Raw genomic sequence first — 57,671 nt, forward strand, 5'->3', positions numbered from 1 at the left:
AAAAAAAAGTATCCACCGGCATAGCCGGTGGTTTTTCATATGCGCCTATAAGGCTCTTCTACTGGCAGCGCCCTAACAGGCGCATATCGATCTGACATTTGCATATGATGATTACTTGCGGCCCGTAAACGGGCTTCCTGGATAGGAGATCGACAATTGTTCTCCCATTTTATCCTGCTCCAACTGGTGCTTTATGTAATCTTGGATCTTCTTCGTATTCTTACCGACCGTATCTACGTAATAACCTCGACACCAAAATTCTCGATTCCGATATTTGAACTTCAAATCACCAAAGCGCTCATAAAGCATCAAACTACTTTTACCTTTCAAATAACCCATAAACGCGGAAACACTCATTTTGGGCGGAATTTCCAAAAGCATGTGGATATGGTCGGCACAACACTCCGCTTCAAGAATGTTCACATTCTTCCATTCACATAGCTTCCTTAATATCTCTCCGATGGCTCTACGTTTTTCTCCATAAAACACCTGTCGCCGATACTTCGGTGCAAAGACTATGTGGTATTTACAGTTCCAACGCGTATGCGCTAAGCTCTTTTCGTCCCCCATTGGGACCCCCTTTCAATTCTCGTTTAACTCTTGCAGTTGCCAGACCGCAAAAGTGTTTTAACAAATTGAAAGGGGTTTTATAACTGACTTATAGCTGAAAGCTTTACGGAACCCCCAGCCTAGCTGGGGGTTTTCTCTATACAAAAAAGCCCCGCAATATTATGCGGGGCAGTAAGAAAACCATGCAAAATCTCGTTTATTCGAGTTCAACCAGTTGCTTCTTAAAACGAAGGTGCTGTGATTTAACCGTTTCTTCGGGCTCAGAAGATAAACCGCTCACCAACACAATAGCCACTGTCGAGAAAACAATACCGGGTATAATTTCATACACATCAAACCATCCCCCCGTTAATTGTTTCCAAAGCACGATTGTTACCCCACCAACAATAATGCCAGCCAAAGCACCATTACGGTTCATCCGAGACCAGTAAAGGCTTAACACCAGTGCAGGGCCAAAAGCGGCACCAAACCCAGCCCACGCATAAGAAACCAAACCCAGTACAGAGCTATCTGGTGTCATGGCTAAAATTAAGGCCACAATCGAAATCAAAACCACAGCCAAACGTCCAACGCGCACCACTTCTTCAGAGCTGGCTTCTTGTTTAAAGACCTGTTTGTAGAAATCTTCCGCGAGAGCCGATGAAGAAACCAATAATTGTGAGTCAGCCGTACTCATGATCGCGGCTAAAATCGCCGCTAACAAAATGCCAGCAATCACCGGATGGAAAATCGCATTGACCAGTAGCATAAAAATTTTCTCACCATCATCTAGCTGCATAGCACCACTATTGGTGACATACACTAAGCCCACCATTCCCACTAACATCGCACCAAACATAGACAATGCCGTCCAGCTCACCGCAATCCAACGGGCGGTGGTAAGATCTTTGTTTGAGCGAGCCGCTTTAAAACGCGCCAAAATATGTGGCTGACCAAAGTAACCAAAACCCCAACCGACTAAAGACAAAATCGCAATACTGGACAACGGTTGACCTTTCATATCATCCCATAAAGTCAACAGTTGTGGATTAATGGCATTTAAATCACTTTCTAGCTGCTCAAACCCTCCGTTCATGGCCGCAATAGGGACAATCAACAAAGCGGCAGCCATTAGTAATCCTTGAACGAGATCGGTCCAGGACACGGCAAGGAACCCCCCAAATAAGGTATAAGACACAACGCAAATTGTTCCAATTATCACCGCGGTGGTGTAGTCGAGCCCAAAAACGGTTTCAAACAATTTTCCGCCCGCAACTAAACCAGAACTGGTATAGAAAAGGAAAAATAAAAGAATGAAGAAAGCAGAAATCGTTTGAATGAGTTTCGATTTATCATTAAATCGACGAGATAGAAACTCAGGCAAGGTGAGAGAGTCTGTAGTAATGCTATAGGTCCGTAAACGTTTGGCAGTGATCAACCAGTTTGCCCAAGTTCCCACCAATAACCCACCAGCAAGCCAGAAGGCTTCTATTCCAGCGGCATAAGCATAACCGGGTAATCCCAACAACAGCCAACCACTCATATCAGAAGCCCCAGCAGACAACGCTGCCGGCCACGGACCGAGAGAACGCCCCCCTAAAAAGTAATCCGTTGAGTTTTTGGTTCGCTGATAAGCAAACACACCGATAGCCAACATCATCATTAAATAAATGATGAAGGTTGTCGTAATAGCAAAGCTATTTTCCATTGATATTTCCTCTATTTATAAGATCGCTTTCTGTCACTCCCTCAACCATCAAGGGAGAAGCAGCAAGGGATTAATGGCTTTCACTGCCTAACTCAAGTAATGTCGCATTTCCCCCGACAGCAGTAATATTTATCGTTCGCGTGCGCTCGGTAATGAAACGCAGCGATAAATGTGGATCATGAGCGGTAGGTAGCTGGATAAAATCGGTTTCAGAAATGAGATTAATAACGGCACCGGAACGTTTCGCTAATTGTCGATTAAGCCGACGCTCTCGTTCTCGATGTCCAACATAACCAACACAACCAACCTCTGATTCAATTAAGGTTTGGTAGGCATCTAATGAAGTTAACTGCAACAGATGAACCGGTAGCGAAGCCTGTTGCACAGCAGAATGGAGTGCGGTTGTCATTCCATGATCGTCACTGCATACAATCACACTATTGCCAGCCACGAGGGCACACACGATCTGAGCAACCGCTGCCGACTGCCCAGCTTGGCTTTGCTCCTCTTGAATAATCAACGCTACACCGCGCCCCGCAGTATAAAGTTCGTTGCTCTCACCCGTTGGCCCAACCAAGCCATAAGGCTGAGCAAGCAAAGCAGAAGCATGTTCAAGGTGATAGGTTATGAACCAAGATGAATTTTCCTTCTCTTGTTCTAATTCATATTTAAGAGAAAGTAAGTGCTCACATCTTGTATCAAAAGAAGTAAAGTTCCAGTTTTCCCAAGCCAATAAAGCATCAGTAAAACAGGTGACTTGATGTACCATAAGTAAAATCCTCGCTCAGCCAGTTAGTGATACTTCACTTGAGTAAAACGGTATAAATAATGAGGCCCTCCGGCTTTTGGTCCGGTACCCGACAAACCTTGCCCACCAAAAGGTTGCACCCCAACGACCGCCCCCACTTGATCTCGGTTAATGTAACAGTTCCCAACCCGAGCATGTTTTTCTATCCAGCGATAAGTTGTTTCATTACGGCTATGAATCCCCATCGTCAAACCAAAACCGGTAGCATTAATACGTTGCACGACTTGAGGCAGCTCTTTGGCTTGATAGCGAACAATATGTAAAATCGGGCCAAACTGCTCTTCACTTAAGCAATCAATACCCGAAATTTCAAATGCCGTTGGGGCAACAAAATCGCCTTTCTGGCACGCTTCACTTAAAGTGAGTTGCGCGACTTTTTTCTGTGTTTTCGTCATATGGTCAATATGCTTTAGCAAACCCAGTTTGGCTTTTTCATCAATCACTGGACCTATATCGGTAGTATGCAGGTAAGGAAGGCCAACGGATAACTCCTGCATCGCCCCTTGAATTAACGAGATAATGCGATCCGCGATATCTTGCTGAACAAAAAGCACTCGCAGCGCTGAACAGCGCTGACCCGCCGATGCAAACGCCGAGCGTAGCACATCTCTAACCACTTGTTCTGGTAAGGCGGTACTGTCTACAATCATGGCGTTTTGTCCCCCTGTTTCCGCAATAAAGGGAACCGGGTCGGCTTCCCGCTCGGCCAAGGTTTGGTTGATCCGCTGTGCGGTCGCGGTCGAACCAGTAAAAGCCACGCCAGCAATCGAGGGATGAGAGGTTAACGCTTGACCGATTAATGAACCTCGACCAGGGACAAATTGAATGACATCATGAGGAAAACCCGCTTGTAACATCAAAGCTATCGCACGGGCAGCAATGAGGCTGGTTTGCTCTGCGGGTTTTGCCACTACCGTATTCCCCGCCACTAAAGCCGCGGTAATCTGACCAAGGAAAATGGCCAGTGGAAAATTCCAAGGGCTGATACAGACAAAAACCCCCCGCCCTTGGCGAGAAGCCTGCCGATTTTTCCCATCAAATCCAGTGATGGCAACGGGTGATAACCGCTCGATTTGTTTGGCATAATAGCGACAAAAATCAACCGCTTCTCGCACTTCATCAATCGCATCATGGATGGTTTTCCCCGCTTCTTGGTGACACAAGGCGCAAAGTTCTGGCAAATTGTCTTCTAATAAATCCGCCAATTTTTCCAGCTTTTCCCGCCGTTGATGCACCGGTGTTTGGTTCCAATGAGCAAATGCAGCTTGAGCGTTCTCTATTGCTACGGAAACATGATCATGGGTAGCATGAAAAACATGGCCAACTTGAATTTGGCGATCATACGGTGCGGTCACCACGTTAGGTAGGATGTTAGCCTTGATCATGCTTTCGAGTTGCGATTCTCCATTCAAAATAGGAGCCGCTTGCCATTGCTGATTTAAATAGCGCTCAACTTGTTGTGTAAAGGGATTGGCTTCACTTTCAATATCGATGTTAATGCCATAAGCATTCTTTCGTTCAGGAAAAATATCAGGAGGCAGAGGGATCCGACGATTATGTAACGTCTCAAATGTCAGTAACTGCTGAGCTGGATGAGCCGTTAGTGTTTCAACTGGACAACGAGCATCGACTAAACGATGGACAAATGAGCTGTTGGCACCATTTTCGAGCAATCGGCGAACCAAATAAGGCAGAAGATCTTTATGGCTACCCACCGGAGCATAAATGCGTACGGGTTGTTGATAGGTCGCCATGACCTGTTTGTAGAGCGCTTCTCCCATGCCATGTAAGCGTTGAAATTCAAAATCTTGATGGGTAGCCATAACAGCAATAGCGGAAACGGTTTGAGCATTATGACTGGCAAACTGTGGAAAAAGATGCCCACGAACCGGATCACTCAGTAAAAAACGGGCACAAGCCAAATAGGAAACATCCGTTGCTTCTTTACGGGTAAAAACAGGATAGTTCTCATAGCCACCTTGTTGTGACCATTTTATCTCGCTATCCCAATAAGCGCCTTTCACTAAACGTACAGGGATCAAATCTCCTTGCTGCTTAGCAAGCCCAGCCAACCAAACTAAAGTCGGTAAGGCTCGTTTAGAATACGCTTGCACCACTAATCCAAACTTTCCCCAACCTCGAACAGATTCAGAGCGATACACTTTTTCGAAGAGTTGTAAAGAAAGCTCAAGCCGATCGGCTTCTTCAGCATCAATGGTGATCGCTACATCCAAGGCTTTTGCTCGCCCCAGCAACTGTAGTAACGTTTGGTAAAGCTCGGTCATCACTCGAGAGTAATTTGCCACTTCATAGCGAGGGTGCAATGCTGAGAGCTTGATTGAAATAGAGGGAGCGGGACCATGGGTACAGTCTTTATCTTGCCCAACGGCCTCAATCGCTTGTAGATAATCTTGAGCGTATTTCTGAGCATCGCATTGGGTCAGCGCTGCCTCGCCAAGCATATCAAAAGAATAGGAATAGCCTTGCTCACGCATGGTTCGACCATTATTTTGCGCCTCCGCAATAGTACGACCCAGCACAAATTGGTAACCCATGATCTTCATTGCTTGATGCATAGCCTGACGAATAACTGGCTCAGAGAGTTTACTGATTAACCGATTTAACGCTTGAAGTGGGCTACGAGCATCACTGTGATCTAACCCGATCACTTTACCCGTTAGCATTAACCCCCAAGTGGATGCATTAACAAACACGGAATCTGAATTTTTTAAATGCGATGTCCAATCTGCGACACTCAGCCTATCTTTAATAAAGGCATCAGCAGTCTCTTTATCCGGAATTCGCATCAAAGCTTCCGCCAAACACATAAGTAAAATGCCTTCCTGTGTATCTAAACTGTACTCAAGCAGAAGTGCATCAATCATTTGTATGGCTTTCTTATCTCGGCGTATCGCTTCGATCAAATGAGTCGTTTGATGAGTGATGGCGGAATGCTCCGCTTCACTTGGCATCGCAAGGGGAAGTAACTGCTTTAGCCATTGAGATTCGTCCACCATATAAAGTGGCGAGATCTGCATCCAGAGTTTGCTAAGGGGTTGCTCAACAAATTCTGGAATCAACACATCCGTTGCTGTAAACATGCGTTTTCCTCAATCTCACATCCGAGCAGATAGGCTCGAATTTCCTACAATGGCTAGCAGTGTATTTTGAGTGCATGAGGAATACTTGTCAAAAACTCCGATATTTTTATTGAAAACTCGGCAATTTAACAAAATAGAAACACAATCACATCATCTTTATTCATATAAAACAGCAATTGATTATCAATGACGCCGTATCCACCCACAAAAAGAGAACGGTCATCAGAAAATCCGGAAAAAGTAAGAACGACATTACCGATAACCGCTTTTTTTATACTGAGAAGGAGAGATCCCTTGAAGGCGTGAAAAAGTATGAGTAAAGGAACTTTGATTAGAAAACCCTGTTAATTCAGCGATTTGCCCAAGATTGAACTGCCCTTTTTCAATCAAAATTTTCGCCATCTCTATTCGTTTGTTTAAAACATATTGGTGCGGCGTTATTCCGACTTGCTCTTTAAATCGTTGATGGAATTGGCTCTCACCTAAATAGACACTTCCAGCAAGTTGAGCAATAGAAATTCGTCGGCTTAAATGCTGTTCGACATAACGATCAATGGCCTCTAAATCAAAGCGAGAGTCTTTACGATGAACGTTAAAGGCCGAAATATGGCGTAACAACAATGCTAAGACGGTATCACTGCAAGCTCGGCTTAGGAGTAAATCATCAGGGCTGGCTCGCATTTCCAACACTAACATCTGAATCAGTTTTTGAATCGAACTATCTAGCTGGAAATAAATGTCAACCTGAGACAATTCATTGATTTTTTGTAGTGTTAATGGGTCATCCTCTTTAGGCTGAGGCAGATTCAACACCAAAATATCCGATTGATTTCCCATACTCCCAAAAGCGTGATCGGTACTTGATGTCACCACACACCCCTGACCAGAACCGACGATATTCGCAACGCCCGATACCTCAAATTCAGCCAACCCTTTCAACCCAATGACAATTTGTGGGTAACTGTGCTCATGACAATCCATATAAGAAGGTAAAGTGATGAGCTCAGCAGGGCGAGGCGACAAAAGTTTGGCTCTTGTCGGTGATTCTAATGAGAAATTCAGTGAAGAAAGGTTCATGATCGTTATCTCATGCGAGGACCTCTTGGCATAATATAACAGTTTAAGCGGAAGCCAAAACGACACACATTCTCTCTTGATCTTTTATCTCATGGCTTAAATCTCGTCCGACCGAGAAGAAATCTTCACCAATCACGATGCGGAACAATGATCAAGTGCACATAAATTACGGTCAATGAGTGTTCAATTAAAAAACGTTAAAGCAGATCGAAAATCGGAGCTTGCATATTTTAAGAATCTGCTCAAAATGAGGTGTGTACCATTATAAAATATACAAAATCAGTGACCTAATTGTATGATTTTGTATACTGTTGTGCTTTGAAGTTGGAAATTTTTACGATGAGTCAGCGTACTACTATGCTGTCAAAAGTTTGTCTTTCGCCACGAAATCGTGGCTATATGAATTGTTGCAGGGACCTAATGATCAAATATCACCTCCCAGCGCTACTGCTTGCGCTAAGCCCTTTTTGGGTATCTGCATCGGTGTCCGCTGAAGAAATGACACAGGTAGATCCTGTGGCGGCCATTGATGAAAAAATAAGCATCAAACAAAATGAAATTGAAAATATTGCCTCAGAATTTGAAACCGAAGGAATTAAGCTTCAACAATTAAAAAATGAGCAGGCACGTCTACAACGCGAGAGCGAAGAGCTTCAAGCGAAACAAAATCGTGCAAAATCGGCGCTGGATAAACAATATAATCGCCTTCTTGAAGACCCAGATACCGATTTAGTCTCTTTTCAGCAGCGCTATCAACAAGCTTGGACGGATGTAAAACAAAATCAATCCGAACAATTGTTGAATCAACAGACCATAACAGAAAGCGATATGCGTCTGTCACAAATGAAACAAAGACATGCACGGCTGAAAACAGAATTTACGAACCTGCAAGAAAGCAAAATCGAAGCACGAGTGAAACGCTTAGACGCCGAATTACGTGAAAGTAAGGTGCTAGAAACCAGTTTTCGGACGACCTGTTCAACCAGCATGACACTAGGAGAATGTGCTAACCAAGGGCAACTTCTTACTCGTCAAAGAGCAGTCAATACCTTCCGAGATCAATTACTGGATCAACTCACTGAATCCGTTATTGCGAAACAAAATCTGCGGGGTGTGGAACTGAACATTCATGTTCAAGAGAGCCAAACCATTCGCAGTGGTTTTGAAGGTAATAATGAATACTTCACTCAAATGCAAGCTCAGCTACAAGCCAAACCCGAAGCCATTGCGGCCTGTAAATTGCTGAATGTCTCGACTCGGTACTGTTTAAAAAACTCAACAGAGACTAAGACAAGCAAAAGTGATAACAAACAGTGGGCCAATGTCACCGTACGTTCTGATCAATACCATGACCTAGTGACCATTAATGGTATCCAGTACGGTAGCACTCCCGTTGAAATCGTTTTACCTGCGGGAAGACACCAAATTACCGTAGCCAAAGACGGGTTCGAAACTTATAACCGTGTCGTCACCATTAACGGAAACGACACTATTTGGGTAAAACTTCGCCCCAATAAAGGTGAATAATTTCTCACAGCAAGGCGATTTTATCGCCTGATTTCACAAAGCTGTTGCTAAAACGCCGTTTGGATCTTAAGTTATTGAAAGATGACTTCTGATAGAACGGCGTTTTCGTTTAGAATAGTGCCAACCATTTTCAAAAATTTAACTGAAGTAGGCAACAATGCGATTAGGTTTACCCGCTCTGTTATTCGCTCTCTCACCTTGCTTAGTGGCAACGTCCACACTTACTATGGCTGAAAGCTCACCTTCCTCAGTCATGGCTATTGATGACGCACTATTTAGTCACCAGACACAATGGCAAGAGGCCCAAAAAGAGACCCAAGCTCAGCATACCATCGTTGATAATCAGCAAGCAGAGCTGGAACGCCTAGCACAGTTAGCCAAAACACTCGAGGCTCAGCTTAATAGTGCCAAAACGCATCTTGAACATGATTATCTAAAAATGATCGATGAGCCAGAATTGAATATTGGTGCTTCCCAAAATGCTTATCAAGCCGCTTGGGCCGAAGTTAAGAAAAATCAACAAGATAAGCTCGCTGCAGAGCAAGCCTTACAAGAGCAACAAACTCGCCTGTCACAGTTGCAAACCAATCAAGACGTGATTGCACAAAAGATAACGCAATTAAAACAAGATAAACTACGAGCTCGTAGTGAACGTCTGCGTACTGAACTAAAACAGGTAGGAACCCAAAAGGTCAGTTTTACCAATGTTTGTCATGCTTCAATGACGCTACAACAGTGTGATCAACAAACCCTCGAATTAGCGCAACAAAAAGCCGTAAAACAGTTCCAAGCCTGGCTAATTGATGAAACGACAGAATCCTCTTTAGTAAAACAGCACCTTGCTAATATCTCACTTAATATCCATTTGTTGAATTATAAAATACTCGAGTCTGGCTTTTATAATGGTAATAAATTTCAGACAGTTATCGAAACCCAATTAGAAGCAAGGCCTGCGGCGATAGCCCCTTGCTCTTTACTAAATATTGAAACTCAATATTGTTTTGCTCCCGGTGAAAACCAGCAAACCAAACAACAAGAAGTGGCTTGGCTCAATTTAGTAGTGCGTTCCAATCAATATAATGACCATGTCACCATTAATGGTATCCGCTATGGCAGCTCACCAACAGAAGTCATGCTACCGGCAGGTAAACACTTAGTCGTGGTGGAAAAAGAAGGGTATCAATCTTTTCGTCAGGAAGTAGCGCTAACCTCCGACCAAACACTACGTGCCGTTTTACATGAAAAAATAAACGAGTTAAAAGCCGGTGATAAATTTGCTGATACGTTAAAAAATAATCAGCACGCACCAGAAATGATCACCTTGTTAAAGGGGCAATATTTACTCGGTGAAAATATTGCTCGTCAAGTGCGCCTTGATCATGCTTTCGCATTAAGTGCAACGCCAATTACGGTTGGAGAATTCAGCACCTTTATTCAGCAAACCGGTTATAAAACCGATGCTGAATTAAAAAATATTTGTTTATCAGTAAAAGAAACCGCGATTGTCCCCATTTCTGGTCACTATTGGAAAAAACCAGGGTTTACCCAAACCGCTCAATCCCCTGCCGTTTGTGTTAGCCAAAATGATGCTAACGCTTATGCGCGTTGGTTATCTCAACAAACGGGCTTTAAGTACCGCCTCCCAAGTGAAGATGAATGGGAAATCGCGGCTCGAGCTGGAAGTAAAATGGATTACTGGTGGGGGAATCATTTCAGTGCGGGACAAGCCAATACGGGCTGGGCTGGGACACCATGGTCAAACAAAAGCACTTCACCCGTTCGTGCCTTTTCCACTAACCCACTCGGCTTCTACGATATGGTAGGTAATGTGTGGCAATGGACGAATGATACACGCGGCGTGGTAAAAGGTGGAGCATGGAGTTTTTCACCAGAGATGGCAAAAGCTTATAGCCAGCTCTTTGTTGCTCCGTCTACATCCGCAAACTATGTCGGCTTTCGTGTACTCCGCGAATTATAACGCTCGCAAACCCAGCTAGGGACAAAGTAATGAATAAAGTACCCTAGCTGGCCTCTGACTATGGCGCTAGCCGCTCAATCTGCCATTCACCTTCCGCTTGGCTGTAAAGAAAGCGATCATGCAGCCTATGCTCTCCACCTTGCCAAAATTCCAGACTGTGAGGACGAATGCGAAATCCGCCCCAAAAACTTGGGACAGGGATTTCCCCTTTAGCAAATTTTTGTTTTAACTCAAGATATTTACCTTCCAGTACACCACGAGCAGAAATCCGGCTACTTTGTCGACTAGCAAGCGCCGCGAGCTGGCTCTCTTTAGGGCGAGAAGTGAAATATTTCATATTTTCAAACACAGTCAACTTTTCCGCCACGCCAGTGATATGCACTTGTCGCTCAATCGGATGCCAAGGAAAGTGTAGACTAACTCGATGATTATGCTCAATATGCTGAGCTTTTCGGCTTGCCAAGTTGGTATAAAATACAAACCCTTGCTTATCTACATTTTTTAGCAACACAATCCGTTGAAATGGCTGACCTTGTTCATCAACCGTTGCCACTGTCATTGCCGTTGGGTCTGTTAATTGCGCCTGAATCGCTTGCTCAAGCCAAAGGTTAAATTGGTCAATCGGGTCAACCAATAAGTCTTTTCTCCGCAGCCCTCCTCGGGTGTATTCACGGCGAATGTCTGAAAGATCCATTTCTACTCCTTATTTTTCTGCCGATTGTGCGCTGATAAAGAGCAGATCTCAAGTAGAGAACAAACGTCACGCTAACGAAATGTTATAAAAACGCTATATACCAATATCTTCTTCACCCAATTTGGATGAAAGCTGGATTTCATATTGGTTAAAAGAGACGATCGAGGGCCCATGAACCCGTTTAGTCATGACCTTTTCATCTCCGAACTGCAGCGTCACGTGGGTAAAAATTTTACCTTTTGCTTCAATAGTATTGATTTCCAGCATTTGCTCAAATTCGTCAGTCAATAGCTCAACGGCTTCTTTCACTCTTTCCATGTGTTCACTGGCTTGTAGCTTTTGTTGGTCAATCTCACCCCATTCTTCTTCAGTACGTTCCGCTTTCGGCCGTTTCTTAAACTCGAGTTCACGGCGGATCACATCCATCGTTCTTTCTTGGGCTTGCTTATAGTGCTCTTTATGCTTAGTGATTCTATCTTTGTACCATCCATACCGAGCAAAAGCTTCAACGGTCGTTGCCGCATCACCTTCGACGCCTAAATTTAAACAGATGATCTTCCCCCCCACCTTTGCTGAACCACCGCTCAATGTGCCCTGTTTTTCATTTTTATCGAGCACAATAAGATCGTTACCACAACGAATAGAATTACTCATGCTGTGTACCGAAAGTTGAATATTTTCCGATGCTTGCAGTTCAGAAAATTGAGCATAATTGGCTCGAATGCTTCCCCCCGATTTGACAATACAGGTTTTAGGCTCATCATCAAACACCGTATGCCCGATAATGCCTTTCCCGATTTCTATATCGCCTTGAGCTTGTACATCTGCTGATTCAACAAATCCACCGATGGTAATCGACCCTGTTGCTCGTACAATCATTCCGGGTTCAACATCACCAGCAATCACCACACTCCCTTTAAACTTAACATGACCAGTGGCTACACTGACATTATTCAAGCAAAGAGCGTTTTCCACATCGACGGTTTTATTCTTAATAATGGGCATACCCGAAAGGCTCGCCAGCAGTAAATTGGGATCGGTTGGCGAAATATGCGTGCCTTTTCCTGCCACTAATGCAGCATCGTTACCTGGCTTAGCTGGGATCACTTTACCTAATACCGTATAACCGGGTTCACCTTTGGTAGAAGGCTTACGACGCATCACTGGCTCATTTTCACCAATGGTTACCGTTTCCCCCAAGTTACGCATATCCACTTTTTGTGTCCCTTGGCTCTTTTGAGGAGCGAGAATACGGGTTGTCACATCTTCCACTAATGGAATAAATTGCACATCTTGCCCCTGAACCGCCTCTTTCCCCTGAGCAACTGGCTGAGTAAACACTTCTCCGGGTTTAAGGGTGTTGCTCATCACGAGCACTTTTTTTAACGCCAGCTTATTAATCCCTTTAATCACGTACGTTTTAGCAAGAGCGTGTACCAACTCACTACCATATAAGCCTCTGCCACCATAGGCCCCCGTAACCACCATCGTGGCGAGCATATCTTGCTCACTCACCACCACCTCAACCGTCGCATTTCTTTGCTCAGCGATAACAATGCCTTCACGAGCCGCTTTCTTCCCTTCTTTTACACTATTGATGAACCGATTAACGGCGTCATCCAGCACATAAAATTTACCCGCTCCAATTCTAATTAATGACTCCGTCAGGCCCGTTTTACTCAGTTCTTGATTTACGGCTATATAACTCGGTAAACATGCCATGACACATTTTTTATCTTCCGAGAGGGCAATGAAATCCTTCCACATCTTGCTCCACCTTACGGCACTCTTTCCATTTATTACGCAGTGTATAAAAAATCGTTACTCAGCTAAATCATTCAATATTCAGAGTAAGGGTTACATCACTTGATGGGCGTATTTTTCGCTTGAACCAGACAGAGACTCGCCTATTTTTTACGATGAAATATCGCCAAAGTGATAAAAAATAGCCATTCATCAACGTACAAAATGAGCAATATCAGGAAAAATAGCAGGGGTATCAAATCGATAAATAGCGTGGATCGTTTTATCTTCCTGACGATAATTCAGGGATTCACATAATTGAGAAGCAAATAGGAAATCGTTATTTGCCATTGGTGCCTCTTCAAAGAAGTCCTGCTCTTGACGATGGCAAGAAAGAATAAATTGAATAGATTGATCTTGAGGGTGATAAATCACCTCACAGGTAGCGCAACATTCATCACTGAGTGATTGAAGAGCCGATTCCCGCAATTGATGATAACGAGCAAAGCCTTCAGGTTCCTCCTTCAATGATATAGGTAAATGTAATAACCCTTGCTCAATCAGATAGGAGAAGAGTTCAGATAAAATGGCACAAAGAAAGTCTAAATGGTGGCTAGTATGAATGATGCCTTTGAGAAAAGAGCGAACTTCATTTGTGATCGTCGCTTGCTTTAATAGACCAGCAGGAAAACTCAGTTCACTTTTACATGGAATGGGACTTAAGAAGGATTCACGATATGAGGGAACCGATTGGGCATTAATCACCGGAAATGACATCATTAACAGAGAGAGATTAACCTCTGGTTCTGTGGAAGAAAAATGATGAATCGCCTCATACAAGCTATCTAGTGTTGGGGTTCCTGTTTTTTTAGTCAATAACCACTCTAAACGATATTCACCAAATGGCTCTCCTTGCGCATCCGTCACCTCAATGAAACTTCTCGTACAGCAAAAAATTTTCTGCCCCGGCTCTAATTTAAAATGCTTGATATCACAATTAAAAGCATTCTCTACACGTTCACCCAAAGGAGGATGAACCGACACTAGTCGCTTAACTAATTGACCGGAAGGTGACACGATATAAGCACTCGGCCCTCCCCCTCCCCACCAAGACACATCAAACCCATTGGAGTGTATTTCAAATAAATGTGCAGAAAGATTCATTTCATCCGGTAAAAAAGTAATCAATCTTTGGTTTAATTCTGTCACCATGTCGCTCAGCGCACACCCTTGTTCAGCTAATGAAAAAAAAGCACGGGTCACCGGGATATTCGCCATTGCCGCAGGAAGACCATGGGCACTCGAATCAGCGATCATGGCATACGCACCACCATGCTTTCGCCGAGCCACTAAGATTAAATCACCATTAAAAAGTGTTGTTGGGCTTGAAATGGAGTTGATTCCGTAAATCGGTTCTATTTGTACACTCATTTCATCCATAAGGTGCTGAAAGATAGACTCAGCAATCGCATATTCTTGTTGCACACGGTCTTGATACCTTTGCAATTGATCATGTTGTTGCCTCAATTGCCGATGCATTTGCACAATTCTAAAATGAGCTTGTACTTTAGCTAACAACACACACTGTTCAACGGGTTTAAGAATGAAATCATCCCCTAATGAAAGGCAGCGAGCGAATGACTCTTGATCGTCTAATACGGTGAGAAATAAAATGGGGATATGATGGTTTGGAAAAGCATGGCGAATTTCCTGAGCGGTAGTAAAACCATCTTTCACCGGCATCATAACGTCCAATAGTATAATGTCGGGTAAAATCGGCATTTGTTCCATTGCCTGAACCACATGTTGACCGTTTTCAAAGAGCTCGATGTGTTGTGCAATCGAGGCGAGCATCATACGACATAACTCTCGATTTGTTGCCTGATCATCAATGATCATCACTCGCATAATACAGCCTCACTTACTCAGCTTTCGCTATTATTCAACGATGTGCCTAATTCCTTATCAAAATATAGTTCAGTTTACTCAAGGGGGCGAACCTGTTCGCCCCTCCATTTCGAATCACGCATTTAGCCTGCTATTAGCATTTAGTGAAGGCTTTAATCAATACCGACGTATCCATACGCCCCAATCCTTGCGAAGAGAGCTCCTGATACCTTTGAGCCGTTTTTTCTGTCATGGGTAATTGGATTCCTTGCCGCTTTGCTTCGTCTAAACAAAAACCGAGATCTTTAATCATCCAATCAATCGCAAACCCAAAGTCAAAACGCTCTTCAGCCATGGTGATGGCTCGGTTTTCCATTTGCCATGATCCGGCAGCCCCATTTTTTAGGCAAGAAACTAAAGTGGGGATATCTAACCCCGCTTGTTTTGCCAATACTAAACCTTCTGAAAGGCCGTTTAATACGCCAGCAATACAAATTTGGTTCACCATTTTTGCTCTTTGCCCTTGCCCGACATCCCCCATTAAGACCGATGAGCGTCCATAGGCATTAAAGAGTGGTTGAAGATGAGCAAATAACGCACTATTACCGCCACACATAATGGTAAGTTGTCCATTTTCCGCACCCGCTTGTCCACCAGAGACGGGCGCATCCATAAATGCCATCCCAGCCAAAGCGGCGGCCTCTGCCACTTCTTGGGCCAGTAAAGCAGAGGTGGTGGTATGATCAACCAAGATGGCTCCCGGCTTCATGTAAGCCAAAGCACCTTGCTCATGAGTGGTCATACTACGGACATCGTCGTCATTGCCGACACAGGTAAGCACCACATCCGCTTGTGCGACACATTCAGCCACCGAATTGGCCGCTTTGCCACCGTACTGTTTTGCCCATGCTAACGCTTTCTCTTTAGTACGATTAAACACGGTGACCTCAAATCCCGCATTAACGAGATGCCCAGCCATCGGATACCCCATAACGCCTAAACCAATGAAACTGACTTTCATACAAACTCCTTTTTATTTTTCTATCCGCCTTCAACCAGATTATCGAAGACGAAGGCCATCGAATCCATCCCTCCTGCGAAAGGGAAGGTCTATTTTTATTAAATGGGTTGAAATAAGTGATGGTAAGTACGACTTGCTTCAATCAACAGGGACAAAAAAGCCGAGATAAACTCGGCGTTACATTTCTTATGCGATATCAGCGTTGTGATAGACCTGTTGGACGTCATCACAGTCATCCAGCATGTCTAGAAACTTCTGGAATTTTTCTGCATCTTCGCCACTAATGACGGTCTGGTTTTGTGGAACAAAGGTGATTTCTTCCACATCAATAGTTAATTCAGGAAAGGCATTCACCAACGCGGTTTTTGCTTTAAAGAATTCTGTGTTTGGGGCAAAAACGGTGATCACCCCCTCTTCTAACTCAATATCAGTCACATCAACATCTTCCATCATCAATGCTTCTAATACAGATTCTTCATCATCGCCTTTAAATTGGAACACCGCTTGGTGATCAAACATATGCGCGACAACACCTGGTGTACCAATTTTTGCCCCCGTTTTAACAAAACATTGGCGAACATCTTGATAAGTACGATTACCATTGTCGGTTAAGCAATCAACAATCACACTTGCACCACCAGGGCCAAAGCCTTCATAGCGTGCAGGTTGATAATCTTCACCGCCGCTACCACTCGCTTTATCAAGCGCTTTTTCGATAACATGTGCTGGAACTTGATCTCTCTTCGCTTTTGCAATCAGATGACGAAGGGACAAGTTCATGTCTGGATCGGTTCCACCATTTTTTGCACATACGTAAATTTCTTTACCATACTTGGAATAAACTTTAATCTTTGCGCCTTGAGTCTTGGCCATAGAGGCCTTGCGCACTTCAAAACTTCTTCCCATTGGGATGTTCTCTCTAGTTCAATTTAATGCGACGGGTAAACAAAAATGGATCACTTTTGTTTAATAATGAACGCTACGCGACACCCATTATTCGTTTATATTTATCCACTGACTGTTGAAACCATTCCTTTTCTTGCTCAGAAACCAGTTTGGAAAGCTGTGTGGTAACCACATCAGGTCCACATTTTGCCTGCTTCATCTTCCAAACTAAAAAAGAAGCCTGTTTATCTAGCTCTATTTTATTTTTCTGCTCTGCGTCTAGTAATGCAAGGTTAAAAGGCATGAGAAAATCTACAATCAGTCAAACGTGGGGCTGAATATAGCATAAAAAGGATCAAAATTCAGAAGCAAAATATTGCCTTAGCCCCCTAAAATCAACAAAACCGCAAAAAATAAAGGGTGGCTAATGCCACCCTTATCAATTCGCCATTTAGGCACTTCTAGTGAAGTAGACCCAATTCCTTTGCTTCCTCAATGGTTAAGCCGCTTTCTCGTATTTCTCGTAGTGTTTCAATACGACGACGAGCTTCGGCAGACTTAAGATTTTTCACTGGGCGTTGTGTCTCTACTTCATCCGTGAAGTCCCACTTATTTGCGATATTTGTAATTTCATCATGGTCAATTGAATTTATAGACATTGCAACCTCCGAACAAACCATGCCAGGGACAAGTAATCTGTAGCAAAAGGCGAAAACCTTGTTAAGCAGATTAAAGCCAGAGTGTGACTAAAGCGAGAGTTCGAGAATCTAATCGACAAATCACTCAATTATCTTTTGCTCAACCTTAATTATAGAAGTACATTTGAGGAATTATCTTCAAAAAATAAAACAGATCAATCTCTCATTTCTTATTGCTTCTCCCTCCGGCCGATCTGGCTTGAGTCCCTATTTTTATTTATCAATACTGAGCTTTCTGATTGCAGCCCCAAGATGATCCCATCGCACTTGTGATCAAGATGGTACTCGTGAGGAAGAGTGGAAGCATGATCAAGGGAACATAAACGGAAAGGAAATCACAGATAGGTAGGTAAAGGTTCAGATAAAAAAAAGCGAGCCCTTGGGGGGAACTCGCCAACATACATATTAGAATGTCATAATATGAGCCAATCTATCCATGTTTAGATAGGACAAAAGGTTGTCTATTCGCTAAGAATAATACGGCCCTCTCGCCTTCACCATTGTCAAAAACAAGTCAAGGTTTCGTTGGTTTTCATTGATGGCTAAATACCGATAGCGACATCATCCAATGCTCGAAATACGGTGTCGTCTAAATGCCCTTCATAAACGAGCTTGCACACTTTTCGACGAACCGCTAACCCAGAGATCAATCGCTCAATCGATAGATGCTTATCGCTATTCTGTTTATTGTACAGATCGATGAGTTGGCTTAACTTTTCATAGGCAATGACCTCATCATCCGATCTTAGCCAATCCAGCTTATCAATCAACTCTTGGCACTCTTCACGAATCGATGATGGTGCATGGCCAGTCATGGCAGCAAGAGCGGTAATACTGCGCTCTAGCGCCTCTGGAGAAGTATATTTCGATAAGGTGATGGTTATCTCATCTGCATTGATCTCAACCAAATGCTTACGTTGCTTGACCCGACGGCCTAACCTTCCTCTTGGAGAAGGTGATTTCCTTTGGATTGGTTCAAATTCACCATCAATAATTTCTGACAGTTCATCTAACCTTTGCTTTGAAACCATTTCATTGCGCAGAGGGTTGGGCAATGTTGGAGCCATATTACGTTTACCCGCATTGGTGGTTTTAGCACGGGAGTACCGTAAAACTTCTTCGACATCACATTTAATGTCGACCTGATAATCAACCACTTTATCTTTTTCAACCAAGGGAGTTACCGTTAGATGGTATCCCCATAGGTTAACCATGAAAGGAGCATCAGCTTTATCTTTTTCAGCCAAACGTCTTAGTTCACGGATCAGATCCATCGAAAAACGCCGCCACTCAATGTTTCGAGCGAGTTTTTGATTCAATTCGCTCAACAGCATAACATCGGTATGACGACGAGACATACGGCTACGGAAATAAGAGTAGAGCTGAAACACAAGGGTATGTTGTTTTAATATTTCAGGAGGAAATAAGAAAAAGTAATCTCGGGTCATCAACTCTTCAAAAAACGAAGGTTCCCACACTAAGATATATAAATTGGGTTTGATTCGGATCTCACCATCGCTACCTTCGGTTGGCGCTTCTTCAGAGGCGGTAATGGTTCGAGCAAGAAAGCGGAAACGATCACTTTTAAAACCTTCTGGCATATTTTCGCTGAGCCAGCGCCCTGTTAACTCATGCAATTGAAAATCCGTAAATTCAATCCTATCTATGCTATCACGGATGGAATCACGAGCCGGTCCACTGTCTTTTTTGCCTCTCAATGACAAAATATCCGTGATGTAGAGTGGTGTTTTATTCGGTACATATTTGGCGTTGAGTTGATACTCTTCTTGATGATGATCATGATACTGCACGGTGAGAGTAAACAGAGCAAACAGTGTCATAAGATCATCAACTGTCATGATGTTTTTAGAAGATCGCGTCTCAATCACGGCCCGCGTTCCAGAAATCGATACCATCGATTTTTGATAACTTTTTCGAGTTCGTGGCGGTGCTAATGCTTGGTCGATAATTCCAGCCCAGTTGGTGGGTGAAACCACAAATTGATCGGCTTCATCTTTCATCGCAGGGGGAGTATTTAAGCCATGCTCATGCAATAAACGTTGGTTGACTTGTGTTTGTGCCAACGCTTTTGAACGTTTACGCTTTTCTGTTTGTTTTACTGATTCCGTGACTAAGCTGGTCGAACCGAGTACAGAAATGAGTTGGTTTGGATTGACAAACCGATGAAGCATGGTTTTTCCTGCTAACCCTTCTTCAAAACGAACAGGGACTTGTTTAAATAAACCAATAGCGACGGCTGCCCTTAAACGTTGTTGAATGGCGGCTCGAGTGAGTTGACCATCTGTGGCTTCAATGAGTTCGGTGGTGGAGACCAAACCATCTTTGCTACGAAATCCACGTAACGAAATCAAATTTAGCAGTTCGACAATACTTTTTGTAACCCCTTTAAAATGCTGATATTGCTCAATCCAATCAACGGCGGCTTCTGAAACTTCAAAGAGATGGCCATCTTTGTGGCTTCTGGGGGCGTTTATCAGCAATTTTTCTTCAGAGATCATGTTCATTCCGTATTGCACTAGCCGTAATATCGCTATAGTTCCAAGAGCATAAAGAAAAAGTGATCATAAATAAAGAGAAATTTACTGTTTTTAACTAACTGATCTTTTTGATTATTCTGATCTGTATTGATTAGTATGATCCTATGATCTGAGGCAAAAACCCAATGCAACTATTTGATTTTAAATAATATTTATTTTTACCTTTCAGAAGCATGATCATGTCAATATCGCAACGATGATCAATGTCTCTTAGCAAGCATGATCAAACAAAGCTTGAACGATGATCATCAGGCCTTCGAACCGATGATCAATAGTCACTAGGATCAATGATCAAGCTAGACACACAACTTATCCACAACCGCTGAAGAGCTCCTGGGTTTATTTTGATTTTTTCTCGTTGTAACACTTAATTATGTCTTGGAACGATGATCAAGAGAACACTTCATGAGTGTATTTTTCTACTAACCGAACCTGAAATGTGGTTGGATGAACACCTTGTCGCATCCTCCCCTTTCTACGGATTCTATAGGATGTGAACGAAAGCATGATCATGGTCATTTTCATGTTTTTCTTACCCCTATTAATGTTTCCCTCTATGGGTAACTTGGCTTCATTATTTGAGTTTAACCCTGATTATAATTGACACTAACCGTAAATTAGCGGTTTTTTATCATGCTTCCGGTTGTTGTATGATACTTGATCATCTTTCCGTCATATAAGGATCCTTTTTTCATCAATGATTGGATCCAATGGTGTGGATTCTTTCCTTGATCATTGTTCCATCCTGAGTCATTTTAATGGAAGCATGATCATGATGATTTCCTTGATCATCGTTCCAGTTCGATATCTCTGACTCTTCAAATCAAATGCGGAGAGGAAATTTAGGGAAAGAGGCTTTTTTATCGGTCAATAGTGAGGTTTTCAACCCTTATGGATGCTTATCGATTTAAATTCTCTTCTTTCGTCGCTTTATTGTTTTCAATTTTTTATAGAAATAGAGTACAGGAAAATTGAAAATACATCTTCCGTAATTTATTGATATTAAGTAATCGTTCCGGTAAACGTCTGACCGCTATTTTATGGCGGGCATCTTTTCCGTGTTGCTCCTCTTTTCTATTCTTAAGGTTTTAAACTCAGGTATTGATCATGTTTTCAGTTATTTTTCTTCTTTTTCAGTTTACATTGTAAATATGTGACGTTGTGACATTTTAAATGTACTGTTTTCCTTGTAGGAGAACCCTCTGGTTTTAATGATTGAAATATTCAGGTTAATGTTAATAATACGTCAAATGATGGATGTTTTTCTATTTATTGTGATTCCTATCCATAAGTGAATGTTCACCTTTTTATTGCGCGTGTTCAATATTGCTGTACAATTGATGGCTGGAAATCAGTTATGGACAGGATCATGAAAAGAGAACAAACAATAGAGAATCTCTACCAGCTTGCTGAACAAACTCAGCAGGTGCAAGCTGATCGAATAGAGATCGTATTAGAAGAACGACGTGATGAGCATTTTCCCCCGATGTCGAAGGCATTGATGGAAACTCGCTCTGGTTTGACTCGTCGTAAACTGGATGAAGCGATCGCCAAATTAGAGGCGGCGGGTCATCAGTTCACGAAAAATAATGCTAACCACTACTCTATTTCTCTTGCTGAAGCTCATATGCTGATGGACGCGGCTGGGGTACTTAAATTTCATCAACGCAAAAAGAATACGGAAAATAAGCCTTGGATCATTAACGTACAAAACCAAAAAGGCGGGACAGGAAAGTCCATGACAGCGGTTCATTTGGCGGCTTGCCTAGCGCTTAATTTAGATAAACGCTACCGTATTTGTTTGATTGATTTAGATCCTCAAGGCTCTTTACGTCTGTTTTTAAATCCACAAATTAGCTTAGCGGAACACAGTAATATCTATTCTGCGGTTGATATTATGTTGGATAACTTTCCTGAAGGCACGGAAATTGATACCGCGTTTTTACAGAAAAACGTGTTATTACCGACTCAGTACCCTAACTTGAAAACCATTTCTGCTTTTCCCGAAGATGCGATGTTTAATGCGGAGGCTTGGCAATATCTTTCACAAAACCAATCATTGGATATTGTTCGCCTTCTGAAAGAAAAGCTGATCGATAAAATTGCAGATGAGTTCGATATCATCATGATTGATACGGGCCCGCATGTTGATCCTTTAGTATGGAACGCGATGTATGCTTCCAATGCTCTGCTGATTCCTTGTGCGGCTAAGCGTTTGGATTGGGCGTCTACGGTGAATTTTTTTCAACATTTACCAACCGTTTATGAAATGTTTCCTGAAGATTGGAAAGGGTTGGAATTTGTCCGTCTGATGCCAACGATGTTTGAAGATGATAATAAGAAGCAGGTTTCTGTTTTGACGGAAATGAATTATTTATTAGGTGATCAGGTTATGATGGCGACGATCCCCCGCAGTCGAGCTTTTGAAACCTGTGCTGACACTTATAGTACGGTGTTTGATTTAACGACCAGTGATTTTGAGGGCGGGAAGAAAACCTTGGCGACAGCACAAGATGCTGTACAAAAAAGTGCCTTAGAATTAGAGCGTGTGTTGCATACACATTGGACTTCATTGAATCAGGGGTAAATAGAATATGGCAATAAAAACGTCTGAGCTGAATGCTAAGTTATTTGGTAAAGCAGATAAGCGACGGGCTTCAACCCCTCAAGAAGCGCAGGCTGCGGCAAAGGAACAAGCACAGGTCATTGAGTTGGCGGTTGCAGGTGAAGATCTTGTGACTTTTGAATTAGTCCGAATTCCGGCTAGCGAGATAGAAGAAAAAACCCTGATATTTTCCCAAAACGCCCGTGAGCAATCCTTTCTTAATGAACATGCGCTGGCGGATATTTTAAATTCATTGCGAGAGCGTGGGCAGCAATTTCCTGCCGTAGGTCGTCGGAAAGAAGATGGTAAAATTGAGGTTTTAGATGGCAGTCGCCGTCGAAAATCATGCCTTTTAGCTCAGCAAGATTTTTTGGTCTATGTTGCTGATAACATCAATACCGAGCATGCCAAGTTTCTTTCAGATGTGGCCAATGCTCATAAACCGCTTTCGTTGTATGAGAAGGGAAAAGAGATGCAAGCCCAGCTTGATAGTGGTGCTGCAGAAGACCAAAAAGCATTAGCGAAAATGTTTCAATGTAGTGAAGCTTTAGTGAGTGGTGCATTGAAAGCGGCATCATTACCACTGACTTTGTTACAGGCTTACCCGAATGTTGTTGAACTGGGGCGCCCGACCATTGTTAAACTACACAAACAGTTTAATGAGTTAACTGAGGAGCAACAAGCGGATCTCTTAGCCAAATGTCAGCAGCATGAAGGATACGTTTGGCAACACTGTCAGTCCCAAGGGGTTGCCCGTATCACTAAAGAGGTGACGGAAACGATTGAAGAGTGGATTCAGTCTTTGGTTCCCCCCAAAAAAGTTGCCAGCCATAAAGTGGAATTGGTCAAAGGCCGAGCTCACTATATGCGTAAAGGGAACTTATTAACGGTGAACGTACAGAAAGTAGATGATAGGTTGATGCAAGAAATTCTTGATTTTGTACAGCAAAAGTTAAGTTAGTCTACATAAAATAGCCCGCGTTAGCGGGCTATTTTATGAGTATCCTCATGACATTATTGGTTACGTAACCGTTGCCAATATCGGTCATAAATAGCCAGAGCTTCTGGCCCGACATCATTAATAAATTCCCCTTTCGCCATTTCTTCATCACTTGGGAAAATAGTGTGGTTATTGCGTAATTCTTCAGGGAGTAAGGCTCTTCCTGTTTCTGTTGCAGAGGCATAGCCTAAGCTATTGACGATTTCTGCTTGGTTTTCTGCTTCAAACATAAAATTAATAAATTTATGTGCCAAGGCCTTATTCTTGCTACCGGATGGGATGGTATAGTTATCCATCCATAATACCGCTCCCTCTTCTGGCATCACAAAAGTGAGTTCTGGTAACTCTTCTTGCCCTTGGTAAGCATTACCATTCCACTGCATTCCCAGAGCGACTTCTCCTGAAACATAAGGAACATGAGGCGCATCTGAGTTATAGAGTAATACATTTCGTTTTAGTTCGACGAGAGATTGATACGCTTTTTCAATTTCAGCTTCATTTTGGGTATTAATGCTAAATCCATTCAGTTTTAAAGCCATCCCGAAGACATCACGCATGTCATCAATCAGCATGACTTGTCTTCTGTATTTTGTATCCCATAAATCAGCCCAGCGAGAAATGCCTTGTGGTAACAAAGCTTGGTTGTAGCTTAGGCCAGTAATTCCCCAAATATAAGGTAAGGAATAAGTATTTTTAGGATCATGTGCTTGGCCTAATAAGGAAGGCATGGTTTCTTTCATGTTTGGGATCTGAGCGTGATCTAATTCGCTGAGTAGCCCTTCTCGCCCCATTTTCTCAATAAAATATGCGGAGGCGAACACCACATCATATCCCGTTCCTTTGAGTAGTTTTAGCCGGGTATACATAGATTCATTATTTTCAAAAGTCGAATAGTGAATTGAGACCCCTTCTTGAGCTTCAAACTGTTTCAGTGATTTTTCTGGAAGGTATCCTCCCCAAGCATACACGTTGAGCACTTTTTCTTGTGCATTGATTTGTATTGAGGTAGCGAGAGCGGCAAAGAGCAGTCCTTTGATGAAAGATTTCATTGCATTTTTATTCCTTAAAATCCAGCCCCATGCTGGTGTTCAGCTGCATAATTAGTCAAATTATCGTTTCAATAAAGCAAATATAATTTGTCGTAATGAATAATTTTTTTAGTCAGTTGTCCCCCTGTTTTGGCGTTACTCAATTTTTCAATGGGAGATGAGGGAATATGGGTGAGTCAATGACGCTTGTGCTACCATTATGGCTTCTGTTTTACTATCTGATTTCCTATGGCTGATTTAACGATACACTTTGGTGAATACATCAAACAACTGAAATCTTCTGCATGTACGAGCCACCATCGTTTTGGTTTATATTTTCAAGCTGAAACGGAATGGAGCCGGGTAATGCTGAAACAAGGGATCAGCCTGCTTGATAATCCAATGATTGTTCAACTGGGGGGGCCAACTCTTTTTCCTGATTTAGGCCAAACCGTTGCTTATAATCAAGGGCAACGGTTACTTGGACAAGAATGTGATGTGCTTATTTGTGACTGTTCCGATGGATGGGATGCGAACAGCTTTAGTGCCGCTCTTGGAACTTTGATTGGCGGCGGCTTACTTTTTATTCTCGGTCATGATGAATTTGAACAAACGGCTGATAAACGTTGGCTGACTCGTGCTTTTCATCAGCTGCTGGTGATTAATGAGCAAGAGTGGCCCTCTATACCTGAAGTGGGATTGGTTAATAAACCAAATGAATTTGCCCAACAGAATTTGGCGGTTGAACAAGTGGTTCGAACGGTGGAAGGTCATCGTAAGCGGCCTTTGATCTTAACTGCAGACCGTGGTCGAGGAAAAAGCAGTGCTTTAGGTATGGCGGCGGCTCGTTTAATGCAATCTCGTTCGCTTTCAATTATCGTGACCGCACCAACGCTTGCGGCTATCGCTCCTGTATTTGATTTTGCTCAACGTGCACTCCCCTTTGTGCGAACTTCAAAAGGATTTCTTGGTTATCAACGTTCAGAACTTCGTTATTTACCGCCGGATGAAATACAGCGGTATCGACCTTCATGCGATCTGCTATTGGTTGATGAAGCCGCAGCGTTACCCCTTTCTTTTCTTCAATTTTTTGTTGAGCACTATCACCGATCGGTTTTCTCGACCACCATTCATGGTTATGAAGGATGTGGACGTGGTTTCACCCTTAAATTTCAGCACTGGTTGAAACAGGTTCGTCCACAGATGCGCTCTTTGCATTTAGATCAACCCATTCGCTGGGCGGAGGGCGACCCTATAGAAGCATGGCATAGGCAAACGTTCCTGCTTAATGATGAACTTGAATTAGAGATAGAGGATAAAAATGATGAGGAAGTGCTCTATCATTCGGTAACCAAGCAGGAACTCTTAGATCAACCGGAAGTGTTGAGCGCGGTATTTTCATTATTAGTTAATGCCCATTATCAAACGTCTCCCAATGATTTATTTCATCTTTTAGCGGATGATAACGTCCAGCTGTTTATTGCCCGCCAGCAACAACGTTATGTTGCTTGCCTTTTGGCGGTACGAGAAGGACAACTTGATGCGGAATTGATCAAACAAGTTCAATGGGGTAACCGTCGTCCCAAAGGACATCTGGCCCCAATAACCATTGCAAATCAGCTAGGAATTTCTCAGGCAGCTTATCAGTCATGTTGGCGGGTGATGCGCATTGCGGTTCATCCTGTCAAACAGAATCAGGGGCTAGGCAGTGCTTTGTTACACCATTTTATTGAACAATACCCCTGCGACTATCTTGCAACTAGTTTTGGGGCCACCGCTGAATTGATTCATTTTTGGCAGAAAAATGATTTCTATCCGATCAAAATGGGTTCGCATCGAGATCAAGCTAGTGGTTGTTATTCGGTGTTGATGGCTTACAGTCAACGGAGTGAGTGGTTAGATAAGGCGAGAAGACAGCTTGCTCTTTATCTGAGATATGCACTAAAAGATAGCTTGCAAGAGCTAGAGCCCAAGGTGGTTCGAGCTTTGCTGAAAGAGATAAAAAGTGCTGGACATGAAAGTAACACCTATCCGGAGGCGCTTATTGCTCATTATGCTCTAGGCGGTGCCAACTATGAAAGTGTGGCTGTTTGGATTGAGCAGTGGCTATTAGAGATGATGAATATCGATCAGGTTTCGGATGTATTGATAGCCAAAGTATTGCAACAACATTCCTGGCAGTCTTGTGCCCTACGCTACGGTTATACTGGGCGAAAGCAGATAGAGCAGTATTTACGAGGGGAGTTAACCGAACTTATTGCAAATTTACAGTGTAAACCCAAGCGATGATGTTTGAGGCTATTTACACTGTAAATCAGCACTGTTAATTTAGGCGATGTGAGAGAGATGAGCATCAAGCAAGCAATGTATGATAAACAAACAATAACTAGGTATATAATGATTAAAACCACGACTTCCTCGGCGATACCGAATAGACCCGCATTTACGCCTAAGATGGACAACTTTAAAGTTAGCTTATCTTATGAAGGATTGTCATTAAAGCCAGGCTGTGAGCAACGCTCGATCGAAGAGTTAAAACGAGACTATGCGCGATAAATATGGAACCAAGCATGATAAGTATTGTTACCCAAATACTGACATTCTGGTAAATTTACTGAACATACAAGATGCAGCGCTGCTTGCTGAGGCAGAAGCTGCATTTACTGCCTACCGTTATCGCCATTATCAGTCTTTGGTCCGTCATTTAGATGACTTTCATTTCGAACACTTCAAATATCTGCATTACTATTTGTTTCAAGACCTCTATGCTTGGGCGGGGCAGATCCGTGACGTGGATATTGCTAAGGGGACGACTCGCTTTTGTACCGTTAATCGTATTGAACCGGAAGCTGAAAAAATCTTTTTGAAAATACCACTTCTTGGTCAGTTATCAGACCGTGAAGCATTGATCGAAGCCATTGCTGATCTCTTTTGTGATATTAATTTACTGCATCCTTTTCGTGAGGGGAATGGCCGCGTTGAGCGTTTCTTTTTTGAAGAAATGGTGTGTATGCTTGGCTATGACTTGGCATGGCCGTCAATTACGCAGCAGCAGTGGATTGAGGCAAATATTGTGGGCGTTCATGCTGATCTTGCTCCGCTGCAAGCTATTTTCTCACAGGCTCTTTCCTCTCCGGTTTAGCCCTGCCATTACAGGCTTTTTCCTTTTGTTCTACCTCAACCGTTTTTCTGATCGGTCGATTGTTAACCATCGCAAATTTGCTGACGAGAAATTTTGCTTATTTACTTAATAAAGTTGATCAAGTCGACACGTTACTGCTTTATCGATGGCGCTTATTGATAAAAATGATTATGTTTATAAGAAAAAGCTTATATTCGTATTTGTTGATGAGTACCAGAATATAAAGATAAAGGTGTATGTTGCACAGGCTGGATAGCATCGCAGAAGCATTCAGAATGGCAAGATAGGTTGTTTATAAAATACAGGCGAAAAGCGGTGGTAAGCCTTTATGTACGGCATAACCATCGATGTAGGAGAGAATATGTCGATTTCACGCAGAACTTTTTTAAAGGCTGGGGTTGGTATCGGGGTGCTTAGCGGCGCAGGTGTCGGATATCGAGAACTTTCAAAAACAAAAACCAATGCCAAAATTTTGATCGTGGGCGGTGGGGCTGCCGGGATAGGAATGGCCAACAAACTGAACCAGTATTTATCGGGAGCGGAGATTACCGTTGTTGAACCCAGAAATTTTCACTGGTATCAACCGGGGCAAACCTTGCTACTGGCTGGCTCTTATACACAGACCAGTGATGTAATGGCTGCTAACGAGCGTTATATTAGTGGTGACGTTCGTTGGGTTGAAGACGCGGTTATTGAATACCGTCCAGATCATAATCAGGTGGTGACTCAGAAAGGAAACCGACTTGATTATGATTATCTTATTGTCGCAACGGGCGTTGAGCTTAGATACGATCTTATCGAGGGGTTTGATACACAAGAAATTGGTCATAATGGTATTACCAGTATTTACTATAGCCCCGAGACGGGGCTGAAAAGCCACCAGCAAGCGTTAGACTTTGCTCAGCGTGGAGAAGGTAAAGTGGTTTGTACTCGACCTCAAGGGGCAATGAAGTGCGCTGGCGCTCCGATGAAAGCGACTAACTTACTGGAGTATTTTGTTGCTCAGGCGGGGAATCGGGAACACTTCACCTTTGATTATTTTACGGCAGAAGACTTTTTATTCTCTGTGCCAGTATTTGACCAAAGGATCCGTGAGATATGGGTGGAGCGGCAGATTCATCCACATTTTGAACATACCTTAACAGCGTTAGATTCTGCGAAGAAACAAGCTACCTTTATTCAACCAGATGGTCGCCAGCGGGTTGTCGATTGGGATTTTATCCATGTGGCACCGCCGATGACCGCTATCCAGTCTGTTCGAGAATCACCGCTTGCGGATCAAAACCTCTTTAAAGGCTATCTTGAAGTGGATAAATTTACGATGCAGCATTCCCGTTATGCTAATGTTTTTGGCATTGGAGATACTGTCGGGACTCCGATTGGAAAAACGGCGGCTTCCGTTAAGTCCCAGCTCCCTGTGGTTGCACAAAACCTGACGGCTTTAATTGAAGGTAGAGAACCTCAAGCTAAGTGGGATGGTTATACCTCTTGTCCTATGATTTTAGATGTTGGACATGCCATGCTATGGGAGTTTAACTATTCATTGAAGCCAGTCACGGCATTACCTTTTCATGTTGTTGATCCTTTAAAGAAAAGTAAGTTGGCTTGGGTCATGGAAGAGTCCATGATTAAGCCGGTATATGACATGATGCTCCATGGTTACAGCCCTATTTAATTCATAGTGCTGGTTAGCTACTCGTGGTTAAGCTGGTGGGTATATTCTTGAGGGGAGCAGCCAAATTGCTGTTTAAAAGCGGCAATAAAGCTGCTGACGCTTTTATATCCTAGTGCATGTGCGACAGCGGTTGAGCTCTCTCCTTGGCTTATTTTATCGAGAGAGTTCAGCAACCGAAATCGGCTTCGCCACTGTCGAAATGTTGTCCCTGTTTCTGCTTTGAATAATCGTTCAATGGTCCGAACACTTGCTCCCACCCACTGTGCAAGCTGAGGTAAGCTGTAGCTTATTTCGGGATGAGTCACCATATGGTTGATCAATTTTTGAAGTCTGGGATCGGTTCCGGAAGGCAAGCGGACTTTTAATGGGCGAAGAAGCTCTAGCTCATCGATAGCAACTAACCCTAAACGTTGTTGCTTCGCTTCGTTAATGGAGGTGGTGCATTCTTCTGTTAGTCTTAACATGATTTCACGCATCAATGGACTCATGGCGAGCATGACGACGCTTTTTTCATGGGCTCGAACAGGATAAGAGGGATCAATATAGATATTGCGAATTTTTGCACTGGTTTCGCTGTTCACCTGATGATAAACCCCGCCAGGGATCCACATCGCATAAGTTGAAGGTACAACCCATATTGCTTGTTCACTCGTGACTCTTAATACACCAGAGGCGGCCCACAGAAGTTGCCCCCGAGGATGCGCATGAGGAGCGATACCCGATTCCGCTAACATACTGCGCCCGTGAGTTAATACTGGGCGGTTGGCGTCCAGCGTATAAGCGACATTACTGGGTGATAACATTGTCGCTTTGGGAATATATGTTGTCATAATTTACCCTTAAAACGTCACCTCTTGTCGGCTATCTTAGAAGACGACACACTTTTTGTACAACTGTTCTCTGTATTAGGGCTTAAAACATGTTCACACGCATCAGTACCAAACAAGTTTTGATCATCGGAGTGCTGCTCTCATCGGCACTGATGGTGATGTTTCCATTTTCGGGTCACCCGCTCAATTTCTCTTATAGTGCTGCTGTTGTGTTGTTAACACTGGCGCTGTGGAGTACGGGAGCGTTACCTCCATTTTTAACGGGTTTAATCTTTTTTTCTCTGGCTGTCATTTTTCAATTGGCTGAACCGAGTTTATTATTTTCCGGTTTTTCATCAACGGCGGTGTGGCTGATCATCTCAGGTTTTGTCATCGGAGCGGCCATTTCATCATCCGGCTTAGGCGATCGTGTTGCCGCCTTGATAGCGCCATTTTTAACGCAGAGCTATTCTCGGCTTATTTTGGGCTTAGTGGTGATGGCAATGGCGCTAGGGTTTGTGATGCCTTCCTCTGTGGGACGAGCCGTTGTGTTAGTTCCCATTGGTATGGCTTTAGCTGAACGCGTTGGATTTAGCAAAGGCAGTAATGGACGAATTGGCATTGCCGTTGCGCTTGCCATTGCATGCAATATGCCTAGCTTTGCGGTGTTGCCTTCTAATATTCCCAATATGATTTTGGCGGGATCCAGTGAAACTTTATTTGGTTTACATTTTGGCTATACCGAATATTTGTTACTGCACTTTCCCATTTTAGGCATTGTTAAGTCCTTGTTTCTTGTTTGGTTGGTATTGCGTCTTTTTCCCGCCGAGATCACGAGGACGGAGGCGGCGGAAGCAACTTCTCTCTCTTATGATCGAAAACAGCAGAAAAAAGTGATTGCTTTGCTTGGTATGACGTTATTTTTCTGGGTGACGGATTCTATTCATGGCGTTAATCCCGCTTGGGTGGGATTAGCTACGGCGGTCATTTTACTCATGCCAAAACTGGGTGTAGTTGAGCCCAAATCTTTTAATCGTTCCATTGATTTTGCTACGGTCGTTTTTGTTGCAGCAGCATTAGGGTTGGGAGCTTTAGTGAATGTATCGGGCCTTGGCGCTGCGATGGGGGAGTTATTTAGCCATTTATTACCGACTTCCAGTGATCATAGTTTTTTAAGTTTCATGGCACTATCGCTCATTTCAACCTTGACCGGCTTGGTGGCGACCATTCCGGGTGTACCTACGGTGCTGTCTCCGATGGCGGCAGATTTTGCTCAGGCAAGTGGTTTTTCTTTATCTGCCGTTTTAATGACTCAGGTCATCGGTTTTTCTACTGTAATTTTTCCCTACCAAGTGGGACCACTGATTGTAGCGATGCAACTGTCCAACGAATCATTAGCTAAGTTAGTCAAAGTTACGTTGCCTTTGGCTGGGATAACGGTGGCCCTGTTAATGCCACTCGACTATTTTTGGTGGTTACTATTAGGTTGGATCTAATCTCGGTTTAATCTATTCGATCATTCATGGTAGGCTGAATGAGTGTCTCTTTTCTTAGATCTCTTATTCAGTTTGCCGTATCATGAGATACGCGTTCCCATTGTCGATGTTCATGATAACTCAAATTCCCATTTCCTTTTCGAGTGACACCCTTTCCTCATCTTCAGTTAGCTGTTCTCAGTGTCGGGCTTGCTGCTGTCGGCTTGAAGTGATGATTATTAGTGATACAGGGGTGCCTAAACAGCACATTGCGGTTGATCAATGGGGTGGGGAAACGATGCGTCGTTTGGAAGATGGATGGTGCTCCGCTTTAGATCGTGAAACCTTTATGTGTACTATTTATGAACAGCGGCCTTGGGTTTGTCGCGCCTTCGAAATGGGGGATTATGAGTGTTTACAAGAGCGAAAATCACTTAACCCTTAGATCTTATATGGTATTAACGTCGATTCCTTATTGGTGAATTTCGGTGATTGATATCAGTTTTTCCTATTGCAAGCGGTTGAAAAACTTTTTTGTCCTTGGAAATAATCTCGACTATTTTCATAAAAAATGGGTTAGTTCTGCTGCTTGGCTCCTGCTAGCCTACGGCCCACAGAATTTCTCTCGGTGAGAAATTGATATCAGCATGGGTTACCCTCAGGAGCAAAAGATGTCTAGCGTATTTTATATTCCTTCCACCAATTTAATGGGCCCAGGTTGCCTAGCTGAAGCGACTCAAGTTATTGCCTCTCATGGTTTTAAGCGAGTTTTAATTGTAACGGACCGGTTCCTTAACCAAATGGGGGTGGCAGAGAAGGTGATGACTTTGCTTAACCAAGTGGGGGTCTCTTCCGTTATTTTTGATGAAACCAAACCGAACCCAACCGTTGAAAATGTACAAAATGGCTTAGCAAAATTACAGCAAGAGCAATGTGATAGCGTACTTTCTCTAGGGGGTGGTTCACCGCATGACTGTGCCAAAGGTATTGCACTATTAGCCGCTAATGGGGGTGAAATTAAAGATTACGAAGGCGTTGACCGCTCGGCAAAGCCCCAATTGCCTTTATTTTCCGTTAATACAACGGCAGGGACGGCATCAGAAATGACCCGTTTCTGTATTATTACCGATGATGAGCGTCATATAAAAATGGCGATTGTTGACAAGCATGTGACACCTATGATGTCGGTCAATGATCCGGAATTGATGTTGGCAAAACCGGCTTCACTGACGGCAGCAACGGGGATGGATGCATTGACTCATGCGATTGAGGCGTATGTATCTACGGCGGCGACCCCTATTACCGATGCGGTTGCACTCAAAGCGATTGAAATGATCGAAGCAAATTTACGCCAAGCCGTTAAGCAGGGTGATGATATTTCCGCTCGTGACAATATGGCTTATGCACAATTTATGGCGGGAATGGCATTTAATAATGCCTCTTTAGGGTATGTACATGCCATTGCGCACCAACTTGGTGGGTTTTATGACCTACCTCATGGTGTGTGTAACGCGGTATTGCTTCCCCATGTTCAACGGTTTAACAGCCAAGTGGCGGCAGAGCGCTTATGTGATGTTGCTCATGCTATGGGGGTAAATACCGCTGATATGACGGCAGAGCAAGGAGCGAATGCGGCAATCAAGGCCATTTGTCAATTGTCAGAGGACGTTGGTATTCCATCAGGGCTTGCTCAGCTTGGAGTAAAAGAGCAAGATTTTACGGTTCTTGCTGATAATGCCCTCAAAGATGCTTGTGGGTTTACCAACCCTAAAGCCGCATCACAGGCGGAGATCATTGCGATTCTAAAAGCGGCGATGTAATGGTAAGCAAGGTATTCACCCTCGTGTGAATACCTTGTTTAGTCCTTTTATTTTTTGTTTCCTTTTCTCTTTCTCATCTTTGTTCCACGTTAATTTCCCGTTTTTTATTTCGATCATCTCAATACCCGATTATGATAAGAGGCTGGAAGTAACGAAACACCGATTGACGAATGAAAACAATCCATAGTTTTTGCCGTGTTGATGAAACACAGTATGCACTTGCTACCGACAAAGTTAATTTACTTTATTATCAATTACCCAAGCACTTTAGTGGTGAATACCATTGCTATGATAGGCCTCGGTTATGCACCATCTTACAAGGTAGCAAAGAGGTGCGCATTAATCAGTATCAGCCATTTCGCTATTCGAAACAGCAGTGTGTGTTGCTTTCACCTTATACGGATGTCCACATGTCGATGTCGGAACCAACCCGCGCCCTCGTGTATGAATTTAGTGATAGTTTGGTGGACAGTGTGATTGACCAAGTGGAAGACACGTTAGAGGTAAAGCCCACTCTTGACCCAAAAATGGGGTCTTTTCAGTTAGATAAACTTGATGAACGCCTCTTTTCACTGCATGTTCGAACTCAAGAAATCCTTCGTAGCGGTGATGCAAACCTTTCCTTTTTACTGGACTTGGTTAGCCAAGAGCTCGTGTATGAACTACTGAAGCGTCAAGGGTGTAATGACATCCTCTCTTTGCATCAACATCACCCGATTAGCCGAATCGTTCGCTTAATGCAGTCTGAGAAGGGGAGGGCAATGTCGGTGTCTCATTTTGCCGAAGAAGTGAACATATCTCTGTCTCGTTTTAGCCAAAAATTTAAGCAGATTACCGGACAAACACCCACCGCCTATTTAACAGAAATAAAATTGCAACAGGCCAAACCTTTGCTTCGACAAGTGTCTGTAACAGAAGCGGCATTGGAGCTTGGCTATGAAAACATTTCTTACTTTATTCGTTTATTTAAAAATAAGTTTGGCCTGACACCCAAACAATATCAGGTGCAGTATCAAGCCGGAATACCGGTTGGTTAATTGAATAAGAAACAAAGTGAGGGGGTAAATAGGCACTTTTTGTGCCTATTTACAGTGTAAACTCTTCAACCGTTTATACTTTAAATCGCCCGACTAACTGATAGAGTTCATTGGCTCGACCATTTAATGTTTGGCTACCGCTTCTGTTCTCATTCGCCAGATCGGCCGATTGGCTACTTTGATCAGAGATAACCACAATGCGTTGAGAGATCTCTTGCCCTACGAGGCTTTGCTCTTCTGTTGCGGTAGCGATCAGCGAATTCATATCCATTATGGTGCCTATCGATTGCTGGATTTTTTCCAATGCTTTCGCGGCATCGCTGGCTTCTTTTACCGTCGATGAGCTGCGGTTTTGGCTGGAATCCATTGCTCTGACCGCATTGTCTGAGGCTGTTTTTAACTGTTGAATCATCGTATGAATTTCTTCAGTGCTGTCTTGAGTTCGGCTGGCGAGTTTACGGACTTCATCTGCCACAACTGCAAAACCTCGTCCTTGATCGCCTGCTCGTGCGGCTTCTATTGCCGCATTGAGTGCCAGCAGGTTTGTTTGCTCAGCAATATCTTGAATGACTTCCAGTGAGCGGGAAATATTCTGTACATCGTCCTCCAGTTTCGAAATGACATGGCTGGCTTCTGCGACTTCGACGGCTAAGGCCTGTACAGATTGTGCGGCTGATTCAACAATCGTGTGTGCATCCAAGGCATTATCTTCGGCCTCTTTTGCTGATTGAGCCGCTTGGCTGGCATTATTGGATATTTCATGGGCGGTCGTGGTCATTTCTGTCATCGCGGTTGCAACCTGTTCGGTCTCTTCCCGTTGATTTGACGCTAAATCATCGACTTGAGCGGCTCGTTGCGTCATAGCATCGGTTTCACTGACTACTTGTTGGCCGACTTGATGAACGCGCTGAATGATCTCTTGTAAACTGGCAACGAACGTATTGAAATTGTGACTTAAGCGGGCAAATTCAGGAATATTAAAGCTTTCCATTCGTGCTGTTAGGTCGGCATCACCACTGGCAAAAGAGCGAATCGATTTATCAAGGATATCCAAAGGGTGCATAATGCTTCGGTTAAGCAGGACCACCATGATTCCGACGATAATAACAATGACACTGGCAATAGAGGCTAATGTCCATAAACTGCTGGTCAGTTGTTCTTCTGCCCGTTGTTCCATCGCTGCAATTTCAGCATCGACATCATCCGTATAAAAACCCGTTCCAATGGTGAGATCCCATTGAGGGAGGTAGACAGAATAGCTCAACTTAGGCAGAGGCTGGGATTCGCCAGGCTTGGGAAAGTAGTAAATGGAGAATTGGTTCTTTTTCGCATTATTAATGAGGTCTCGGATAAGGTAGTTACCTTGGGTATCGGTCATGTTGATAAAGTTTTCCCCAAGCCCAGCACGACTTTGACCAAGGAGGAGGCGAGTTCCTTTGCTGTCATAACCAAAAATATAACCATCGGAACCAAATCGAATTTCACGTAAAATTGTCATCACCTCTTCCAGTGATGCTTGCTGTTTCCGCAGTGGCTCGATCGCTGATTCTGCAATCTCTAGATAGGATTTCAGTTCGGCTTTTTTCATTTCCATCATGGCTGAACGGGTGGCAACCATTTGCTCATGGCTTAGGGTCTGCGTTTCTGAAAATGTGGAATAAATCATACTCAGGGTAATGAGTAGTAAAGGAGCGATCGATAAGATATAAAGTCGGTGGCGTATAGTCAGATTCATATGCTCTTCCATATTGAGTAATGCCGAATAGTGACCAACTGAAGGTTGTTTTTAAGTATTATTATTTATTCCCTTTCGACGGCAGGCTTCATCGGTACTGATGATGTGTATTCCCATGCGGTTGTATTCCTACCTTCATGAGGATGAACTCACCAAGCTGCTGATTCCTTTCTTTTCATCGATTGGGTCTATTTATAATCATAGTTCAGTTCTTCTTTTATGCTTGGGTGAGGCGAGAGAATTTCTTCTCCGAGTTGAGCGACGAGATGATCCACTTTTGAGTGATGGGGTTTGCTGCTGATTGAAAAAGATAAGCCGCCGTTTTTTTGTATTTCAATAGAGACTGTTGGCTATGTTATACTCCGCGGCCATATTATCAGTAAGAGCGTTATACCATGAGCCTAAAAAATGACATTCAACAACTGAACAATCGCCTTGATTCTTGCCGTCACAAGTTGGATGCAGCCAAGACTCGTGGTGATAGTGCCATGATCAGTAAATTTACCGATGAAGTGGAACAGCTCACCAAACAGGTGAATAGTTTAAAAAATAAAGCGGAATATGAGCTGAATAAAGAACGCAAGATCCTTTCAGATATGCCTTTTTATCGGGAGCTCACCAAAGCTGAGCAGGCCGATCTCGGTAAACTGAAAAAATCCGTCAAAGGGTTAGTCATTGTGCATCCCACCACTAAAATTGGTAAAGCACTTCGCTTGGAAGCGATGACAGGGTTTGCACCAAAACCGTTTTAATCCATTTGTCTTCGTTAATAAAAAAGAGCCTAGCATTTGCTGGCTCTTTTTTGTGGACGGAAAACAGTTAGTAGCCCATGAGTTGTAATAAGTTTTCAGCGGTGCTGATGGCTTCTTTACGATTAGCAATATTGAGTTTTTGGTATAGGTTACGAATATGCGTTTTAATCGTTGTGCCTGCCACATCCAATTCTTGAGCAATTTGCTCATTACTAAAGCCTGAGTAAATAAGCCCTAGAACTTGCCACTCTCGCTGGGTCAGTGGGCTGGTGCGGACCAGTTCCGGAATATTTGGATGGTTAATCAACTTCTCAACAAACTCTTCATCAAAGTGAATGGAGCGGCTACGCTGAGTTGTGGAGATTTCTTTGATCAACAGCTGTGCTCGGTGGCGTTCTAAGTCTCCTAATTCCACTCGGTGAATCAATTTTTCGAGCAAATGGCCGATTCGATGACCATCAATGAGGAAGTTACCCACCATTCCCGTTTGATTTGTCAGGCGAAGGGCTTCTTTGAGCTTTTCTCGAGCCAATTCTTCGTCATGGCAAGCCACGGCTAAAGAGGCTTCAACAATCAGGTTTCGGTTGAGATCGGTGAGCAAGTGGTACTCTCTTGCTTGATCTTGAATAACGGTTAGTGTTTGTTTGGCTTTATCATACTGTTCTAAGCTAATTTGTGCCCGTGCAATATTGCGCCATTGAAGTTGGAAAAAGTGGTTGCAGGCTTTATCTGGGCGAATGGTGGTATTTAACCAATTCTGGATAGCCTCCAGATCACCACGAGCTTGCCAGTATAACAACAGTGACAACGACGCATTAGCCGTCCAGTCTACGTGGTAGTGAGACTGTTTCATTAAATGTTGTACTTGTTCGATAAATCGCCCTGCTTTATCGAGTTCTCCTCGGCCAATCGCAATGCGTGCTAGCATGGAATAGCTGTGTAAGTGCTGGCTTGGGGAGTGAGAGCCAAGAATGTCTAGCCCTTTATATGTACACTCTTCTGCTTCATCTAACCGGTTCCAACACCAGAATATTTGCGCTCGAATGCGTAATAGGAATTCATGAAGAGGAACCTGATGTAGGTGCTGCTCTTCAACTAATTTAAAAGCATTGTCTTGAACTTCAAACGCCGCTTGCACATAACCTTGAGCAATCAGAATTTCACTTTGTTGTAAAAGTGCCCATAAGGCTTGGTGATAAACCTGATACTGGCGAGCCAGCTTTTCGGTTTGTTGCATCATTGAAAGCGCACGGCTCAAATGTCCAAGGACGTGGTTGACCTCGCCGACCACCGATGTGGCCACAATTCGGCTTAAATAAACACTACTGTCCAATTGGCTCAGTGCTAACTCAGCCAGTTTCAACGCTTTTTCTGGTTCGTTTTTATTGATCGCTACTTGTGCCAGTAGCGCATTATGCTCTCCTTGCTCTTTATGCGTGGGTTCAACATTTAACGCTTTCATCTCTTTTTCCGCTTTGGCTAACATATCGCCGACCACATCATAACGGTGTTGGCTTTGGGCAAGCCAGGCTTGTAACAGACACAGTTTAGGTTCTCGGTAAAGCTGCGCGGGAGAGAGCAAGTTAATGGCAGATTCCAAGATGTTAAGCTCACCTTGGTTGAACATCTTCCAGCCATATTGCGTTAATATATTGGCCAGCAGTTCTGTATCTTGCGCTAGGTTTGCGTGGCGCAAAGCTTGGTGAGGCGTGGAGGCTTCAAGCCAAGCTCGGGCAGCAGATCGGTGTAATTCTTGTTCTTGCTGAGGGATTCGAGCTAAACGTTGATGAGCGAGAAATTCTGCAAACAAATTATGGAAGCGATACCAATTGTGTTCCCCTTCAAGAGGGTAAATAAAAAGCCCATAACGATTGAGAGACTCAATCATACTTAAAGCATCGTCTCGTTCGGTTAATGTCGCCACTAAACTGTCATTAAAGTGATCCAAAACGGAGCATTGCATCAAGAAATAACGAGTATCATCATCGAGTAAATCGAAAACCTCTTCAACCAAGTAATCCCAAAGGTGGGCATGGTTAAAGTGGGAAACCGACTCGGCTGTTTGGGCTAATGTGCGTTTTTGATGCTGAGCTTGCAGCGCGATCAGTTGCAGCGCAGAAGGCCACCCTTCCACATAGTTACGTAGATTGACTGCGGTTGTATTATCAATACCATCGGCAACGCGTTGATTAAAGAACCGAGTGGTTTCTTCCGTATCAAAGGCTAATAGTTCATTGCCGATTTCGATCATTAAATCTCGAACTCGTAAGTTTGCGGTGCCCAGTGGGGGAGTCATCCGGCTTGTGACCACTAAAGTGAGGTTGTCAGGCATATGCTTAAGGAAAAAACGCATCGCCTCATGAATATCATCATCATTAATGACGTGATAATCATCGAGAACGACAAAGCATTCCTGATGAAACTCAGACATTTCAGCAAAGACTTCACTAAATAAAGAATGCAATGACGAAAACTGACGACGTTCAGCCAGTTTTTGGGCATTAGGGCAACTTTGCTGAGTTGCTTTATTAATCGCTTGCAGTAAATAGTTGATAAAGCGAAAGGAGTCATTGTCGCTTTCATCAATACTGTACCAGCCTACATTGGGTTTATCGGCGAGCCACTGTGCCGCCATGGTGGTTTTTCCATAGCCTGCGGGCGAGCGAAAAAGGACCAATTTATAGCAAGGTGCATGTTGCAAGAGTTCTAATACACGGGGTCGGACAATGGCATTATGTAGCCGTCCTGGGCGTGTTAATTTAGAGGGTATCCACATCGTTTTGTTCCGTTATTGAGCGTGCTGAAGCTTTTCTCATCTATTTAGTGATAAGGATGTTACTAGAACTTCGGATGCACGGTTATTGATCCTCCGCGGCTTTTTGGCATGAGCGGTTGTTTTTGACCAACTACGCCCCGTATTTGAGAGGTTGGTCACGTTTAAATCTTTTTGACTTCAAGAAAGTTATCACCCCCCATACGAAATATTGTGAAAATTAAGCAAAATTAAAAAATAATTTGTGATCTAAATAGTGTTTTGAGTAAATAGTTTTAATGGGTAAAAGATTCTATGAGTAAGGAAAAATTGGGTGATTTGCGATGTTGGCGTGATCAATATCACTCATAAAAGCGCTTTAATCGATATCAATGAGAGCTAGATCACTTCAATGAACTCAGTCTGTCTTCTACGCCCTTGCTCCTCCTCCCGCTTTCCTACATAAGCAGGAGGATGCTTTGTTGAATAGGCAGAGGCAGGATATGGCGTAGATGGATTAGAACCTAGAAGTGAGATTTCTCAATGAAACCTACGCAACAGAAAACGTTTGATAAAGCATTATTCCAAGCTAACGTAAAACGCCACCTCACTGCGACTTATGCAACAACGGTAGAGCAGGCTTGTGGTCGAGCTTGGTATTTAGCAATGGGTCGTGCACTGGCTGAGTTAACGACCTTTGACCTACTGGAAACGGAACAAGATGAGCGCATTGTTAATGCAAAAAGCCTTAACTACTTATCGCTGGAGTTTTTGATTGGTCGTTTAACGGGCAATAACCTGATCAGCATGGGGTTGTATGATCAAATTTCAGAAGCGATGGCTGAGCTTGGTCAAAGCCTGACTGATATCTTAGAGGAAGAGCGCGACCCATCATTAGGTAATGGCGGTTTAGGCCGTTTAGCTGCGTGTTTTATGGATTCATGTGCGGCACAAGAGTACCCAACCGTTGGGTATGGTTTGCACTATGAATACGGCTTATTTAAGCAGTCTTTTGAAGAAGGCCATCAAAAAGAAGCGCCGGATGCTTGGTGTGGTGTTGAAGGTTACCCTTGGGAAGTGGCTCGTCCTGAACTGAAACAAGAAATAGGCTTCTACGGCCATGTTGAAGTGTATAACGACAACGGTAAAGAGAAACGACGTTGGGTTCCTGGAATGCTGGTTCAAGCAATGCCTTGGGATTTACCGATTGTTGGTTATCAAAGTGAAACCGTGTATCCGCTACGTCTTTGGGAATGTCGCGCCATTGCTCCTTTCTCTTTAGAAAGTTTTAACAATGGTAACTATTTTGAAGCCCAACACGCGTTAATTGATGCGGGTAACATCACGAAAGTGCTTTACCCGAACGATAACCATGAAAAAGGCAAAACACTGCGTTTAATGCAGCAGTATTTCCACAGTGCGGCATCGATTCGTGACATTTTACGTCGCCATGAAGCCGCAGGTTTTACGCTACAAGACTTGCCTAAGTATGAAACGATTCAATTAAATGATACCCACCCAACGATTGCGATTCCTGAGCTGATGCGCATCTTAATTGATGATCGTGGCCTAACATGGGAAGCGGCGTGGGAAATCAGTTCGAAAACGTTCGCTTATACCAACCATACCTTGCTACCAGAAGCATTGGAAACGTGGAGTGAATCCTTGATCCAACGTTTACTGCCTCGTCATATGGAAATCATTTACGAAATCAACCACCGATTCTTACAAGAGGTTCGTGCTAAATGGCCCGGTGATGTGGCTAAGCAGCAAAAACTGTCCATTATTGAAGAAGGCTTCCATCGCATGGTTCGCATGGCAAACTTGTGTGTTGTGGGCTCTTATGCGGTTAATGGTGTGGCGGCGTTGCACTCTGAATTGGTGAAGCGCGATCTCTTCCCTGAGTTCGTTGAGCTTTATCCAGGCCGAATTCAAAACGTGACTAACGGAATTACCCCTCGTCGTTGGCTTAAATTCTGTAACCCAGGTTTATCAGCCCTGATTACTGAAAAAGTTGGCGATCAATGGCCTGCTCATCTTGAGCAATTAGAAGCGATTGCTGAATACGCGGACGATAAAACGTTCCAAAAACAGTTTATGGCGGTGAAAAAAGAGAACAAAGTACGTTTGGCTCACTGGGTGAAAGAGAACATGGGTATTGAACTTGATACTAATGCGATCTTTGACGTTCAAATCAAACGTTTGCATGAGTACAAACGTCAGCACTTAAATATGTTGCATATTTTGTCTCTCTACCATCGTTTATTAAATGATCCAAACTTTGATATGCATCCTCGCGTGGTGTTCTTTGCTGCCAAAGCGGCGCCAGGTTATCACCTAGCAAAAGAAATCATTTATGCACTGAACAAGATTGCTGAAAAAGTGAATAACGATCCACGAGTGAACAACAAACTCAAAGTGGTCTTTATTCCAGATTATCGAGTCAGCATGGCTGAAATCATTATTCCTGCGGCAGATGTGTCTGAGCAAATCTCTACGGCTGGTAAAGAAGCGTCGGGGACGGGGAATATGAAAATGGCGCTCAACGGTGCATTAACCATCGGTACGATGGATGGGGCGAACGTTGAGATCCGTGAAGAAGTCGGGGATGACAACATCTATATCTTTGGCCTTGAAGTGGATGGTGTGGAAGCATTAAAAGCACAAGGCTATAACCCTTATGATTACTATCAAGCTGACCCTTTGCTGAAAGCGTCGCTAGATCTATTGTTGGGTGAAGAGTTTACCCCTGGCGCACCAGGCAAGCTGCGTGCGACTTATGACAGTTTGCTCGATGGTGGCGACCCTTATCTAGTACTGGCTGATTTTGCTTCTTATGTACAAGCGCATGAAGCGATAGATAAGCAATACCGAGATCAAGCGGGTTGGGCGAAAAAAGCCATTCTTAATACTGCTTTAGTCGGCAAATTCAGCTCTGACCGTAGTATTCGTGACTACGTAAATAATATTTGGAAATTGAAAGCGGTTAAACGCTAGTCACCCCAAATTCCCAGCCAAGGTTTTTCTTTGGCTGGTTCATTCCTTTTTCTTATACACCCTACATGATTTGAGGGGATGTTGTCCCTTCGGAGAGAGCGATGAAAGAACATAATGCATTAAAACAAGTCGCTGAGATGGCAAACATTGCCGACAGCTATATAAGCGCATGGGGCGAGGAAGCGAGCGTTTCAGACGACACAATACGTCGTCTTTTGGCGTCTATGGGCTATGAAGTAAGCCGTGATGAGGCACTATTGAAATCGGCAGAGAAAAAGCATAAGAAAGAGGTTCTCGATTCTGTGCTGGTCGTTTCAGATGGTGAGGCTATTGAGGTCCCTCTCTATTTAGGGGTGAGTGCTCGTGAGAGTGAATTTAACTGGCGACTAGAAACTGAGCAAGGCGACATTTTTGAAGGTTATCTTCAGTCGCAAATCGTTCGTGACGAAAGGGCAGAAGGTGGCCCTTTAGTGTTTGCTTTACCGAGCGACTTACCATGGGGCTATCATACCCTATTGATCACGCGTAAACGTCGTAAGACGCCTTACAGCATGACGCTGATCATTACACCGAAAGCCTGTTATAAGCAACCAGAGTTAGAGAAAGGCAAGAAGCTGTGGGGACCCAGTATTCAGCTTTACACCTTGCGTACCCAGCATAACTGGGGAATGGGTGATTTTGGCGATCTAAAACAATTAGTGGCGGATATTGCATCGCGTGGGGGGGACTTTGTTGGCCTTAACCCGATTCACTCATTATTTCCTGCTAACCCAGAAGGGGCGAGCCCATATAGCCCATCTTCTCGTCGTTGGTTGAATATTTTATACATTGATGTGAGCTCTGTTCCTGAATTTGCTTTAAGTGCACAAGCCCAGCAACAAGTCGGAAGCCAAGAGTTCCAGCAACGGTTACAAAAAGTTCGTGAAACACACTGGGTTAACTACAGCGAAGTTACCAACCTCAAAATGAGTGTGTTACCGCTGCTTTTTGCGGAGTTTAAAACTCGCCATTTAGATAAAAATACAGATCGGGCGCAAGCATTCTTAAATTTTGTCGAACAGGGTGGAGAAAGTTTATTACACCAAGCCGCATTTGATGCTTTGCATGTCGATTTGCATTCCCAAGACGATACCGTGTGGGGGTGGCCGGTGTTCCCTGAAAAATATCGCCACTTTGATAATGTCGCCGTACAGAAATATATTGAGGAACACCAAGATCAGGTACATTTGTATATGTATCTACAGTGGATTGCCGATACCCAAATCAGTGAAGTTCAATCACTGGCTGATGAGAAAGGGATGACGGTAGGACTTTACCGTGATCTTGCGGTGGGAGTGTCTGATGCAGGTGCAGAAACATGGGCGGATAAGGGTAACTTAGTACAAGACGCCTGTATTGGTGCTCCGCCAGATGTGCTTGGCCCTCTTGGTCAAAACTGGGGATTGCCACCACTGAACCCACAGGTTTTACAAGCAACAGCCTATGATGCTTATATCAAACTACTACGTGCAAACATGAAACATTGTGGCGCACTACGTATTGATCATGTGTTGGGATTATTGCGCTTATGGTGGATCCCGAAAGGTGAAAATGCAACACAAGGTGCATACGTATATTACCCTGTTAAAGATATGCTGGCGATTCTCGCTTTAGAATCCCATCGTCACCATTGTAGTGTGATAGGCGAAGATCTGGGTACGGTTCCGGATGAAATTGTAGAACTCCTACGAGATGCCGGGGTGCATTCTTATAAAGTCTTTTTCTTTGAAACATCCAAAGATGACGGCGGTTTTATTTCTCCTAAACATTATGCAGAACAATCTATGGCGGCACTTTGTACCCATGATATGCCGACCTTGCGTGGTTTCTGGCATTGTGATGATTTGAAAATGGGGAGAGAAATTGGTCTTTATCCAGATGAAGAACAACTCGAAGGGCTGTTTGCTGATCGTTTGAAATGTAAGCAAGGTATTCTTGATTCCGTTGCGTGGCATGGCTATTTGCCAGAAGGCGTTGGGCGAGATGCACAGTTGGTTCCGATGGACTCTTATTTAAGTGAAGCGTTACAACTGCATGTCGCGGCGGGATCTTCTGCTTTGCTCAGTGTACAGTTGGAAGATTGGTTAGAGATGGATAAACCCGTGAATATTCCTGGTACGGTCAACGAATACCCTAACTGGCGTCGCAAACTCTCAATGAATTTAGATGAATTGTTCGCTCGTGAAGATGTTAATCGTATTGCAGCAAAACTGACCGAAACACGAGCGAAAGCTCATTAGTCGACAGATAAATGATCTCATTTTTATTGCTATGAGTTTCATAAATTAAGGCTAGGTCACTCCACGTTTGGTTGGAGTTCGCTAAGATGTCTTTAACGAGATAACCAGATAATTATTGAGTTTTCTTATAGATTACTTTTTTTTGATAAGAGCTCTCTGGTTATTTTTTCACGCTAGCAAGCCCGCTTTGTGCGGGCCTTTTTCCATTTTGAGAGAGTCAGTTAGGAGAAGGAATATTGAAACCTATAAAGAAACCATCCAAGAAACAGCAAGCCTACCATCAGTTATCTCATGCTGCTTTTTCTGATCCTTTTTCATTTCTAGGTCCTTATCTTCCAACAGAACAAGGTGCACTACGGGTCTGGATGCCAGGGGCGGATAACGTTGAATTATTAGTAGAAGGGCAGCCAAGAATTGAGTTATCGCCAGAAGAGAATGGCGGGTTTATCCTAAAATCTGACCAAAATTTACGTTTTACCCATTACCAATTAGCCATTAACTGGTCGGGGGTTGAGCAAATCATTGATGATCCTTACCAGTATCATGCCTTATATGCTGAGTATGACGATCTTCATACCCCCAAGCAGATGTATCATCAAATGGGGGCACAGTTTGTCACATTAGAGCGCGACGGGCAGTCAGTCAGCGGTATTCGTTTTTTGGTTTATGCGCCTCACGCTTCGGCTTGTAGTTTAATTGGTGCGTTTAACCATTGGGATGGTCGTCGTCATCCAATGCAACGGCTTGATTACGGTATTTGGGGCCTCTTTGTTCCTGATTTACCGGAAGGAACGCAGTATAAATTTGAACTTAAAGGGCCACATGGTGAGAGCCTGCCACATAAAGCCGATCCATGGGGCTTTTATGCTGAGCAGCATCCCTCTTTTGCTTCTGTTACCTATAATCATCAGCGTTATGATTGGCAAGATTCAAGCTGGCAGCAGCGGGCTGTTACAGAAAAACGCAAGCAAGCGTTATCATTTTACGAATTGCACCCCGGATCATGGAAACGTGCTGCTGATGGTCGCTTTTTAACTTACCGTGAATTAGCCGATGAATTAGTGCCCTATTTACAAGATATGGGGTACACCCATGTTGAGTTAATGCCACTTTCAGAACATCCTTTCTACGGTTCATGGGGATATCAGCCTGTTGGACTGTTTGCACCGACCAGCCGTTATGGTTCTCCAGACGATTTTAAGTATTTTGTCGATAAGTGCCACCAAGCCGACATTGGGGTGGTATTAGATTGGGTTCCTGCTCATTTCCCATCGGATTCTCACGGGTTAGCGCATTTTGATGGTACACCGCTTTACCATGATCCCGACCCTCGTCGTGGTTGGCATCAAGATTGGAACTCGTACATTTATGATTTAGGTCGTGAGCATGTCAGACGCTTTTTAGTCTCTAATGCCTTGTATTGGTTCGACATGTTCCACATCGATGGCATTCGGGTTGATGCGGTTGCATCGATGCTTTATCTCGATTACTCCCGCAGTCATGATCAATGGATTCCCAATGTGGATGGCGGCCGTGAAAACTACGATGCCATCGCTACTTTGAAGTGGATGAATGAGGAAGTGTATAAGCATTTCCCGAATGCGATGACGATAGCGGAAGAATCAACGGCATTTCCTGGCGTTTCAGCCCCGACTTTTATGGGGGGGTTAGGGTTTGGATTTAAATGGAATATGGGATGGATGCATGACAGCTTGTCTTACATCAAAGAAGATCCTATTCATCGTAAATACCACCACAATACGCTGACTTTTCCACTGATTTATGCGTTTAGTGAGAATTATGTTTTGTCACTTTCTCATGATGAAGTGGTGTACGGTAAGCAGTCCCTCATTTATAAAATGCCGGGTGATGAATGGCAACAAACGGCCAATATGCGAGCCTACTTAGGCTATATGTATGGTCAGCCAGGCAAGAAACTCAACTTTATGGGAGCGGAATTTGCTCAAACCGCCGAATGGAACCATGATGATCAGTTGCAGTGGTTTTTACTTGAATTTGAACGTCATAAAGGTGTTCAAAATTTAGTGCGAGATTTGAACCACTTGTATCGTGCGGAAAGTGCACTGCATGAATTAGATTGTGATCCGCAAGGGTTTGAGTGGCGTTTGCAAGATGAAGCAGAGGCGAGCATCATTGCTCATGAGCGTCTGAATGCAAAAGGGGAGCGTATTCTAGTGATCACCAACTTTACCCCAGTACCTCATGACGCTTTCCGTTTAGGAGTGACACAGGCAGCTGACTACCAATTGTTACTCAATACTGACAGTGCGGTTTATGGGGGAAGTGATTTTGCGGTGTTGGAATCGGTGTCTACCGAAGAGGTAGTGAGCCAAGGCTTAGCACAGTCATTATTCTTGCGTATTCCACCTTTAGCCACGGTATTTTATAAGCGTTCGTGATGATGCATGAGCTCATCGACTTAAAGGCCCATTAGGGCCTTTTTTACCTCTCGTCATTCTATTAAATCAACTGCCAATTCGTGAGCAGGAAAATGCCCAGTGTACAGGTAAAGAGAGAAAGAACGGTGGTGAGGGCAATAATATTGGCCGCCAGCGTGGCATTCCCTCCCATGGCTCTTGCCATAACATAACTCGCCGCGGCTGTTGGGGCGCCACTCATCAGAAAAATAATCCCTAAATCACTTCCTCGAAACCCATACAAGAGAGCCGTTCCTGTAATAAGCAGTGGAGACCAAATCAATTTATACCGTGTGGCGAACCAAGTGGAAGCGGTATCTTTTCTTAATGATTGCATATCCAGTGACCCTCCAGTGCAGAGAAGGGCTAGTGGAAGTGTCATATTGGCAAAGTATCGGCCTGCATCAGTAACGATAGATGGGATTGGCACAGAGGCCCAATAACAGAACATCCCCAGTGCAATAGAGATAATCAGCGGGTTTTTGGTTAATGTTTTGAACATGATGTTCGGGGCTTTAGTGCCGTGAGCCTCTCCTGTCGGGGATAAAATAATAACGGCTTGAATATTATAAAGCACGGTACTGGAGGCCACATAAAGGGCAGCAAGAGCAACACCGGATGTTCCGTAGAGGTTAGCAACATAAGCAAGAGCAATAATGGCGGTGTTGGCGCGAAATCCCCCTTGTATTACCACGCCTTTATCCAGTGAGCAGAATCTTTTTCTCTTACTCATCCAACAGGTGAATAAGAAAAAAGAAAAATTAGCGATTAAGCCAAAAAGAATCAATGAGATACCAGAGGAAAAATCATGTTTTTCACCAACAATACTTAAAAACAGCATTGCGGGTAAAGTTACTTGAAAGACAAGACGAGAGGCGACATCAATAAAGTTCTCATTAATTAATTGGATACGTTTGAGAAAAATACCCAGTATCAGCATTAAACAGATAGGGCCGGTAATGGATAAAGAGAACTGCAGTTGTTCAAAGATTCCGTACATAGCTAGATAATCGATATGATTGTTATTTTTATTGTTTCATAGATAGAACCGAGCGGGAATGGGTGTCATGAAAATCTTTTCCACTTGAGCTATTGAGATTATGAATTGTTTAATTGGACGGCGATTTTTTTTGTTATGTTAATGGTTTCATTGCTTAGAAGGTTTATTATTTCAAGGTGTTAAATTATTAGCCATAGTTTTGATAAGGTTAACATTTTGGCAATAATAATTATCCTCTTGTTTGAATCTATGGGATCATACTGATTGCCGATTGGCCCGATAAGGAAGAATAATAATGAACAGAAATGATAGTGTCCCTTTGCCCAACAATACCCGAGAGTGGTTGCTTAACCGAAACAGTCTGATTGTCCTTGCCGACATCGCTCTGTTTTTTATACTTCTCAATGTACTTCCCTTTGATCCTAATGTTGTCTTGGGTCTTAGTATTTTGGTTTTCATCGCCATTTTATGGTTAACCGAAGCCTTACACGTGACAGTGACGGCAATTTTAGTGCCGATTATGGCGGTCATTTTTGGCGTTTTTGAAACTCAAGCCGCGCTGAATAATTTTGCCAACTCTGTTATTTTCCTTTTCTTGGGGGGCTTTGCTTTGGCGGCAGCCATGCATAGACAAGGTTTGGATAAGGTGATTGCTGATAAAGTATTACTGATGGCGCGTGGCCGTTTTAGTGTGGCGGTTTTTATGCTGTTTGGGGTTACGGCAGCGCTTTCGATGTGGATCAGTAATACCGCGACCGCAGCCATGATGCTACCGCTTGTTTTGGGGATCTTGAGCAAAGTGGATCAAGATAAAGGGCATAATACTTATGTTTTTGTCCTACTTGGTATCGCTTATAGTGCCAGTATTGGGGGGATTGCGACGATGGTGGGCAGCCCTCCGAATGCGATTGCGGCGGCTCAGGTTGGTCTCTCTTTCTCTGAATGGATGAAGTTTGGGATTCCAACGACGATCATTATGCTTCCGATTGCTGTTATCCTGCTTTATCTACTACTTAAACCCAACCTAAGTGGTCAATTTGAACTCAATCATGAGGTTGTGGATTGGGATAAAGGTAAAGTCGTGACCTTGGCGATTTTTGCCCTCACGGTTGCTTTGTGGATTTTTAGTAAACCTGTGAATGCTATGCTAGGTGGTTTCAAAAGCTTTGATACTATCATTGCGCTTGGTGCCATTATTTTAGTGAGTGTTGCTCGAGTCGTGCACTGGAAAGATATTGAAAAAACGGCGGACTGGGGGGTATTGCTACTATTTGGTGGTGGTATTTGTTTGAGTAATATTCTGAGACAAACAGGAACCAGCCTATTCCTTGCTAATGAATTGAGCGCATTAATTTCAGATTTGAATATTCTTTTTATTATTATCGCTATTGCCGCTTTTGTGGTGTTTTTAACCGAGTTTGCGAGTAATACCGCCAGTGCCGCTTTGCTTATCCCTGTTTTTGCTGGGATTGCCGAGGTGCTTGGTGTTTCACCCATCATTCTTTCGGTATTGATTGCCATTGCGGCTTCTTGTGCCTTTATGCTCCCTGTGGCGACCCCTCCTAATGCCATTGTGTTTGCTACAGGCCACATTAAACAACATGAAATGATGAGAGTGGGGATGGTTCTTAATATCGCGTGTATTGTGATTTTGTCTGCAATAGCGATGTTGTTCTGGAACTAGTTTCTTCTTGAATTGAGCAATAGTGATGAAATAAGGGCTTCTGCAATATCTGTGAGGCCCTTATTTTTCATTTGCTATTCATTTCATTATTGATTAACGAAGGTTTTAAAGCGTGCTTTTGTGTCAGCATCTGCTTTGTTATACCAAAAGTGCAACATTTCTTCCGCTGTGGTATCTGTGGTATGACCACTGACGGTCATCGTTGATACTGAGGATCCCAATGTCGTAGAGATGGCGGCTGGGCCTCCTTCCAAATTATATTTAAATATCTCTTGCGGATAGTCTCGACCAATTTGCATGCCGGGTTTGATCAAACGATCTTGACGCATGGTAATGGTGGTATTGTTTTTATCCTGCAATGACCATTCCATCATTTTGATATTTTTTTCTGCTTCAAGGGCATTGCGATATTGCGGCATATCAAAAGTCAGTACTTGATCTTGTGCTTGAAAGGTTGCCACGATGACATCACTTTCAACCCGAACGCGATCACTTCCTTGAGTAAAATAGGGTTGATAACGAAAAACAATTTGTTGTTCCCCATCTTCTAAGTCAACCGTTTTATTGGCAGAGAAAATGCGGCCAGATGTTTGTGGTTTTTCACCATTCACAACCAGTAGTTCGATCGTATCTGGAATTTCAATAGTAACTTTTGCCATAGCTGAAGCGCTTAACATTATTCCCATAATGCATGATAACGTTTTGATTTTATTCATTGGATCTATCCTTTTGGTCGCGTACGCGTTTTCAACGGTGAGGTTGCCGATTGTCTGCCAGAAAATCAAGCATTCACGGTATGAAGTTTTACCTTGTCATCAAAACTTCATCTTGGTGAACATCATTGGGTGAGTGAGTAGCTGAAAATCTCGACTCTTCTACTTTACGTGGAAAAAATTACGGTTTCTTGGCTCAAGATTAAATTTGCCGTGTAAGGCAATGAATCCGTTCCATGAAATGATCGTGATGACTCGTAAAGCCTACCACGAGATTTTCAAAATTGTCTTGGTTATCAAATACTCCTCGTTGATGTTCTTTCTTTAGCCGTGGAAGAGCAGCCATCACTCATGTTGAGTGTAATCGACAAGATATAAGAGAGATTACTATGAACCGTATGACTCTGTGTGCTGCGACTATTACTTTCGTGCTTTCCGGAGCAGTAATGGCAGCCCCTGCGGCCCCGAGCATTGATATTTATGGGTCGAACAACCTACAATTTTCTAAAATTAAACTCGCTATGGAAACCACAGCGGGTTACAAGCAGATGGTCAAATACCATGATCAAGCGCCAATTACTCTCACCTTTAACCAATGGAGTGGGGAGACTGGGCATACTTATAAAGTGTTGTTCGATGGTACAGAAGTAGCTTCAGGCCCAATCAAAGGAAGTCAAACTACAGCCAGTTTTACTTATGATAAAGGCGGACGTTATCAGCTAGAAATTGCCGCTTGTGATAATCATTCATGCAGTACGAGTGCACCTACAGAGTTGATCATTGCCGATACGGATGGTTCACACCTTGCACCTCTGACCATGAATGTGGACCCCAATAATAAAACTTATCCACTTGATCCTAATACCGTTGTTGGAACCTATTTTGTTGAATGGGGTATCTATGGGCGCAACTATACGGTCGATAATATTCCTGCACAGAATTTGACTCATATTTTATATGGTTTTATTCCCATTTGTGGACCCAATGAATCAGTAAAATCGGTGGGAGGGAATAGCTACAATGCACTCATGACGGCTTGTCAAGGCGTACCCGATTATGAAGTGGTTATTCATGACCCGTGGGCGGCGTATCAAAAAAGTTTTCCACAAGCGGGGCATCAGTACAGTTCGCCGATTAAAGGCAACTATGCCATGTTAATGGCACTGAAGCAGCGCTACCCTGATCTGAAAATTTTACCTTCAGTGGGGGGATGGACCTTATCTGATCCTTTCTATGACTTTACCACGAAAGCCAACCGCGACACCTTTGTAGCTTCTGTAAAACGTTTCTTACAAACATGGAAATTCTTTGATGGTGTGGATATTGACTGGGAGTTCCCCGGTGGTGATGGTGCGGCTCCCGATCTCGGTGATCCTATCAATGACGGCCCCGCTTATATTGCTCTCATGCAAGAACTACGCTTAATGCTTGACGAATTAGAAGCAGAGACGGGGCGTTACTATGAACTGACTTCGGCAATTGGTGTTGGTCACGATAAAATAGAAGATGTCGACTATGGTCAAGCGGTTCAGTACATGGATTATATTTTTGCCATGACCTACGACTTTTATGGTGGTTGGAATAACGTTGTTGGCCACCAAACTGCACTTTATTGTGGCAACTTTATGCGCCCTGGTCAGTGTGATGGAACGGGCTTGGATGAGAATGGTAAACCGTATAGTGGCCCTGCTTATACTGCGGATAATGGCATTCAGCTATTGCTCGCTCAAGGCGTTCCAGCCAATAAACTGGTTCTAGGTACGGCGATGTATGGCCGTGGTTGGGAAGGGGTCATGCCATCGTCGTTAACCGATCCTTCTGACCCGATGACGGGAGTTGGGAATGGTAAGCTAAAAGGCTCTACGACCCAAGGCGTTTGGGAGGATGGCGTTATCGATTATAAAGGCATCAAGTCTTATATGTTAGGAGCGAATAATAGCGGTATTAATGGGTTTGAATATGGTTATGACGCTCAAGCCGAAGCACCTTGGGTATGGAATCGTACCACGGGTGAGCTGATTACTTTTGACGATGAACGTTCAGTTAAAGCCAAAGGGGCGTATGTGCGTAGCCTTGGTTTAGCTGGGTTATTTTCGTGGGAAATTGATGCGGACAATGGTGATATTCTTAATGCCATGCATGAAGGTTTAGTGGGCGGCGTAACGCCTCCGGTTAATCGTGATCCCATTGCGAATGCGGGTGTGGCACAAATCGTTATTGGACCGGCTACGGTGACACTCGATGGGAGTGCATCCAAAGACAGCGATGGCACCATTGTTGGCTATCAGTGGCAGCAGTTATCTGGACCTACGGTAACGCTCACGAATGCTAATTCGGCACAAGCGAGCTTTACTATTGGTGAAGTGACAGAAACGGAAGTATTAACCTTTAAATTGACCGTGACCGATGACGAAGGGGCTATGGGGTCTGCTACGGTACAAATCACCGTAAAAGCGACAGATGGAGAAGTGGAAAACACACCACCGGTTGCCAGCATTTCAGCACCAAGCCAAGTAAATGCGGGGGATGTTGTTGTTGTTGATGCTTCCGCGTCAAGCGATGCAGACCAAGATACGTTGACCTTTAGTTGGGCGTTGCCCGCCGGTATCAATGCTCACATTCAGAATGATCAAGTGATCTTTACGGCGGCGGAATATACACAAGACACGATCCTTAGCTTTACAGTCACGGTAAGTGATGGGCAAGCCAGTGTTTCTGCTACGACATCGGTTGTCGTATCGGCGGTCAGCTCAGGTGACCAATGTGAAAATCTTTGGGATGCTTCGGCTGTCTATGTGGGGGGTAACCAAGTGACTTGGTCTGGAACTGTGTGGGAAGCCAAGTGGTGGACACAAGGTGATGATCCGACCCAATCTGGCGCTTGGGGTGTTTGGAAAGCGGTGGGTATTGCTGACTGTTCAACCCAATAATATCTTCGCTTTATTCAGCCCTACTCAATGAGTAGGGCTTTTTAGTGTGTTGCATAAACGCACAGAATTTTTGTAAACAGTTCACACTTTATTAAGCGGATGCCGCTTTTTCATCGCTATCAACTATAGTCATAATAATGACGATAGAGCATAGCAAGCATGATGATAAAAAGAATGTATAGACAAAAGGGGGGGCTTTTTTAAGTCATATTATTCATCAAATGTCTCTTGACTGATGCACGCTTTATTTTGTTTCGTCAATGTTATCTTTGTTTATAATTTTACCGTCTATTATTTTTAGCAAAAAATAAACAAATTCGCCGAGCAGTTCGCATTAATTTTGAGGCTAAAAATTATAATGTCCACCAAATAAAAAAGTACTTCATAAACAGAGGTACATAGCGTTAACGACCGGGACTGAGTATGTTCAAAAATCTATCATTAAAAAATAAACTGGCCATTTCTGCCAGTATCGCCATTATCATTGGGGGAGTATTAGTTGAAGCTGTTTCATTCAAGGCGGCATTAGGGCGTTTGGATGTCGAGGTTGAGCAGCGCTTACAAAGTGCAACGGCTTCTTATAACCAATATGTGACGGATTGGCTGATATCAAAAGAGCGAGCTTTAACTTCTTTATCTCAAGAAGTTAAAGCGGATGCTATAGTGACTCACCTAAAACAAGTTAAACATTCAGCTTCATTTGATAATGTTTTTCTCGCTTACCCAGACGGCTCGCAACATAATGCGAATGGGGTTGTTTTACCTCCAGGCAATAATGATCCTCGCCAATGGGGGTGGTATATCAATGCCAAAGCGAATCCGAATGCGGTCTTTATGGATAATCCAACCGTTGCCGCTGCTACAGGGGCAAATGTGGTTTCCTTAGGTAAAGCGGTTAACCTGCATGGGCAGGCGTTGGTGTTGGGGGCTGATGTAGAGATCACCGATATCCTCAACAGCATGAAACAAGTCATTTTGCCTGGCTCCGGTTATATGTTTATCGTCAACCAGCAAGGCAATATCTTTACTCATTCAAATACCCAATTACTGAATAAAAGTGTTTCTGAATTGGGGCTAAACTTTAATGAGATCCAAGCGGCTCAGCGTTCGGGTAAATATACCAAGGTTTCTATTCATGGTGAGAACAATGTTCTTTTTGCACGAGCCATTGAAGGAACTGCATTAAGCTCAGTCGTCGTGATTAACTATTCATCACTCATCGCTCCGCTGTTTGATGCGCTATGGGGACAGCTACTGGTAACCTTGTTGGTTGTGGTGGTGTGTACCATATTGTTTAACCTGCTGTGTAATATCTTATTCCGCCCTCTTAATAATGTTTCTCAGGCATTGGAACAAATTGCTAATGGTAGCGGGGATTTAACTCAACGCATTACCGTCGAAAATAATGATGAAGTAGGTAAGTTAGCCAATAGTTTCAATACGTTTGTGGCAAGCTTGCAGCAACTCATTGGCCATATTCGTCATCAGTCTGAACAGTTGACGGCTCAATCTGAACGCAGTGCGCATCGGGCTAATCAATCCGCTTCAGAGTTGGGTTTACAGCAGCAGGAAGTGGCGATGGTAGCAACCGCTGTGACCGAAATGGCATCGGCAACTCAAGAGATTGCTTCTCATGCGGAACAAACGGCCCAAGCTGCACAAGATTCAGCAACCAGTACTAATAACGGACGCACACTGGTGTTGAATACCAAAGCCTCGATCAATAATTTGGCGCAAGAAGTTTCTCAAGCCAGTAGCGTTATTTCTGCGTTAAATCAGCATGCGCAAGAAATCTCTACGGTATTAGCGACCATTCAAGGCATTGCTGAGCAAACCAATTTGTTGGCGTTAAATGCAGCGATTGAAGCGGCACGGGCAGGCGAACAAGGGCGAGGTTTTGCGGTGGTCGCGGATGAAGTTCGAGTGCTCTCGCAACGAACGCACACGTCGACTGAAGAGATCAAATCAACCATTGAAACGTTGCAAGAAACAACCAAACGCGCCGTCACATTAATGGAAAGCAGTTCTGGGCTTGCGGCTAATTCGGTTGAGGATGCCGATAAAGCCACTCATGCCTTGGAAGAAATTAATGCAGCGGTGGCATTAATTAGTGATATGGCGACACAGATAGCGACCGCTGCGGAAGAGCAAACTCATGTTACGAGCGAAATAACACAAAATGTCACGGCGATTAAAGATGTGACGGAACAATTGGCTGATGGCGCAGAGGACAGTTTGAGCCAATCCAATACCTTGAAACAGCAAGCCGCTGAGCTGAGTGCAAAAGTGGCGACCTTTAAGTTGTAACCTTTACGATTCAAGCGATGCTGTATCGGCATCGCTTGATGGTTATTCTCTATTGTCGTCGTGTCGGATGCGTTAAGAAAATTGCTATCATGGCCGCGAGAGCTAAAGCAAAACAGTAGTAGGAATGAGCAATAATGGCCAATGGTGATAATTTAAAGATAGAACCCAGCAGTAAGACTTGAGCACCATAAGGCAGAATGCCTTGCATGACGCAAGAAAAAATATCTAATAAGCTGGCAGCGCGGCGAGGCGTTACCGCATTTTCTTGTGCCAGCTCACGTGCGATGCCACCAGAAACAATGATCGCCACGGTGTTGTTGGCGGTACAGGTATTGACTAAAGCAACCAATCCCGCGATTCCCAATTCACTCGCCCGACTATTGGCTATGTGAGAGTGTTTTTGACCAAACAGGTGGATCACTCGGCTAATAAATTGGGTTAAAAACGCGAGTCCTCCTTGGCAGCGCATCAGTTCACTGAGGCCACCAATCAGCATTGAGAGTAAGAAAATTTCCTGCATGTTGCCAAATCCGGCATAAATATCTTGCCCTAGATTGGTCAATACGTACTGGTCATTGTCGGCTAAGCTGACTCCGCCAGCGAGCAGTATTCCCACCGTCAAAACCACAAATACATTAACCCCAGATATGGCGAGCGCTAAGATCATCATATAAGGCATGACTTTTAACCACTCGATATCGCCCGTTTCCGGTGTTTGTGTAGCTGCGCTACTAAAAGCAAATAAAATAAGTGAAAAGAGTGCCGCAGGCAGAGCTATGCGAATGTTTTCCCTGAATTTATCTTTCATTTCACAGCCCTGAGAGCGAGTGGCGGCAATGGTGGTATCGGAAATAATGGATAAGTTATCTCCAAACATTGCGCCGCTTAAGACAACACCAGCGGTCAAAGGCAGGCTCATACCGGATGACTCAGCGATCCCAAAGGCCACTGGAGCAACCGCAGCAATGGTTCCCATAGAGGTTCCCATTGCGGTCGCAATGAAAGCGGAGATGATGAAAATTCCGGGAAGAATCAGTTCCGTTGGAATGGCTGACAACCCAAGATTCACCGTTGCATCAACACCTCCAGAAGCTTTTGCTACCGCAGCAAAGGCTCCCGCTAACAAATAAATCAAACACATGGCAATAATGTCTGGGTGGCCGACACCACGGATAAATTGTTCAATTGCTCGGTTCAGCGAGTCTTTGCTGAGTAATAACCCGATGATCACCGCTGGTAAAATCGCAATCGGTGCGGGC

General features: G+C 43.7%; 38 protein-coding genes (1 of these 38 running past the window's edge). 18 read left to right on the forward strand and 20 right to left on the reverse strand.

Going from position 1 to position 57,671, the window contains the following annotated elements; genetic code table 11:
- Positions 1-111 precede the first annotated feature (111 nt).
- From tnpA to B5D54_RS06745, 5 genes are all read right to left on the reverse strand, one after another.
- Positions 112-570, reverse strand: a complete 459-nt coding sequence (tnpA, locus tag B5D54_RS06720) for an IS200/IS605 family transposase (protein ID WP_032468702.1) — start codon at positions 568-570, stop codon at positions 112-114.
- Between the two features lie 196 nt (positions 571-766).
- On the reverse strand, positions 767-2,257 hold the full coding sequence (putP, locus tag B5D54_RS06730) for a sodium/proline symporter PutP (protein ID WP_078925769.1): 1,491 nt from the start codon (positions 2,255-2,257) through the stop codon (positions 767-769).
- Positions 2,258-2,327: 70 nt separating this feature from the next.
- A complete protein-coding gene (locus B5D54_RS06735; RefSeq protein WP_078925770.1) occupies positions 2,328-3,026 on the reverse strand; it encodes a 1-pyrroline-5-carboxylate dehydrogenase in 699 nt (232 codons plus the stop codon).
- 23 nt (positions 3,027-3,049) lie between these two features.
- Entirely contained in the window at positions 3,050-6,166 is a 3,117-nt protein-coding gene (putA, locus tag B5D54_RS06740; protein WP_078925771.1) for a bifunctional proline dehydrogenase/L-glutamate gamma-semialdehyde dehydrogenase PutA, read from the reverse strand.
- A 252-nt stretch (positions 6,167-6,418) separates the two neighbouring features.
- Complete coding sequence (locus B5D54_RS06745) at positions 6,419-7,243, reverse strand: helix-turn-helix transcriptional regulator (RefSeq protein WP_078925772.1); 825 nt, start codon at positions 7,241-7,243, stop codon at positions 6,419-6,421.
- Between the two features lie 420 nt (positions 7,244-7,663).
- On the opposite strand from B5D54_RS06745, the gene B5D54_RS06750 reads away from it, so the two are divergent.
- The gene (locus tag B5D54_RS06750; protein WP_078925773.1) at positions 7,664-8,770 is read left to right on the forward strand and encodes a PEGA domain-containing protein; all 1,107 of its coding nucleotides are present in this window, start codon (positions 7,664-7,666) and stop codon (positions 8,768-8,770) included.
- A gap of 157 nt (positions 8,771-8,927) precedes the next feature.
- Complete coding sequence (locus B5D54_RS06755) at positions 8,928-10,748, forward strand: SUMF1/EgtB/PvdO family nonheme iron enzyme (RefSeq protein ID WP_078925774.1); 1,821 nt, start codon at positions 8,928-8,930, stop codon at positions 10,746-10,748.
- Positions 10,749-10,806: 58 nt separating this feature from the next.
- Here the strand turns inward: B5D54_RS06755 and pdxH are convergent, their stop codons facing one another.
- From pdxH to B5D54_RS06795, 8 genes are all read right to left on the reverse strand, one after another.
- Positions 10,807-11,442, reverse strand: coding sequence for a pyridoxamine 5'-phosphate oxidase (gene pdxH, locus B5D54_RS06760; protein WP_078925775.1), 636 nt, complete (start codon positions 11,440-11,442; stop codon positions 10,807-10,809).
- A 93-nt stretch (positions 11,443-11,535) separates the two neighbouring features.
- The gene (locus B5D54_RS06765; protein ID WP_078925776.1) at positions 11,536-13,209 is read right to left on the reverse strand and encodes a flagellar assembly protein A; all 1,674 of its coding nucleotides are present in this window, start codon (positions 13,207-13,209) and stop codon (positions 11,536-11,538) included.
- Between the two features lie 189 nt (positions 13,210-13,398).
- A complete protein-coding gene (locus B5D54_RS06770; protein WP_172459864.1) occupies positions 13,399-15,084 on the reverse strand; it encodes a response regulator in 1,686 nt (561 codons plus the stop codon).
- A 142-nt stretch (positions 15,085-15,226) separates the two neighbouring features.
- The gene (locus B5D54_RS06775) at positions 15,227-16,093 is read right to left on the reverse strand and encodes an NAD(P)-dependent oxidoreductase (RefSeq protein WP_078925778.1); all 867 of its coding nucleotides are present in this window, start codon (positions 16,091-16,093) and stop codon (positions 15,227-15,229) included.
- Positions 16,094-16,279: 186 nt separating this feature from the next.
- Positions 16,280-16,999 carry a YebC/PmpR family DNA-binding transcriptional regulator gene (locus tag B5D54_RS06780; RefSeq protein ID WP_078925779.1) on the reverse strand — a complete coding sequence of 240 codons (720 nt, stop codon included), beginning with the start codon at positions 16,997-16,999 and terminating at the stop codon, positions 16,280-16,282.
- Positions 17,000-17,072: 73 nt separating this feature from the next.
- Positions 17,073-17,282 (reverse strand): DUF3283 family protein, encoded by a 210-nt coding sequence (locus tag B5D54_RS06785; RefSeq protein ID WP_078925780.1) that lies wholly within the window; start codon positions 17,280-17,282, stop codon positions 17,073-17,075.
- 157 nt (positions 17,283-17,439) lie between these two features.
- Positions 17,440-17,637, reverse strand: coding sequence for a PA3496 family putative envelope integrity protein (locus B5D54_RS06790; RefSeq protein WP_078925781.1), 198 nt, complete (start codon positions 17,635-17,637; stop codon positions 17,440-17,442).
- A 581-nt stretch (positions 17,638-18,218) separates the two neighbouring features.
- Positions 18,219-20,195, reverse strand: a complete 1,977-nt coding sequence (locus tag B5D54_RS06795; protein ID WP_078925782.1) for a replication initiator protein RctB domain-containing protein — start codon at positions 20,193-20,195, stop codon at positions 18,219-18,221.
- Positions 20,196-21,603: 1,408 nt separating this feature from the next.
- Between B5D54_RS06795 and B5D54_RS06800 the strand changes: the two genes are divergently transcribed.
- Positions 21,604-22,821, forward strand: a complete 1,218-nt coding sequence (locus B5D54_RS06800) for a ParA family protein (protein ID WP_078925783.1) — start codon at positions 21,604-21,606, stop codon at positions 22,819-22,821.
- A 7-nt stretch (positions 22,822-22,828) separates the two neighbouring features.
- Positions 22,829-23,800, forward strand: coding sequence for a ParB/RepB/Spo0J family partition protein (locus tag B5D54_RS06805; RefSeq protein ID WP_078925784.1), 972 nt, complete (start codon positions 22,829-22,831; stop codon positions 23,798-23,800).
- Between the two features lie 53 nt (positions 23,801-23,853).
- Here the strand turns inward: B5D54_RS06805 and B5D54_RS06810 are convergent, their stop codons facing one another.
- A complete protein-coding gene (locus B5D54_RS06810; RefSeq protein WP_078925785.1) occupies positions 23,854-24,888 on the reverse strand; it encodes an ABC transporter substrate-binding protein in 1,035 nt (344 codons plus the stop codon).
- Positions 24,889-25,116: 228 nt separating this feature from the next.
- Between B5D54_RS06810 and B5D54_RS06815 the strand changes: the two genes are divergently transcribed.
- The 3 genes from B5D54_RS06815 (at position 25,117) to B5D54_RS06830 (ending at position 29,684) form a co-directional block, all read left to right on the forward strand.
- Positions 25,117-27,156: a tRNA(Met) cytidine acetyltransferase TmcA domain-containing protein gene (locus B5D54_RS06815; protein ID WP_078925786.1), complete on the forward strand. Its 2,040-nt coding sequence runs from the start codon at positions 25,117-25,119 to the stop codon at positions 27,154-27,156.
- 256 nt (positions 27,157-27,412) lie between these two features.
- Positions 27,413-28,009 carry a Fic/DOC family protein gene (locus B5D54_RS06825; RefSeq protein ID WP_078925788.1) on the forward strand — a complete coding sequence of 199 codons (597 nt, stop codon included), beginning with the start codon at positions 27,413-27,415 and terminating at the stop codon, positions 28,007-28,009.
- A gap of 361 nt (positions 28,010-28,370) precedes the next feature.
- Positions 28,371-29,684 carry an NAD(P)/FAD-dependent oxidoreductase gene (locus tag B5D54_RS06830; RefSeq protein WP_158116741.1) on the forward strand — a complete coding sequence of 438 codons (1,314 nt, stop codon included), beginning with the start codon at positions 28,371-28,373 and terminating at the stop codon, positions 29,682-29,684.
- A gap of 17 nt (positions 29,685-29,701) precedes the next feature.
- Here B5D54_RS06830 and B5D54_RS06835 read toward each other — a convergent pair whose 3' ends face one another.
- Positions 29,702-30,514: an AraC family transcriptional regulator gene (locus tag B5D54_RS06835; RefSeq protein WP_078925790.1), complete on the reverse strand. Its 813-nt coding sequence runs from the start codon at positions 30,512-30,514 to the stop codon at positions 29,702-29,704.
- An 89-nt stretch (positions 30,515-30,603) separates the two neighbouring features.
- On the opposite strand from B5D54_RS06835, the gene B5D54_RS06840 reads away from it, so the two are divergent.
- The 4 genes from B5D54_RS06840 to B5D54_RS06855 all read left to right on the forward strand — a co-directional run bounded on the left by B5D54_RS06840 (position 30,604) and on the right by B5D54_RS06855 (position 34,825).
- Entirely contained in the window at positions 30,604-31,989 is a 1,386-nt protein-coding gene (locus B5D54_RS06840; RefSeq protein WP_078925791.1) for an SLC13 family permease, read from the forward strand.
- 112 nt (positions 31,990-32,101) lie between these two features.
- Positions 32,102-32,413 carry a YkgJ family cysteine cluster protein gene (locus B5D54_RS06845; protein WP_078925955.1) on the forward strand — a complete coding sequence of 104 codons (312 nt, stop codon included), beginning with the start codon at positions 32,102-32,104 and terminating at the stop codon, positions 32,411-32,413.
- A 226-nt stretch (positions 32,414-32,639) separates the two neighbouring features.
- The gene (yiaY, locus tag B5D54_RS06850; RefSeq protein ID WP_078925792.1) at positions 32,640-33,788 is read left to right on the forward strand and encodes an L-threonine dehydrogenase; all 1,149 of its coding nucleotides are present in this window, start codon (positions 32,640-32,642) and stop codon (positions 33,786-33,788) included.
- A 170-nt stretch (positions 33,789-33,958) separates the two neighbouring features.
- The gene (locus B5D54_RS06855) at positions 33,959-34,825 is read left to right on the forward strand and encodes a helix-turn-helix domain-containing protein (RefSeq protein WP_078925793.1); all 867 of its coding nucleotides are present in this window, start codon (positions 33,959-33,961) and stop codon (positions 34,823-34,825) included.
- A gap of 73 nt (positions 34,826-34,898) precedes the next feature.
- Here the strand turns inward: B5D54_RS06855 and B5D54_RS06860 are convergent, their stop codons facing one another.
- Positions 34,899-36,560 (reverse strand): methyl-accepting chemotaxis protein, encoded by a 1,662-nt coding sequence (locus B5D54_RS06860; protein WP_078925794.1) that lies wholly within the window; start codon positions 36,558-36,560, stop codon positions 34,899-34,901.
- Positions 36,561-36,955: 395 nt separating this feature from the next.
- Between B5D54_RS06860 and B5D54_RS06865 the strand changes: the two genes are divergently transcribed.
- Positions 36,956-37,312, forward strand: a complete 357-nt coding sequence (locus tag B5D54_RS06865) for a YibL family ribosome-associated protein (protein ID WP_078925795.1) — start codon at positions 36,956-36,958, stop codon at positions 37,310-37,312.
- A 67-nt stretch (positions 37,313-37,379) separates the two neighbouring features.
- On the opposite strand, the gene malT is transcribed toward B5D54_RS06865, so the two are convergent.
- Positions 37,380-40,088 (reverse strand): HTH-type transcriptional regulator MalT, encoded by a 2,709-nt coding sequence (gene malT, locus B5D54_RS06870; RefSeq protein WP_078925796.1) that lies wholly within the window; start codon positions 40,086-40,088, stop codon positions 37,380-37,382.
- 519 nt (positions 40,089-40,607) lie between these two features.
- On the opposite strand from malT, the gene B5D54_RS06875 reads away from it, so the two are divergent.
- The 3 genes from B5D54_RS06875 to glgB all read left to right on the forward strand — a co-directional run bounded on the left by B5D54_RS06875 (position 40,608) and on the right by glgB (position 47,760).
- On the forward strand, positions 40,608-43,061 hold the full coding sequence (locus tag B5D54_RS06875) for a glycogen/starch/alpha-glucan phosphorylase (protein WP_078925797.1): 2,454 nt from the start codon (positions 40,608-40,610) through the stop codon (positions 43,059-43,061).
- Positions 43,062-43,162: 101 nt separating this feature from the next.
- Positions 43,163-45,340, forward strand: a complete 2,178-nt coding sequence (gene malQ / locus B5D54_RS06880; protein WP_078925798.1) for a 4-alpha-glucanotransferase — start codon at positions 43,163-43,165, stop codon at positions 45,338-45,340.
- Between the two features lie 236 nt (positions 45,341-45,576).
- On the forward strand, positions 45,577-47,760 hold the full coding sequence (glgB, locus tag B5D54_RS06885; protein ID WP_172459856.1) for a 1,4-alpha-glucan branching protein GlgB: 2,184 nt from the start codon (positions 45,577-45,579) through the stop codon (positions 47,758-47,760).
- Positions 47,761-47,821: 61 nt separating this feature from the next.
- Here glgB and B5D54_RS06890 read toward each other — a convergent pair whose 3' ends face one another.
- On the reverse strand, positions 47,822-48,778 hold the full coding sequence (locus B5D54_RS06890; RefSeq protein ID WP_078925799.1) for an AEC family transporter: 957 nt from the start codon (positions 48,776-48,778) through the stop codon (positions 47,822-47,824).
- 295 nt (positions 48,779-49,073) lie between these two features.
- Here B5D54_RS06890 and B5D54_RS06895 point away from each other — a divergent pair, with 295 nt between their 5' ends.
- Positions 49,074-50,462, forward strand: coding sequence for an SLC13 family permease (locus B5D54_RS06895; RefSeq protein ID WP_078925800.1), 1,389 nt, complete (start codon positions 49,074-49,076; stop codon positions 50,460-50,462).
- Between the two features lie 86 nt (positions 50,463-50,548).
- Here the strand turns inward: B5D54_RS06895 and B5D54_RS06900 are convergent, their stop codons facing one another.
- Positions 50,549-51,178 (reverse strand): DUF2057 family protein, encoded by a 630-nt coding sequence (locus B5D54_RS06900; RefSeq protein WP_078925801.1) that lies wholly within the window; start codon positions 51,176-51,178, stop codon positions 50,549-50,551.
- Positions 51,179-51,564: 386 nt separating this feature from the next.
- On the opposite strand from B5D54_RS06900, the gene B5D54_RS06905 reads away from it, so the two are divergent.
- Positions 51,565-54,105 carry a glycosyl hydrolase family 18 protein gene (locus tag B5D54_RS06905; protein WP_078925802.1) on the forward strand — a complete coding sequence of 847 codons (2,541 nt, stop codon included), beginning with the start codon at positions 51,565-51,567 and terminating at the stop codon, positions 54,103-54,105.
- A gap of 423 nt (positions 54,106-54,528) precedes the next feature.
- On the forward strand, positions 54,529-56,412 hold the full coding sequence (locus B5D54_RS06910) for a methyl-accepting chemotaxis protein (RefSeq protein WP_078925803.1): 1,884 nt from the start codon (positions 54,529-54,531) through the stop codon (positions 56,410-56,412).
- 49 nt (positions 56,413-56,461) lie between these two features.
- Here B5D54_RS06910 and B5D54_RS06915 read toward each other — a convergent pair whose 3' ends face one another.
- Positions 56,462-57,671: the 3' portion of a Na+/H+ antiporter NhaC family protein gene (locus tag B5D54_RS06915; protein WP_078925804.1), read on the reverse strand. 140 nt of this gene lie beyond the right edge of the window; 1,210 of the gene's 1,350 nt are visible here — the last part of the coding sequence; its start codon lies off the right edge, out of view; the stop codon is at positions 56,462-56,464.

Source organism: Vibrio cincinnatiensis DSM 19608 (genome assembly GCF_900167345.1).
Taxonomy (GTDB): Bacteria; Pseudomonadota; Gammaproteobacteria; order Enterobacterales; family Vibrionaceae; genus Vibrio; species Vibrio cincinnatiensis.

What these genes read in the sequence shown, in the direction of transcription:
- tnpA (WP_032468702.1), bottom strand. Translation starts at nt 570, where the DNA reads ATGGGGGACGAAAAGAGCTTAGCGCATACGCGTTGGAACTGTAAATAC.
- putP (WP_078925769.1), bottom strand. Translation starts at nt 2,257, where the DNA reads ATGGAAAATAGCTTTGCTATTACGACAACCTTCATCATTTATTTAATG.
- B5D54_RS06735 (WP_078925770.1), bottom strand. Translation starts at nt 3,026, where the DNA reads ATGGTACATCAAGTCACCTGTTTTACTGATGCTTTATTGGCTTGGGAA.
- putA (WP_078925771.1), bottom strand. Translation starts at nt 6,166, where the DNA reads ATGTTTACAGCAACGGATGTGTTGATTCCAGAATTTGTTGAGCAACCC.
- B5D54_RS06745 (WP_078925772.1), bottom strand. Translation starts at nt 7,243, where the DNA reads ATGAACCTTTCTTCACTGAATTTCTCATTAGAATCACCGACAAGAGCC.
- B5D54_RS06750 (WP_078925773.1), top strand. Translation starts at nt 7,664, where the DNA reads ATGATCAAATATCACCTCCCAGCGCTACTGCTTGCGCTAAGCCCTTTT.
- B5D54_RS06755 (WP_078925774.1), top strand. Translation starts at nt 8,928, where the DNA reads ATGCGATTAGGTTTACCCGCTCTGTTATTCGCTCTCTCACCTTGCTTA.
- pdxH (WP_078925775.1), bottom strand. Translation starts at nt 11,442, where the DNA reads ATGGATCTTTCAGACATTCGCCGTGAATACACCCGAGGAGGGCTGCGG.
- B5D54_RS06765 (WP_078925776.1), bottom strand. Translation starts at nt 13,209, where the DNA reads ATGTGGAAGGATTTCATTGCCCTCTCGGAAGATAAAAAATGTGTCATG.
- B5D54_RS06770 (WP_172459864.1), bottom strand. Translation starts at nt 15,084, where the DNA reads ATGATCATTGATGATCAGGCAACAAATCGAGAGTTATGTCGTATGATG.
- B5D54_RS06775 (WP_078925778.1), bottom strand. Translation starts at nt 16,093, where the DNA reads ATGAAAGTCAGTTTCATTGGTTTAGGCGTTATGGGGTATCCGATGGCT.
- B5D54_RS06780 (WP_078925779.1), bottom strand. Translation starts at nt 16,999, where the DNA reads ATGGGAAGAAGTTTTGAAGTGCGCAAGGCCTCTATGGCCAAGACTCAA.
- B5D54_RS06785 (WP_078925780.1), bottom strand. Translation starts at nt 17,282, where the DNA reads ATGCCTTTTAACCTTGCATTACTAGACGCAGAGCAGAAAAATAAAATA.
- B5D54_RS06790 (WP_078925781.1), bottom strand. Translation starts at nt 17,637, where the DNA reads ATGTCTATAAATTCAATTGACCATGATGAAATTACAAATATCGCAAAT.
- B5D54_RS06795 (WP_078925782.1), bottom strand. Translation starts at nt 20,195, where the DNA reads ATGATCTCTGAAGAAAAATTGCTGATAAACGCCCCCAGAAGCCACAAA.
- B5D54_RS06800 (WP_078925783.1), top strand. Translation starts at nt 21,604, where the DNA reads ATGAAAAGAGAACAAACAATAGAGAATCTCTACCAGCTTGCTGAACAA.
- B5D54_RS06805 (WP_078925784.1), top strand. Translation starts at nt 22,829, where the DNA reads ATGGCAATAAAAACGTCTGAGCTGAATGCTAAGTTATTTGGTAAAGCA.
- B5D54_RS06810 (WP_078925785.1), bottom strand. Translation starts at nt 24,888, where the DNA reads ATGAAATCTTTCATCAAAGGACTGCTCTTTGCCGCTCTCGCTACCTCA.
- B5D54_RS06815 (WP_078925786.1), top strand. Translation starts at nt 25,117, where the DNA reads ATGGCTGATTTAACGATACACTTTGGTGAATACATCAAACAACTGAAA.
- B5D54_RS06825 (WP_078925788.1), top strand. Translation starts at nt 27,413, where the DNA reads ATGCGCGATAAATATGGAACCAAGCATGATAAGTATTGTTACCCAAAT.
- B5D54_RS06830 (WP_158116741.1), top strand. Translation starts at nt 28,371, where the DNA reads ATGTCGATTTCACGCAGAACTTTTTTAAAGGCTGGGGTTGGTATCGGG.
- B5D54_RS06835 (WP_078925790.1), bottom strand. Translation starts at nt 30,514, where the DNA reads ATGACAACATATATTCCCAAAGCGACAATGTTATCACCCAGTAATGTC.
- B5D54_RS06840 (WP_078925791.1), top strand. Translation starts at nt 30,604, where the DNA reads ATGTTCACACGCATCAGTACCAAACAAGTTTTGATCATCGGAGTGCTG.
- B5D54_RS06845 (WP_078925955.1), top strand. Translation starts at nt 32,102, where the DNA reads ATGATAACTCAAATTCCCATTTCCTTTTCGAGTGACACCCTTTCCTCA.
- yiaY (WP_078925792.1), top strand. Translation starts at nt 32,640, where the DNA reads ATGTCTAGCGTATTTTATATTCCTTCCACCAATTTAATGGGCCCAGGT.
- B5D54_RS06855 (WP_078925793.1), top strand. Translation starts at nt 33,959, where the DNA reads ATGAAAACAATCCATAGTTTTTGCCGTGTTGATGAAACACAGTATGCA.
- B5D54_RS06860 (WP_078925794.1), bottom strand. Translation starts at nt 36,560, where the DNA reads ATGAATCTGACTATACGCCACCGACTTTATATCTTATCGATCGCTCCT.
- B5D54_RS06865 (WP_078925795.1), top strand. Translation starts at nt 36,956, where the DNA reads ATGAGCCTAAAAAATGACATTCAACAACTGAACAATCGCCTTGATTCT.
- malT (WP_078925796.1), bottom strand. Translation starts at nt 40,088, where the DNA reads ATGTGGATACCCTCTAAATTAACACGCCCAGGACGGCTACATAATGCC.
- B5D54_RS06875 (WP_078925797.1), top strand. Translation starts at nt 40,608, where the DNA reads ATGAAACCTACGCAACAGAAAACGTTTGATAAAGCATTATTCCAAGCT.
- malQ (WP_078925798.1), top strand. Translation starts at nt 43,163, where the DNA reads ATGAAAGAACATAATGCATTAAAACAAGTCGCTGAGATGGCAAACATT.
- B5D54_RS06890 (WP_078925799.1), bottom strand. Translation starts at nt 48,778, where the DNA reads ATGTACGGAATCTTTGAACAACTGCAGTTCTCTTTATCCATTACCGGC.
- B5D54_RS06895 (WP_078925800.1), top strand. Translation starts at nt 49,074, where the DNA reads ATGAACAGAAATGATAGTGTCCCTTTGCCCAACAATACCCGAGAGTGG.
- B5D54_RS06900 (WP_078925801.1), bottom strand. Translation starts at nt 51,178, where the DNA reads ATGAATAAAATCAAAACGTTATCATGCATTATGGGAATAATGTTAAGC.
- B5D54_RS06905 (WP_078925802.1), top strand. Translation starts at nt 51,565, where the DNA reads ATGAACCGTATGACTCTGTGTGCTGCGACTATTACTTTCGTGCTTTCC.
- B5D54_RS06910 (WP_078925803.1), top strand. Translation starts at nt 54,529, where the DNA reads ATGTTCAAAAATCTATCATTAAAAAATAAACTGGCCATTTCTGCCAGT.